Annotated in this window: 45 protein-coding genes and 3 pseudogenes (2 of these 48 cut by a window edge); 17 read left to right on the top strand and 31 right to left on the bottom strand. The window is 59.5% G+C overall.

Features of this window, described 5'->3' with window-relative positions; all coding sequences use genetic code 11:
• The 9 genes and pseudogenes from PSH84_RS28310 to PSH84_RS28270 form a co-directional block, all read right to left on the bottom strand.
• Nucleotides 1-273, bottom strand: partial view of a histone deacetylase family protein gene (locus PSH84_RS28310; RefSeq protein WP_305468888.1) — the 5' end (the start) only. The gene continues 759 nt to the left of window position 1, outside the view; only the first 273 of its 1,032 coding nucleotides appear in the window; the start codon lies at nucleotides 271-273; the stop codon falls past the left edge of the window.
• Nucleotides 274-440: 167 nt separating this feature from the next.
• The gene (locus PSH84_RS28305) at nucleotides 441-1,034 is read right to left on the bottom strand and encodes a hypothetical protein (RefSeq protein WP_122567620.1); all 594 of its coding nucleotides are present in this window, start codon (nucleotides 1,032-1,034) and stop codon (nucleotides 441-443) included.
• Nucleotides 1,035-1,098: 64 nt separating this feature from the next.
• Nucleotides 1,099-2,118, bottom strand: coding sequence for a hypothetical protein (locus tag PSH84_RS28300; protein WP_305468886.1), 1,020 nt, complete (start codon nucleotides 2,116-2,118; stop codon nucleotides 1,099-1,101).
• A gap of 77 nt (nucleotides 2,119-2,195) precedes the next feature.
• Nucleotides 2,196-2,753 (bottom strand): hypothetical protein, encoded by a 558-nt coding sequence (locus PSH84_RS28295; protein ID WP_305482077.1) that lies wholly within the window; start codon nucleotides 2,751-2,753, stop codon nucleotides 2,196-2,198.
• Nucleotides 2,754-3,208: 455 nt separating this feature from the next.
• Nucleotides 3,209-3,568 (bottom strand): DUF6124 family protein, encoded by a 360-nt coding sequence (locus PSH84_RS28290; protein ID WP_305468882.1) that lies wholly within the window; start codon nucleotides 3,566-3,568, stop codon nucleotides 3,209-3,211.
• Between the two features lie 616 nt (nucleotides 3,569-4,184).
• Nucleotides 4,185-4,764, bottom strand: a pseudogene (locus tag PSH84_RS28285) (plasmid pRiA4b ORF-3 family protein).
• Between the two features lie 58 nt (nucleotides 4,765-4,822).
• Nucleotides 4,823-5,036: pseudogene (locus PSH84_RS28280) on the bottom strand (IS66 family transposase); the annotation flags it as partial.
• A gap of 24 nt (nucleotides 5,037-5,060) precedes the next feature.
• The gene (locus PSH84_RS28275) at nucleotides 5,061-5,966 is read right to left on the bottom strand and encodes a hypothetical protein (protein WP_305468878.1); all 906 of its coding nucleotides are present in this window, start codon (nucleotides 5,964-5,966) and stop codon (nucleotides 5,061-5,063) included.
• The gene (locus PSH84_RS28270; protein WP_305468876.1) at nucleotides 5,951-7,066 is read right to left on the bottom strand and encodes a type IV toxin-antitoxin system AbiEi family antitoxin; all 1,116 of its coding nucleotides are present in this window, start codon (nucleotides 7,064-7,066) and stop codon (nucleotides 5,951-5,953) included. The genes PSH84_RS28275 and PSH84_RS28270 overlap by 16 nt, the downstream gene beginning before the upstream one ends.
• Here PSH84_RS28270 and PSH84_RS28265 point away from each other — a divergent pair.
• The gene (locus PSH84_RS28265; protein WP_305468874.1) at nucleotides 7,052-7,234 is read left to right on the top strand and encodes a hypothetical protein; all 183 of its coding nucleotides are present in this window, start codon (nucleotides 7,052-7,054) and stop codon (nucleotides 7,232-7,234) included. The two genes, PSH84_RS28270 and PSH84_RS28265, sit on opposite strands and share 15 nt — an antisense overlap.
• Before the next feature lie 151 nt (nucleotides 7,235-7,385).
• Here PSH84_RS28265 and PSH84_RS28260 read toward each other — a convergent pair whose 3' ends face one another.
• The 4 genes from PSH84_RS28260 to PSH84_RS28245 are packed head-to-tail and all read right to left on the bottom strand — an operon-like array spanning nucleotide 7,386 to nucleotide 13,256.
• Complete coding sequence (locus PSH84_RS28260; RefSeq protein WP_305468871.1) at nucleotides 7,386-9,563, bottom strand: lipase family protein; 2,178 nt, start codon at nucleotides 9,561-9,563, stop codon at nucleotides 7,386-7,388.
• Between the two features lie 11 nt (nucleotides 9,564-9,574).
• Nucleotides 9,575-10,348 (bottom strand): hypothetical protein, encoded by a 774-nt coding sequence (locus tag PSH84_RS28255; RefSeq protein ID WP_305468869.1) that lies wholly within the window; start codon nucleotides 10,346-10,348, stop codon nucleotides 9,575-9,577.
• On the bottom strand, nucleotides 10,345-11,199 hold the full coding sequence (locus PSH84_RS28250) for a DUF4123 domain-containing protein (RefSeq protein ID WP_305468867.1): 855 nt from the start codon (nucleotides 11,197-11,199) through the stop codon (nucleotides 10,345-10,347). The genes PSH84_RS28255 and PSH84_RS28250 overlap by 4 nt, the downstream gene beginning before the upstream one ends.
• Entirely contained in the window at nucleotides 11,196-13,256 is a 2,061-nt protein-coding gene (locus tag PSH84_RS28245; protein ID WP_305468865.1) for a type VI secretion system Vgr family protein, read from the bottom strand. Before PSH84_RS28245 ends, PSH84_RS28250 begins: the two co-directional genes overlap by 4 nt.
• 446 nt (nucleotides 13,257-13,702) lie before the next feature.
• On the opposite strand from PSH84_RS28245, the gene tssA reads away from it, so the two are divergent.
• The 16 genes and pseudogenes from tssA to PSH84_RS28165 all read left to right on the top strand — a co-directional run bounded on the left by tssA (nucleotide 13,703) and on the right by PSH84_RS28165 (nucleotide 33,506).
• A complete protein-coding gene (tssA, locus tag PSH84_RS28240) occupies nucleotides 13,703-15,259 on the top strand; it encodes a type VI secretion system protein TssA (protein WP_122567612.1) in 1,557 nt (518 codons plus the stop codon).
• 32 nt (nucleotides 15,260-15,291) lie between these two features.
• A complete protein-coding gene (tssB, locus tag PSH84_RS28235) occupies nucleotides 15,292-15,795 on the top strand; it encodes a type VI secretion system contractile sheath small subunit (RefSeq protein WP_122567611.1) in 504 nt (167 codons plus the stop codon).
• Between the two features lie 25 nt (nucleotides 15,796-15,820).
• A complete protein-coding gene (gene tssC, locus PSH84_RS28230; protein ID WP_122567610.1) occupies nucleotides 15,821-17,296 on the top strand; it encodes a type VI secretion system contractile sheath large subunit in 1,476 nt (491 codons plus the stop codon).
• Nucleotides 17,297-17,302: 6 nt separating this feature from the next.
• Nucleotides 17,303-17,713 (top strand): type VI secretion system baseplate subunit TssE, encoded by a 411-nt coding sequence (tssE, locus tag PSH84_RS28225; protein ID WP_122567609.1) that lies wholly within the window; start codon nucleotides 17,303-17,305, stop codon nucleotides 17,711-17,713.
• Between the two features lie 6 nt (nucleotides 17,714-17,719).
• Nucleotides 17,720-19,507, top strand: coding sequence for a type VI secretion system baseplate subunit TssF (gene tssF, locus PSH84_RS28220; RefSeq protein ID WP_122567608.1), 1,788 nt, complete (start codon nucleotides 17,720-17,722; stop codon nucleotides 19,505-19,507).
• Nucleotides 19,471-20,475 (top strand): type VI secretion system baseplate subunit TssG, encoded by a 1,005-nt coding sequence (tssG, locus tag PSH84_RS28215; RefSeq protein ID WP_305468861.1) that lies wholly within the window; start codon nucleotides 19,471-19,473, stop codon nucleotides 20,473-20,475. The genes tssF (PSH84_RS28220) and tssG (PSH84_RS28215) overlap by 37 nt, the downstream gene beginning before the upstream one ends.
• Nucleotides 20,476-20,486: 11 nt before the next feature.
• A complete protein-coding gene (gene tssH / locus PSH84_RS28210) occupies nucleotides 20,487-23,072 on the top strand; it encodes a type VI secretion system ATPase TssH (protein WP_305468859.1) in 2,586 nt (861 codons plus the stop codon).
• Nucleotides 23,073-23,082: 10 nt separating this feature from the next.
• A complete protein-coding gene (locus PSH84_RS28205; RefSeq protein WP_122567827.1) occupies nucleotides 23,083-24,594 on the top strand; it encodes a sigma-54 interaction domain-containing protein in 1,512 nt (503 codons plus the stop codon).
• A 61-nt stretch (nucleotides 24,595-24,655) separates the two neighbouring features.
• Complete coding sequence (locus PSH84_RS28200) at nucleotides 24,656-24,796, top strand: type VI secretion protein (RefSeq protein WP_305468857.1); 141 nt, start codon at nucleotides 24,656-24,658, stop codon at nucleotides 24,794-24,796.
• Nucleotides 24,797-24,816: 20 nt separating this feature from the next.
• Nucleotides 24,817-25,608: pseudogene (gene tagH, locus PSH84_RS28195) on the top strand (type VI secretion system-associated FHA domain protein TagH); the annotation flags it as partial.
• A 59-nt stretch (nucleotides 25,609-25,667) separates the two neighbouring features.
• Nucleotides 25,668-26,171 carry a type VI secretion system lipoprotein TssJ gene (gene tssJ / locus PSH84_RS28190; RefSeq protein WP_305468855.1) on the top strand — a complete coding sequence of 168 codons (504 nt, stop codon included), beginning with the start codon at nucleotides 25,668-25,670 and terminating at the stop codon, nucleotides 26,169-26,171.
• Nucleotides 26,168-27,499 (top strand): type VI secretion system baseplate subunit TssK, encoded by a 1,332-nt coding sequence (tssK, locus tag PSH84_RS28185; protein ID WP_305468854.1) that lies wholly within the window; start codon nucleotides 26,168-26,170, stop codon nucleotides 27,497-27,499. Before tssJ ends, tssK begins: the two co-directional genes overlap by 4 nt.
• A 5-nt stretch (nucleotides 27,500-27,504) precedes the next feature.
• Nucleotides 27,505-28,368, top strand: a complete 864-nt coding sequence (icmH, locus tag PSH84_RS28180) for a type IVB secretion system protein IcmH/DotU (RefSeq protein ID WP_305482074.1) — start codon at nucleotides 27,505-27,507, stop codon at nucleotides 28,366-28,368.
• A gap of 13 nt (nucleotides 28,369-28,381) precedes the next feature.
• Nucleotides 28,382-31,855, top strand: a complete 3,474-nt coding sequence (tssM, locus tag PSH84_RS28175) for a type VI secretion system membrane subunit TssM (RefSeq protein ID WP_305468852.1) — start codon at nucleotides 28,382-28,384, stop codon at nucleotides 31,853-31,855.
• Complete coding sequence (locus PSH84_RS28170; protein WP_305468851.1) at nucleotides 31,852-32,577, top strand: PP2C family protein-serine/threonine phosphatase; 726 nt, start codon at nucleotides 31,852-31,854, stop codon at nucleotides 32,575-32,577. Before tssM ends, PSH84_RS28170 begins: the two co-directional genes overlap by 4 nt.
• Nucleotides 32,574-33,506, top strand: a complete 933-nt coding sequence (locus PSH84_RS28165; RefSeq protein WP_305468849.1) for a serine/threonine-protein kinase — start codon at nucleotides 32,574-32,576, stop codon at nucleotides 33,504-33,506. The genes PSH84_RS28170 and PSH84_RS28165 overlap by 4 nt, the downstream gene beginning before the upstream one ends.
• Nucleotides 33,507-33,912: 406 nt before the next feature.
• Here the strand turns inward: PSH84_RS28165 and PSH84_RS28160 are convergent, their stop codons facing one another.
• The 18 genes from PSH84_RS28160 to tssB (PSH84_RS28075) form a co-directional block, all read right to left on the bottom strand.
• The gene (locus PSH84_RS28160; protein ID WP_122567598.1) at nucleotides 33,913-34,383 is read right to left on the bottom strand and encodes a hypothetical protein; all 471 of its coding nucleotides are present in this window, start codon (nucleotides 34,381-34,383) and stop codon (nucleotides 33,913-33,915) included.
• Between the two features lie 202 nt (nucleotides 34,384-34,585).
• Entirely contained in the window at nucleotides 34,586-35,209 is a 624-nt protein-coding gene (locus PSH84_RS28155) for a hypothetical protein (protein WP_305468848.1), read from the bottom strand.
• 72 nt (nucleotides 35,210-35,281) lie between these two features.
• Nucleotides 35,282-35,947, bottom strand: a complete 666-nt coding sequence (locus PSH84_RS28150) for a hypothetical protein (protein ID WP_122567597.1) — start codon at nucleotides 35,945-35,947, stop codon at nucleotides 35,282-35,284.
• Nucleotides 35,948-36,200: 253 nt separating this feature from the next.
• Nucleotides 36,201-36,611, bottom strand: a complete 411-nt coding sequence (locus PSH84_RS28145; RefSeq protein ID WP_122567596.1) for an SMI1/KNR4 family protein — start codon at nucleotides 36,609-36,611, stop codon at nucleotides 36,201-36,203.
• Complete coding sequence (locus tag PSH84_RS28140) at nucleotides 36,602-41,020, bottom strand: RHS repeat-associated core domain-containing protein (protein WP_305482071.1); 4,419 nt, start codon at nucleotides 41,018-41,020, stop codon at nucleotides 36,602-36,604. Before PSH84_RS28140 ends, PSH84_RS28145 begins: the two co-directional genes overlap by 10 nt.
• A gap of 75 nt (nucleotides 41,021-41,095) precedes the next feature.
• The gene (locus PSH84_RS28135) at nucleotides 41,096-41,374 is read right to left on the bottom strand and encodes a hypothetical protein (RefSeq protein ID WP_305468844.1); all 279 of its coding nucleotides are present in this window, start codon (nucleotides 41,372-41,374) and stop codon (nucleotides 41,096-41,098) included.
• A gap of 1 nt (nucleotide 41,375) precedes the next feature.
• Entirely contained in the window at nucleotides 41,376-45,827 is a 4,452-nt protein-coding gene (locus PSH84_RS28130) for an RHS repeat-associated core domain-containing protein (protein ID WP_305482070.1), read from the bottom strand.
• Nucleotides 45,828-45,839: 12 nt separating this feature from the next.
• Nucleotides 45,840-46,274, bottom strand: a complete 435-nt coding sequence (locus tag PSH84_RS28125; protein WP_122567592.1) for a DcrB-related protein — start codon at nucleotides 46,272-46,274, stop codon at nucleotides 45,840-45,842.
• 18 nt (nucleotides 46,275-46,292) lie between these two features.
• Entirely contained in the window at nucleotides 46,293-48,224 is a 1,932-nt protein-coding gene (locus PSH84_RS28120) for a type VI secretion system Vgr family protein (RefSeq protein ID WP_305482068.1), read from the bottom strand.
• Between the two features lie 174 nt (nucleotides 48,225-48,398).
• Nucleotides 48,399-51,077 carry a type VI secretion system ATPase TssH gene (gene tssH, locus PSH84_RS28115; protein WP_305468841.1) on the bottom strand — a complete coding sequence of 893 codons (2,679 nt, stop codon included), beginning with the start codon at nucleotides 51,075-51,077 and terminating at the stop codon, nucleotides 48,399-48,401.
• Nucleotides 51,070-52,119: a type VI secretion system baseplate subunit TssG gene (gene tssG, locus PSH84_RS28110; RefSeq protein ID WP_305482067.1), complete on the bottom strand. Its 1,050-nt coding sequence runs from the start codon at nucleotides 52,117-52,119 to the stop codon at nucleotides 51,070-51,072. Before tssG (PSH84_RS28110) ends, tssH (PSH84_RS28115) begins: the two co-directional genes overlap by 8 nt.
• A complete protein-coding gene (gene tssF, locus PSH84_RS28105; RefSeq protein ID WP_122567588.1) occupies nucleotides 52,083-53,942 on the bottom strand; it encodes a type VI secretion system baseplate subunit TssF in 1,860 nt (619 codons plus the stop codon). Before tssF (PSH84_RS28105) ends, tssG (PSH84_RS28110) begins: the two co-directional genes overlap by 37 nt.
• Complete coding sequence (gene tssE, locus PSH84_RS28100) at nucleotides 53,939-54,451, bottom strand: type VI secretion system baseplate subunit TssE (protein WP_058542707.1); 513 nt, start codon at nucleotides 54,449-54,451, stop codon at nucleotides 53,939-53,941. The genes tssF (PSH84_RS28105) and tssE (PSH84_RS28100) overlap by 4 nt, the downstream gene beginning before the upstream one ends.
• Entirely contained in the window at nucleotides 54,445-54,885 is a 441-nt protein-coding gene (locus PSH84_RS28095; RefSeq protein WP_305468840.1) for a hypothetical protein, read from the bottom strand. Before PSH84_RS28095 ends, tssE (PSH84_RS28100) begins: the two co-directional genes overlap by 7 nt.
• The gene (locus PSH84_RS28090) at nucleotides 54,882-55,322 is read right to left on the bottom strand and encodes a type VI secretion system amidase effector protein Tae4 (protein ID WP_122567586.1); all 441 of its coding nucleotides are present in this window, start codon (nucleotides 55,320-55,322) and stop codon (nucleotides 54,882-54,884) included. Before PSH84_RS28090 ends, PSH84_RS28095 begins: the two co-directional genes overlap by 4 nt.
• Before the next feature lie 81 nt (nucleotides 55,323-55,403).
• Nucleotides 55,404-55,892 (bottom strand): Hcp family type VI secretion system effector, encoded by a 489-nt coding sequence (locus tag PSH84_RS28085; protein WP_122567585.1) that lies wholly within the window; start codon nucleotides 55,890-55,892, stop codon nucleotides 55,404-55,406.
• A 223-nt stretch (nucleotides 55,893-56,115) separates the two neighbouring features.
• Nucleotides 56,116-57,612: a type VI secretion system contractile sheath large subunit gene (tssC, locus tag PSH84_RS28080; RefSeq protein WP_122567584.1), complete on the bottom strand. Its 1,497-nt coding sequence runs from the start codon at nucleotides 57,610-57,612 to the stop codon at nucleotides 56,116-56,118.
• A gap of 2 nt (nucleotides 57,613-57,614) precedes the next feature.
• Nucleotides 57,615-57,671 carry the final stretch of a type VI secretion system contractile sheath small subunit gene (gene tssB / locus PSH84_RS28075; protein WP_305482065.1) on the bottom strand. Its footprint extends 450 nt past the window's final position, so 57 of the gene's 507 nt are visible here — the last part of the coding sequence; its start codon lies off the right edge, out of view; the stop codon is at nucleotides 57,615-57,617.

The raw sequence follows: 57,671 nt of genomic DNA, 5'->3' as shown, positions 1-57,671 counted from the left end.
GGTGAAGGGCAACAAATCGCCGTCGCGGTTGTACTTGGCCCAGCGGTCCCAAGCGCCTTTGAAGAATTCCAGGTACGCCGCGCTGTGGATGCGCTGGATCGGCCCCAAGCCAAAATCCTGCGGCGCCTCCACCGGCCCCAGCCCCTGCGTCTTGACCCGCTCCAACACATGATCGGCCCGGGACGGCATCTCGAAACAGGGCATCAATTGCCCGTCCATCAACTCGCAGCGGCCGTGGTGCAGGTGGTGATCGTCTGAGTAGATCGTCAGCATTTTTTTGTTCTCCGCAAGGCTGGTCGGTTTAGACACAGTCTTGCGGTGTGCGGGGTTTTGGAGAACGGCAGGAGAGGCCAAAAGGGGATCGAAATGGCCAAAAGGTTTGACCGTAAATCGCCCCTTGTTGGCGCGGGTGTGCGCGGGGTTGGGGCATGGGGGCGGTGTTAATCAGGCAAGAGATTATGAGTATAGCCGCATTTCTTTTTTGATTTTGAGCAATAAGCCAGGTCGATTTTAAAAAGAGCGCGGACATGGGCTAGCTGTTCTTTAAGATGAGCTTGAGCCATGCCTTTAGTATCTTCAGAAAACATAAGATGGTAAATGGCGGGCCAAGTCACCGCTGCGTCAGAAAAGTATAATGCCTTGCGAGGTCCCACAATTGAGATGCATTCGGTAGTAGAGAAAAGTGCAGATAAAAATTTTTCATGGATCATGGAACAAGCGGATAAGAAGAGGCGACGTTTCTTCAGGTGAGGTGCCAGGATTTTTGCAAGATCTATATAACTCACCTTGTCCTGATTGGTGGTAAATAATCCATGTTTGTTCCCGTGAGCTGAGATGTGTAGGTACCGATATCTCGACTTTCCGAACTCTGTAACAGCTTCGATGAACTGATCCCGCGTCCTGACATAGCAGTATATTGGTTTTTTTTCGTGTAGCCTCAAGACTGAAGAAATAACGCTGCCTTCGAAGCGACCATTGCCTTCATCGTCAGGGTTTAATGTTTCAATAATGAAAACGTCAGGAACAGTGGCCATTTACAGGTACTCAAGTGGTCTTGCTTGTCATTGATAATGTCTTGATCACATAAGGGCGCGTGACTCAGCTCTGTCGAAAATAAAAAACACTGTTGGCCTTGAATTTGTCGGCGTACCAAGCAACGCCAAGGAAGCTCTTCGTCGCTTTTTTTTCTCCAGAAGGAACATCTTCCTGGTTCTTCAGGTAGTCTTCGAATTTTATGTTGTGGTTGGGAAATATTTTATTTAGTTCACTTAGCTTTTCTCGTCCGCTTTCAACGGATATAGACTTGCTTTTTTTTGAAAATCTGTTCGGGTACAGTAAATTAAAAGAGGAAGAGAGGCTCCAGTGATTGGATACCCTCGGATCATTGAAATATTGGAAGTGTCTGTTATAAGTGTTGGTGAATAGAACGAAATCTACGTGATCGAATCGTTCGTGTCCGATTGGGCTGCTTTCAGTAAAGAATCCACCCTCCCCAAATAGGTACCCACGCCACAGCTGCATGTCAATTTCGTCGTGACAGCATACAATTAATATATTGGTGTCGTCTGTTCTGCATTGTTTGACTTTTTCTTGGGTGGACTCAAGAAAATCTTTCATTACGTTATCTAGATTTTTCCCTTCTTTGACAATTTTGCCTTTCGACATCAGGCGCTCACCCACCTCTCCAAGCGCCTGTTCGCGGATTGGCATTCTATTTGAAAACGTAAGCGTCACTTCGTCAGGGAGGCGTGTCTCATCTTTGTAAGAGGCACATTTTACTTCCAGATTATATTTTTTTCCTTTGACCGTTACGCTGAAGTCTACGTCTTTAGGGGGAGTGATTTTATCTTCGTAGACGAATGCCGCATCTGGATAGTCGATGAACTCGCTCATGGCTGTCAGCTCGCAGGCAGCCTGTATATATTGACTCTCGTTAAAAGCTCCGGCGCGAACTTGTAATTTGTCTCGGATGAGACGATTGATTTTCTTCTCGCCTATTTTAGCCTGAAGAGCGTTGAGGATTTTATTTAGCGAGTGCAGGTATTCGTCGTAGTGAATACTTGTTTTTACAAGGTAGTGTTGGTTGTCGGTAATTTCACTAAGGTGGTCGAGTAGCATGCGTCATAGTTCCTTGTTCATCTATTAGGTGAACGAAATCAGCAGGGTGAATGAGGTGTAGCTCTGGCATTGGCTATTCAGGGCTTGATAGCGGGAAGCGAAAGGGCTTTACGAATGTCGTTCACGTATTCGTAGAAGTTCTCACTGATTCCGAACAGTCCTTTGTGAATCTTGCGAACAAGCACCTCATCTTGCTTGGCGATTTCGATGAACAAGGCGAACGTCAAGGAGATGCCCCGTGGCAGTTTCAGGTAACCCTTGTCTACCAACTGCTTGGCACGCAACTCAAGCAACGGGAGGTTCCCCTTGAACACAGCATCCACCTTATCGATGCTGTCCAATTTAAGTTCGGTACTGAGGTAGCGGTCATATTGGATGGTGTGGACGCTTTCATACCACTCCGGAAGAATCTCGATTCCGAATTTTTTCGCCAGCTCGGCATCCATCGCCGAAACCAGCAAATTCGACCGGGCGTAGGTGGTGATGTAGTTGTAAAACTCCCGCTCCAAGGTCTCAAGGATCAAGGTGTTTTTCGATTTGCCAAGCGTACTGGCCACAGCGGCGATGGTCTTGTCCAAGCTGCTGCTCAGGTTGCGCAGGGTGTAGGAGACCGTTTCGGCCTTTTCATCGCTCATAGGGAACAACTCCAGTAGCGTTCCTCCGAAGCAGAGGAGATGGAATCATCCTGCGCCTTAAAAACCAAATTATCAAGATTGGTTCATAAATAATAATATGGTTCTTTTTTATTGAGTGAATCTCGACTGATTTGCGACGCGCTTTATTCCAAGGCGCGTAGGGCTTTGCGAAACCACTCAGCGCAAAGGCCGGGTCGCTAAGCATCCCGAGGTGGTCGCAGAGTGGGTACCCAGCCCCAATCCCCTGTGGGAGCGAGCTTGCTCGCGATGGCGGTAGCACGTTATATGCCCGGACTAAGGGTGTACACGGTCCGTGGCCAGAGATTGCTCCCGCTCGGCGGCGCAGCCGTCGTAAACCGGCCGACGCGGTATTTCCGAAGAAATGCGCCAGCCTGTTTTGGGGCGGCTTCGCCACCCAGCGGGGATAAATCCCCTCGCCACGGGTGGTGTAGCGGTTAGCGAGGGTCGACGTTATCCAGCGCTCGGTTCGCCAGCAATGAACTCATCTCGATCAATTGCTGGATGCCGAGGGCGATGTGGCGGCGGGGGCCTTCCAGGTCGAAGGCCAGGTTGCTGATCATCGCGTCGGCGGATGCCAGGTTTTCGCTGAGGTTGGCGAGCAGGCATTCGTTGTCGGCGTTTTTTGCCACGGTGAAGAGCTGGCCCGGTTTGGATGCATCTTCGGGTTTTTCCGGTTTCGGTTGCAGGTAAAAATCCAAGGCGCGCCTTTCTGCTTCGTCTTGTTTCTTAGTTTTGGATTTGGTGGACGCAGAGCTGCGATCTGCTTCGGGGGGATTCGGTGTTGGCTTGAACATGTGCTGATACTCCATGGTTAAGCCGCAACCTCTTCCCTACTAAAAGAAGGGTGGCGGCTGTACGCAGGTTAGTAGACCGGGGAGATCAGCATTGCCGGCGCGCCGAAGCGCCCTGCGCACAGCCACCATCAAGGACAGGTTAGGAACCTGTTTGGATGGAGTGCTCGTGCATCTTACTGACACAACCTCGGGCTACTAAACCCGACCACTGATGGGCAGTGGCAGGGAAACGATAGAACCCATGGGCAAGGCGCACAAGCGGGCGGATTCTGGCGTAGTTGTAGGCAATGGCGCAAGGATTCGTAGCTTGGTGGAAGGGGGGCGGTGGGAGAATAAACAAGCCTTCGTAATGCCCAGGATTCGGGGCGAGGAAGCGTGGCTCTCACCCGGTGGGGCAGCGGTTTTTCTGTAGGAATGCGCCGGCCGTTTTGGGGCTGCTACTCAGCCCAGCGGGAGCAAGCTCCCTCGCCACAGGTTGAGCGTCGTTGACCGTCCCGAGCTGATCCCAGAATGAGCACACACCGCCAACCCCTGTGGGAGCGAGCTTGCTCGCGATGGCGGCAGCACGTTACCTACCTAATCTGAGGTAAGCATCCGCACTACACCCGCCTGCCACTCAGACCTTGATCCGTTTTAACCACTGGTTCACGCGTTCGCAATCAAAGAACGTCGGGTCGAAGATCTCCCCGTACCATTCCACCGTAGCGTCGTGCTCGGGATGTTCGGGGTTGGTCATGGCCTCTAAAAACACTTCGTAACCCGGCCCTCCACCCACGTCTTCCGGTGGGCAGGCATTGGCGCCCTCGAGGCAGTACGGCACTTGAGGACAGGCAGTAGCGGGTAATGGTTTTTTCGACCTTGATACGGTGATGCCACTCATCACCGAAGTCATAGAGATAATTGAATGTCCGCTTTCCGTTCAGTGCCTTGATCAGTGTTTTACGAGCTTCCAGATTCACCGGCGGCCCCCAGCCATCAGGATCGGGCACGCCGTAATTCTCACCGGCAATTTCAAATTCATGCAGATGGTAATCGCCCCAACCCATCACGATCTGGATCACCTGATGCAACCTGCCCAAGGTAATGTTTTCAGGCACTGCGAACCGACGCCAAATCGTTGGAGTCATCCACTTCAGCTCGATGTGCAGGAGCAACAAGTCGCGCTCGGGCTTAGGCAAGGGAACAATTTTAGCCATGGGTCAGGCAGCCTCGCAGTGTTTTGTGAGTGTGAGAGACACGTCTCAGGGCGGCAGCTATCGGGTGCTCGGCGATGCGTTCCGGTACGTAGGTCAAGACCTGCGGGTTCAGGCCGTTGAGTTTGGTCGAACCCCGCAGGCTGTATGTCGCAGCGGCTCGTTCTCCGCCGGCGTCGGAACCAGCAAACAGGTAATTTGCGACCCGATGCCTCGGCGCGCAATGCCCGTTCGGCGTAGCTATTGTCGATTTCGACTCGACCATCATCGCAGTGAGCTTTGGTGGTGGACAGCCTGAGTCAGGTAGCTTTCGCCATTTGAGCTTCGATTTCTGCGAGCAAACCTTGAATCAAGCCTGCCGCATAGCGCTGTGCGCTAATCAGATCGTCTTCATCTTCGCCGCCATGAAACCGTGCGTATGCGACTGACCCTACCTTTTCAAACCCATCGCTGAATTTATCGTCGCCAAAGCGCCGGGCCAATGCAGCCAACCCATCGCTCACGGCCTCTGCATGCTGCCCCGTGCGAATTCGCTCAACAAAAAGCCTGGCCACGTTTTCAAGTGAGCCTGAGTATTGAACTACATGGATGAGGTCCGCTGCATCTTTGTTCTCTTGCCGCTGGTCAAGGGCAATAGCTTTCAGAATCACAAATGCAGGCACGTCTGCAAACCGTATGATGTCGACCGACATTCCTCCGCCGTCGAGCAGTTGAGCACCGACCTCTTTTTCTTGATACCAGTCGTGCACGATTCTGGCGTGTTTGATGGTCAGTGCTGAGACCTGCTCGCCGCTAACGCTCACGGCCTTTCCAGGTTGCTCGTCACCGGCATCACGTAGTAGCTCTACGACGACCTCAATATGCTCATCAACTTGTCTGCGCCATCTCCAAGACGTTGGTTTTCCATCCTCGACCCAACGTACAAAGCCTCGCGCCTTCAACTGATCGGCAAGGCTGGCGTATTCGTTGCCGGTCGCCAGGACTTCTAGGTTCAGCACAAGGTCTACATCAGACGTACCCGCATGCATTGGCACCTCTGGTGGTGCCTCTGGGGTCAGGTAGCGAGGCACTAGGCCGCCGATTAAGCGCAATGTGTCTTTCAAATTACCAAACGCACTGAGTAGTGTGAGTAAGGTCCTCTCACAGGCGTTTGTCATATCAACGTCGTACCCCGCAGCCGTGCGGGGTTTCAATTCCTTGCCCATTCAACCTCCAAAAATTTCCTAATGTGCTCAGCCAGCTCTTTGTTTCGCCCTCGACCATCAAGGAGATCGAGATACAGAATGTATGGGCTTACAAAATATGCAGGGAATTCGGGATGGGACTGCCTAAACAGCAAGCTAGCGCCTTCACGCTCTGTGATGGTGACGTTCGGCCCTTTTTTTGCGGGCTTGAGCCTGAGCATATCGGCCATGTCTTCTGCATAGCCCTTAGGGACAATCAGGTCGACAGTGTCTGTGCTTGTTAGCAATGGTGCGAATACGTTGCCAGCAGCGGTCCCTGTGAATGCCCATGGAAAATCGATCTGCTTTTCGGCAACTGTTTCTGCAACCCGTGCAAGCAGGTGCTTTGGGCTTTCCACAAACGTATACCAAGTGGATGAATTCTCACGTGCTCGTGCCTGCCATTGCTCGGCCCACGCGTCGAGTAACGCTCCTGGGTTGATCAATCGTCTGCGTCGGGTTGGACCTCCACCTACTGATTCGCACCATTCGCGCTGAGTCAGCTCTTGAAGCACCAGGGAGCAGGTGTATTGAGAGGTCTCTGCTAAATTTGATAGCTCAGTGCCCGTCAGCCATTCATGGCTGTGCACTAGCAGCGAATGAATGACATTTTCGCGAGCACCTGTAAAAAGCTGTAACGCTCGCCTTGAGGCGCTGGGTTTTGATGGTCGCTGTATATCAATTAGCCAAGAGTCATGCTTGAGGTAGAGGCTTCCACCTAGCTCAAAAAAAGCGATATCTCTCTCTTTCAATTCTTTTTTTGCGCCAGGGCTCAGCGACTCCGCTGCAATCATCCGGACACTGTCCATATCGTGGAGTCGATTTCGTTCAAAACTGTCCAGGCGCCAGACTGCGTCTCGGATGTCTCGAGGGTAAGCACTGCCAATGACCTCGACGAGAATCTGTAGATCTTTAGCTGACGTGCTCAGCTCGATCACAGCATCAGGGCCTGCGGCTAGACCTTCATGCCCTGCGTGCACTTTAAGGCGCGCCTCGTGCCCAAAAGCGTCAGTGAGACTGTGCCCTAAGCTATCCAAGACCTGACTCTCAAGCTTGGAGCTCCAATCATGATGTTTTTCCATATCTTAGCTCCTTTCCCATCTTTAGCTGCCCAGCAAAACTTTCAGCTTGAGCAATATATTAGCTTAAATTCAATATTTAGCTGGGCAGCTAAATATAGCATTCAACCTAAAAAAGATCATTTTTTGATCTGTAAAGCTCTTGGCGAGCAAGAATGGGCTTGTAGCTAGTGATCCTCAGGAAATTAGCCGTCCTTCGAGAAGGCAGTAGAGCTGCATACCTAATCTGAAGACGTACGCGGTCCGTGGCGACAGAGCTTGTTTGCGCTCAAGTCAGTCCGACGCCTCGGGCGCAGCCGCCGTAGGTTGGCAGCCGCGCCGGTCAAATGATGGAATCAAGATCCAGCGTATACGGTTCACCAATGGCATACCCGTGACCACCACGGATCAATTCACTGCCGTCATCCATGGCCGGTGCCATCGCCAGTTGCTCCGCCACCCTGTTCTCCGGATGCGCCTGCCAGCGAGCCAGGTTGTGGGCCAGTTGCTCAGGTTGTTCCGACAAGCTCCCATAGACGTCTTTTTCCCTCACCGACGCGGTACGCAGTGTCGCCAGGCGCGCGCGCGTACTGTGCAGCTTGTCGACCTCGCGGATGAGCGCAACGTTGAGGGCGCCTTCGCTACGTCCATTGGGCGCGCTCCTTCCCGCCAGGCGACGCTCTTCATCGCGCAACTGTTGGGTAATCCGCGCCAGTGCATTGTCGATCCATTCATATTCGCGTCTTGTCACCAGCGTACTTCCGCTGATTTGCGCTTGCTGCCAGCGCCGCAAGGTCGCCCAGCAAGCGGGGATGTAGCTGGGGACCATGAAGTGGTTGCCGGTCTGGATGAGTTGGGCCAGTAGGGCCGGGCGGTCCGGCAGGCCATGTTTATGTTCGAGGGCCACGTCGCAGGCGGCGTGTTGGGTGATGGTGTCGCAACGGGGCATCCACAGAATGGAGGAGCGTTCCTTGCGACCGAATTCCACCGGCAGGAAATGCCGCAAGGTGCCGTGGTGTTCATACGGTTCGCCCGTCCAGCGAGTGATGCCCGCGACGAATACGGAAAGCCCGACCGGTACGTTGGCGAATGCAAGGGCCAACCCTGTGCCATAAACGCCTCTCTGGGTATTCATCCAACTGCCGGGCACGCTGGGTATCGGGTCGTTGTGGTTGACCATTCGGTAATGCACCAGGGCTTCGGCGTTTTTTGTGAAGGTGGCATCAGCGGCGCGGGGGGCGCCGTAGGTGTAGAGCTGGAGGGTGTAGCCTTCCGGTCTGCGCCGCAGCATTTCTGCGAGTAGCAAGGCCACCGCGCCGCCCAGGCTGTGGCCGCAGATCAGCAGTTTTTGCCCTGCGTAGAACCGGTCCAGATAACGCGTCACGAAGGCCGCAGTTTTTTTGGCGGCGCCATAGAATCCTCGATGCACCTGGCCCACACCTTCTTCAAACGGCACTTGACGTGCATCGGCGTCGCGCAGGAAGTCGGCGAGTTGCTGGGTGCCGCGCACGGCTATCAGGATCAGCTCATCGTTGTGGGTGATGTAGGCCTGGGTATTTGTACTGTTTTCCTCGCCGGTGTCGTCGAGAAAATGGACTTTGGCGGGATGTTCCTGACGCAGCCCCAATGCGGGATCATTGACCGCGTAGAGCGCCGGGTCGAAGGGCACGATCTCCAGGCGTCTGGAGTAGGGCACGTCTTCATACAGCGGGTAGTAGGGCTTTGTCTGGCCCGGATAGAACTCCCCGAGTTCTTCGAACTTGGCCAATGCGTCGGCGAACCAATTACCCACGCTTGGCTGCCGAGTGAAGCTCACCGGCGTTGTTATCGGCGCCTTTTCAGGTTTCTGGCCGAAGGGGCAATAGGTCAGCGTCGACAACAGGGCCAGTTGATACAAGTTGAGCACGCAAAACTCGGGGGGCGTGGACAGCATGGGACGCAAGGCGCGCAACGGTCGTATTTCAAGCACCGTGTGTCTGTGCGGCATCAGGGCCACGCCGAGCTTGCCATGTTCGCCCATCAGCCGTGCCGGCCCTGCCGGGTGCGGGTAATGGCGGTACACCTCGGGGGGCAAATGGGCGACATGCTTGACCAGATGCCGAACTTCTACCTGGAAAAAATCATCTGCGCAGGCTTGTGCCGGATTTTCCCGAGTGCGGGTGGCATTTGGGTTCAGGTAGCGGGTTTGCTCGGCGCGAACTTGCAGTTCGGTGATCTTGAGAGGGTAGTGGGCTCTACGCTGAAGTTCTATATAGAGCTTTTCCTGCTCTTGATACTGTTGCTCGAAGGCAAGGGCAACCGGCCCGGCATAGTGGTTCGTGACTTTACCGATACCCGTGGCATCCAGGTTGCCGGGGTATTTTTGTCCTTCCGAATCGGTAGCGACATAGGACAGTCCCGCATAAGGCTCGCCAGAGCCCAATTCATCGACGAGCTGAAAGCTGGTCCATCTACCCCCTGCAGGGCAAGTCAAAATGCGATTGCTTAGCCTTGATTCCAATTCCTTTTGAAACGACGTCATACGTGATCTCCTTATTCCGTACAGCCGGGATAAATAGTGCATTTGCGTCCGTCAGGCATCTGAAAACCGCTGAAGTCTTTGTAATTACCAAAACAAAATGCGTATGGATCTTCGAAGTTATCGCCCATGCAGCGTTTCCAGCCGTTAGGCACCTTCACCCAGGTATCCCCCATGTAAGGGCTCTCCTCGCGGGCCAACTTGATCTTCATCCTCACGGTCTTGCCCGGTAGCTGATCGAGGGTGTACGCCGAGAAAGGACGCCCGCGCCCAAGCACGCCCTGAGGGTCGGTTTTTTTGCAGTCGAGGATTTTTCTGAGGATGCGAGGTTTGCCTGAGGTGCGGAACAACCATTGGCATTGGCCGTAAAAAGTGCTTTCGCCCGCTTCGCTGAAAGCGCCTTTGTATTGTTCTTCCAGCGCATCGCGAATCACGATATTGGCCGAGTCCTGACTGATATCGCTCCAATCCTTACCGTAGGCGGAGTTGATCTCGAGTTCGATGCGATCGATCACCAACGGGCAACCCATGCGGGTTCGGCGAATAACGATTTCGGAATCAGGTGTGTAGGCCTTGCGCCACTCCCTGTTGAATACCGGCGCCTTGTTATACCGGGTCTCGACGGCGCAGGTTTCGCCTGGAGCGGGTACGTAGTACACCGCGGCACGGTAGGCAAAGTCAGGCGGCAAGTCTGCCGTAAAAATGAACGTGTTCGGTTGTTTGGCGGCACAACCCATCGTCAGCGCCAGGCAGCCGCTCAAACACGAAATTCGCAGGGCATATTTCATAGCGGCGCATCCCCTTGCCAGAATGCCGTCATCAGGCGTACCCGTTGAAAATGCTCGTCGGGGCTTTCGGCCGGGCGTACTTGCCAGTACGACGCCGGACTATGGGTGGGTGCATGCAGGCACTGAGTCAGCAAGAACTCCAACTGTTCAGGGGCCTGCCAGTGCCATGCCTTGGCCTGATCGAGCGTGGCACGCAACCACGTCTCTGGATCCCGTTGCTCGGCAAGTGTGGCGAAGGCCCGGACATGTTCGGCCAACAGGAAGCGGCGGGCATTGAGGAGTCGAGTTTGTGTCGCCTGCTGCGCGGTAGCAGGCACCTGCAACCAAGGCGGCGAAGCAGGCACTGGGTATGTCCCCGGTGCCGGGTTATGCATGCTTGCCCAGCCAGTGTCCTGCCAGTAGCAGACGCTTAGCGCTGGCCCGAGGTAGGCCGGATAGGCTTCAACGGGCAGATGTTTGAGCGCCCGGGCCAGGACGCGGTTGTCATGGAAGCGGTACAGCGCTTGATGAGGGCGCTCTCCGATAATCAACCGCTCACGCCAGTGCTCCATCAACGTTGGCAGGCCCCCTTTGGGAAGGCTGGCAAGCCAGCCCCAATGGCTGTCAGGCCGGTCGAGCAGTTCATTGACAGGTTCGTCGCCGGGCCGCTCGACGATGAAGATAAAGGGCCCGGTGTCACCGAGTTCAGCAACCAGGGTTTGGCCGTACACACTCAGGTATTGGTCGGGACGACTGCTTTTCAGCAATGTTTGGCGCATGTGATGCTCATTTTCTGAGTCCAGCACAACGCACAAGGCATGACCAAGACGTTGCTGTTCGATCAGCCATCGATGCGGGAGTGAGCGTTTCATGCGGCGGCCTCCGTTGGGCATAAACCCTCACGGCAAGCCTCGCAGAGGGGGCAGAAATCCAGTCCCGCTGCTTTGCTGGCCGCTATCAGGGCTCGTTGGGTGGTGGCGAGCACTGGCAGGGGGGCCGTCAGGGGAGCCGTCGAACCAGGCGTGAACGACGATGCGGTGATACCGGCCATAGGTGCGCCGCCGATCTGGATTGCACTGCTGCTGTAGATGCCGCTGTGGTCGATCACGATGTGCTGGCCGCCGGCTTTCAAACTGAGGGTCGCCCCAGCTTCAAGAACCACATGGGCACCCGCCTTGATATGCACCTGTTGACCGGCCTCGACGGCCAGTACCTGATCAACGCGGATGTGGCGGTTGGCGACGCGCAGGTAGTCATTGCCTTCGACCTGGACCGTGCGGTTGGCGGCCGTGGTCCGATGCTCCTCGGCGTGCAGGACGGTGATGCTGTTGCCCTTGATGGTTTCCCGCCGCTCGTTGCCAATCTCCAGTCGGCTGTCGTTTTCAATCTTCTGTTCCATGTCACGCTGGGCCCGTAGATAGATCAGCTCCTGACCTGCGCGATCTTCCAGATGCAGCTCGTTGAAGCCATTGCCGTCCGGCGAGCTGCAAGAACGAAACACGGTACGGGTCTTGTGCGCAGGCAACGGGTAGGGCGAGGCATTGGCGCTGTTGGTCAGGCACCCGCTGATCAAAGGCTTGTCGGGATCGCCTTCCATGAACGTCACCAACACTTCCATGCCCACCCTCGGGATCGTGACGCCGCCGTAGCGGTTGCCTGCCCAGTTCGAGGCGACTCGCAACCAACAACTGCTGCCGTCGTCGAAGCGTTTCGCGCGATCCCAGAAGAACCTGACCTTGACCCGGCCATACAGGTCGCAGTGGATATCTTCGCCTTGGGGGCCGGTGACGATTGCTGTCTGGCTGCCCGATATACGTGGTTTCTTATAGACCCGCGGCGAACGAAAGACGGCGTCCCAAGGCGTGGCAACGAAGCGATTGCGATAGCCCTGATTGAGGTGGTCTTCATGCCTGCCCGTATCGCAGGGGGGCATTTCTTCCAGCACCTGCGGCTGTTTGCCTTGGTGATGCACTTCGGTCAGGAGCCATAGGTCATTCCATTCCTGGCGAGGGTGCTCACTCAATGTCAGGAAGTGTCCCGTCGTCAGTGCCGGCTGATCACTCTTTCCTTCAGCTTGGCGGTAGTCGGCGCGATGGCGTTCAAAGGTCCGCAGGCTCAATAACTTGCCGCGTTTTTCCTGGGTAAAGTCGCCTGGATAATCATAGGTTTCCAAGTCCGGCCGGACTTTTCCGAGGTTAGGCTGGCAACTGCTCTCCAATAGGAACGTCGACTTCTTGAAATCGTAGTCACGACACGTGACGCGGCTGGTTCGGGTCTCCAGTCGCAGGCCAAAACGATGGATAACCGGTTCGTCGTAAACCATGCCGCTGTCGTGTTTATAAGCAGTGCAGTGTTTAAGCCGGGGGAATACGGTCTGGTCATCACCCAGTACCAGCAGATGGCCCGAATCACTGTGCTGAAAATGGTAATGCAGGCCTTCTTCGTGACACAGCCGTTGGATGAAGTGCAAGTCAGATTCGTGGTATTGCACGCAGTACTCGCGAGGCGGATAACGTGCGTTCAACTGGAAGCGATGAGCGTCGCTAAGAATGCCGTGTTCCTTGAAAATCAATGTGATGATTTGCGGCACACTGGTCTGTTGAAAAACTCGCTGATTGGTGCGGTGCTCCAAGTAAGCCAGTCGTGGCACTAATCTTATTTTGTAATGCGTTAAACGTTTGCCCGAGTCACCTTGTGCAAGACGATAAATCAGTCCGTGAACACCGCTGCCCTGTTTATCGAATGTTAGAAAGGCCTGCCTGTTTAATAAATTTTCCAAATTCATATTTCTTTGTTCGCTGACGAGTTCAATGTCGAACGAATAAGGGGCGCTGATGGCTTCGTGACCCTCGAAGGCCACGACTTGGAGGTCATGTTCGAGATCGGCAATCGTGAGGCGGAAGTTGGGCAAATCAAGGGTATGGAACATGCGAACGTCCTTGGGCTGTGGCTTTGGCTCCTGGTCTCATTGAAGCAGCCTTGATCAGGGTGCGCGCACGCACCGGTAAAAAAAGAAAAGGATGTAGGAATTTTCTTTGAGAGAAAAAATGATCGCGAACGAAATAATTTGAAGTGATTTTTCGTTGACTGGCTTGGAGTTCTCAAATTTGTTAAAGGCCGCCTCGACGTCGGAAGTTTCAGGTGGTCTCAATATGGATGTGTCTCTTTGGAAAAGAGGAAAGTTCCTACTTTTTTATGTGGAAAACCTTGGCATTCTTGGCGGCGTTCGGTAGCTAAGAAAATAACGTGATTGCAGGAAAGATGTCTGGATGTGTTTAACGAAACTTCCTACAAGTGAGGCTGAATATTCATCTTGAATAGCCATGCCGTCCAAATTGCCCATGCCACAAACCAATTGTCTTAGCAGGGTCGTGAATGTCGTATTCCGAAAAACTGTTCGCCCATTATCTGGCTCTCGCCAAAACGCCCGTTTCCAAGGAGAGTTTTGCGGGTGCGGACGTGCGCTTTTCAAATGAATACGAAGCCTTGGAACGTGAGGTGGGCAAAGCTCAGTCGATGCACGAAAGTGGCCAGGTCGACTGGCTGAAGATCCTGGAGGGAGGTGAAGCGCTGTTGCGCACCCAGTCGAAGGATCTGCGGGTGGCGGCTTGGCTGGTTTGGGCGCTGTATCAGCGTGAATCATTCCAGGGCCTGCTGGCCGGGCTCGGTCTCTTGCAGCACTTATGTGAACACCATTGGCTTGAAGTTCATCCGTTCAAGAATCGAACCCGTGCCGCTAGCATCAATTGGCTGATGCCTCGCCTGGAGCAAGCGTTCGGCGATGATATTGCGATCAAGGAGCAGTTGCCGATGTTCCGTCATCTGGCGGAACAGCTGGAAGGCCTCGACGCTGCTTGCGCCGTCCACTTGGGGGATGACGCACCTCTACTGTTGCCGCTGTGCCGGCGTCTTAACACCATGATCCAGCGGGCCATCGAAAACCGACCGCAGCCTGGTGCCATTGGAACGGTTGTGGCTCAGGTAAAACAAGTTGCCACCCAACTGCTTACCCCCGGCGCTCCGATCGAAAACGAAAAGGAAGCTCACAAGGCCCTGCGCGCCCAGCAGGATGGGGCGCGTCCGTTATGCATCTGGTGGCTCAAACAAAAAGCGACGGACGCTCGTGCCCTGCGCCTCAATCGCACCCTGCTCTGGCTGGCCATCGATGTATTGCCCGAGCGCAACGCTGAGCAGGTCACCCAGTTGCGTGGCCTGCCGGTGGACAAACTCAAGGCTTATCAGGACCGTCTCCAGCAGGGTGATTACGCAGACCTGCTTGTGGAGATCGAGGCGAGCCTGGCGACGGCACCGTTCTGGTTCGATGGCCAGAGGCTTGCCTGGGAATGCCTGCAAGGGCTGAACGCCGAGTTGGCCATGCGTGAAGTGGAAGTCCACTTCGCATTATTCATCCAGCGCCTGCCGGGCATTATCGAATTGCGTTGGCATGACGGTACGCCGTTCGCCGATTCGGCCACACGGGGTTGGATCGCTGCCCAGGTCATGCCTCACCTGCAAAGGCCCGGCGGGGCACCCACAGCCGATGTCGCCGACAACCAGGCGCCTTGGGAGCTGGCGCTGGAGGAGGCCGAGGCGATCCTGCGCAAGGACGGTCTCAAACCTGCCGTTAAGTTGCTCAGGCAAGCCATGCAAAGCGCCAATGGGGCACGCGAGCGATTCCTCTGGCAGTTCGCGCTGGCTCGCCTGTGCTTCTCCGCCAGGAAATACGAACTCACCAAGGTTCAGCTGGAGGCCCTCGATCAGACGCTACGAAACGCAGGCCTGAGCACCTGGGAGCCTGCCCTGGAGCTGCAGGTGCTGCACTTGTTGCACAGCTGCTGCGAGTTGTTGCCACAAAACCACTCTGTACGTGAGTGCAAGGAAGAGACCCATCGCAGGTTGTGTCACCTCGACCTGGAACGGGTTATTGAATAGACCTCCGGGTCCAAAATTGTAAGGAGAAAGTCATGGCCAAAGAAGGCTCGGTCGCCCCCAAGGAACGCATCAACGTCACCTTCAAACCTGCTACCGGCGGTGCTCAGGAAGACATTGAACTGCCGTTGAAACTGTTGGCGATCGGTGACTACACCCACCGCAGGGATGAACGCAAGGTCGAGGATCGCAAGCCGATTGGCATCGACAAAATGACCTTCGACGAAGTGTTGGCCAAGCAAGCGCTGAGCCTGACCCTGAGCGTACCGAATCGTCTCCAGGCAGAGAGCGGCGCTGAGGAACTGCCTGTACAGCTGCGCTTGAACTCAATGAAAGACTTCAACCCGGCGAGCCTGGTCGAGCAAGTGCCGGAACTCAGCAAACTGATGGCGCTGCGCGACGCGTTGGTGGCGCTCAAGGGGCCGTTGGGCAATGCGCCGGCGTTTCGTAAAGCCATCGAAGGCGTACTCGCCGATGACGATTCCCGCCGCCGCGTACTGGATGAGCTGGGTCTGGATACCACCGCGAAGAGCGCTTGATTCTTTCAGCCAAGGAAGCCGAAACATGAATACCCATGCAGTACAGCAGCAGAGCCAGGACAACGCGGACTACAGCATTCTTGAAAGCATCATCGCCCAGACCCGCCTGACCCCGGACGATGAAGCCTACGACATTGCCAGGCGCGGTGTGTCTGCGTTCATCGAAGAGCTGCTCAAGCCGCAAAACAGCGGCGAGCCGGTCAAGAAAGCCATGGTTGACCGCATGATCGCCGAAATTGATGCCAAGCTCAGCCGCCAGATGGACGAAATCCTCCATCACCCGCAATTCCAGGCGTTGGAGTCGGCGTGGCGCGGCTTGCAGTTGCTGGTGGACCGCACTGACTTCCGCGAAAACATCAAGATAGAAATGCTCAACGTGTCCAAGGACGATTTGCTGGACGACTTCGAGGACTCGCCGGAAGTCATGCAGTCGGGCCTGTACAAGCACATCTACACGGCTGAGTACGGCCAGTTCGGTGGGCAGCCGGTGGGCGCGGTCATCGCCAACTATTTCATGTCCCCAAGCTCGCCGGACGTGAAATTGATGCAGTACGTGTCCAGTGTCGCCTGCATGTCCCATGCGCCATTCATCGCCGCAGCCGGTCCGAAATTCTTCGGCTTGGAGAGCTTCTGCGGACTGCCGGACCTCAAGGACCTGAAAGACCATTTCGAAGGCCCGCAATTCGCCAAGTGGCAGAGCTTCCGTCAATCGGAAGACGCCCGCTATTTCGGCCTGACCGTACCGCGCTTCCTGTTGCGCACCCCCTACGATCCCCAAGAGAACCCAGTCAAATCGTTCGTCTACAAGGAAACCGTTGCCAACAGCCACGAGCACTACCTGTGGGGCAACACGGCGTACGCGTTCGGCACGAGGCTGACCGACAGCTTCGCCAAATTCCGCTGGTGCCCGAACATCGTCGGTCCCCAAAGCGGTGGGGCGGTCGAAGACCTGCCGTTGCACCACTTCGAAAGCATGGGCGAAATCGAAACCAAGATCCCGACCGAAGTCCTGGTGTCCGATCGTCGCGAATACGAACTGGCCGAGGAGGGCTTCATCTCCCTGACCATGCGCAAAGGCAGTGACAACGCCGCCTTCTTCTCCGCCAGCTCCGTGCAGAAATCGAAGTTTTTCGGTAACAGCGCCGAGGACAAGCATGCAGAGCTGAACTACAAGCTCGGCACACAGTTGCCTTACATGATGATCGTCAATCGCCTGGCTCACTACTTAAAGGTGCTGCAGCGCGAGCAACTGGGCTCCTGGAAAGAGCGTACGGACCTGGAGCGTGAGCTCAACAACTGGATTCGCCAATACGTGGCTGACCAGGAGAACCCGAGTGCCGAAGTCCGTGGCCGTCGTCCGCTACGTGCCGCGAAGATCATCGTCAGCGACGTGGAAGGTGAACCGGGCTGGTACCGCGTTAGCCTCAACGTTCGGCCTCATTTCAAGTACATGGGCGCCGATTTCACGTTGTCGTTGGTTGGCAAGCTGGACAAGGCGTAAGCACCCATGACTTACGGCAGCCTTTTCGAGCGACTGGCTGGTAATTCTGAAAAGCGCAGGGGGTTGAGCCGCGAGGTTTGCACCGTCACATCCGTTGCTGCGCATCTGGCCAAGATGCTCAGCACTCGGGCAGGTAGCGTGCAGACACTCGCGGATTATGGGCTGCCGGACCTCAATGACATGCGCTTGAGCCTGCACGACGCGGGGAGCCAAGCCCGCAAGGCGATCGAGACCTTCATCAAGGCCTACGAACCACGCTTGCGCAATGTCTGTGTCTTTTTAGTGCCGAGTAACGCCGATCAGCTTCGCCTTTCCTTGCGCATCGATGCGTTGTTGGATGTGGAAGGGATCAAGCGGCAGGTCAGTTTTTCCGCGTGCCTGGACGGCAGCGGTCAGGTCAAGGTCAGACAAGGATAGCCATTGATGTCGTTCAACCATTACTACCAGAGCGAGCTGACGGCGCTTCGCCAGTTGGGTCGACGTTTCGCCGAGCGTAACCCGGCCTTGGCTCCCTTCCTGGGACAGGCCGGACGGGATCCGGATGTAGAGCGGCTACTGGAGGGGTTTGCATTTCTGACCGGGCGACTGCGCCAGAAGCTCGATGACCAGTTGCCGGAGCTGAGCCATTCGCTGATGCAGCTATTGTGGCCGAACTACATGCGGCCATTGCCAGCCTTTGGCATTTTGCAGTTCGATCCGCTGCAGCGATCCGGCCCCGCACTGCGGGTCGAGCGCGATACGCCGGTAGAAAGCAAGCCTGTCCAACAGGTGCGTTGTCGTTTCCTGACGTGTTACCCCACCGACGTCCTGGCGCTTGATCTGACCCGGTTGAGTTACTCAGTGAAAGGGGAAGGGTCGCTGTTGAGCCTGCATCTGGAAATGCGTTGCGACGGTCATGTGGGCGAGCTGCAACTGAGCCGTTTGCGTCTGCACTTGACCGGCGAGCGCTACATCAGCCAGATGCTCTATCTCAGCCTGTTACGTAACCTCGAGGGTATCGAGCTGATCCCGCTGGACGGCACCGGCGAGGCCCTGCGGGCGGCAGATGGCAGCCCAACGACGTTCAGGCTCCCCGCCGACCGTGTCCAGCCGGTAGGGTTTGCCGAAGAGGAAGCGCTGGTTCCGTATCCGCTGAATACCTTTCGCGGCTATCGCTACCTGCAAGAATATTTCGCTTTCCAGGACAAGTTCCTGTTCGTCGACATCGATGGCCTGGACGTGATCAACGCCCTGCCGCACGGCAGCATCGAACAGACGCGTGGCCTGGAGCTGCGCTTCGATATTGGTAAAAGTGGAATCCAGCGGATGCGCCCGACGCTGGATAACATCAAGCTGTACTGCACGCCGATCGTCAATCTGTTCAAGCATGACGCCCAGCCGATCCGCCTGGACGGCAAACAGGATGAGTACCTGCTGTTGCCGGCCGATTACGACCAGGCGCACTGCGGCGTGTTTTCGGTCGAAAGCGTCACCGGCTGGAGTCCCGGAGGCCTGGGTTATCAGGCCTATGTGCCGTTCGAGTCTTTCGAGCACGATTCAAGCTTCGATGTACCCCACAGCCGCCCCTACTACAGCGTTCGCCAGCGGCCTTCGTTGTTGCACGACGGTCTGGACACTTGCCTGGGCTTTGGCGTCCGGCACACTCACCCGCATGAAACCCTGTCCATTGAGTTGATGTGCACCAACCGGAACCTGCCTCGCGAGCTCAAGCCGGGTGACATCGACCAACCCGGCGAAAAAAGTCCCGAGGCACTGAGTTTCCGCAACATCGGTCCGGTCACGCCAAGCTTCGCGCCGCCACTCAACCGCGACTTCCTCTGGAAGCTGATCAGCAACATGTCGCTCAACTACTTGTCGCTGGCAGACGTCAATGCGCTCAAGGTGATTCTCGAAAGCTACGATTTTCCGCGTTACCACGACGAGCAGGCAGAGAAAGTCAGCAAGCGTTTGCTGGAGGGGCTCAAGTCCATCCGGCACCAGCACGTCGACCGCCTGCACCGAGGCTTGCCGGTGCGTGGCTTGCGCACCGAGCTGACTATCGACCCGCAAGGTTATATCGGCGAGGGCGATCTGTTCGTCTTCGCCTCGGTCCTCAACGAGTTCTTCGCGTTGTATGCCAGCCTCAATTCGTACCACGAGCTGCGGGTGAACAGCACACAGGGAGAGGTGTACCAATGGACACCCCGCATGGGCCAACAGCCGCTTCTCTAAGCGTGCTGACACGAGAAATACGCGAGTACTCGTTATTCCAGGCTGTGTTGCTGATCATCGATCGGCTGCGCGAGGCTCACCCTGGCCTGGATGATGAAGCGTTGTACGACCGGTTGGAGTTCCAGGCCAACCCAAGTCTGGGGTTTGCGGCCAGCGACATTGATCGTGTGGAGTTTTTCGAAGAACACGGCCAGGCGCGGGCGCGTCTGTGCTTGAACCTGATCGGGCTGGTGGGGGCAGGGTCGCCGCTGCCAGCGTTCTATGGTGAGCAGGCCCTAGGGGAGGAAAAGGACAACCCGACACGCGACTTCCTCGACATCTTTCACCATCGTCTCCAACGGCTGATGTTGCCGATCTGGCGCAAGTACCGTTACTGCGCAAGTTTTCAGAGTGGTGCCCGAGATCCATTTTCCGAGCAGTTGTACGCGTTGATCGGTTTGGGGGGCGAAGAGATTCGCAAGGCCGGCCAACTGAACTGGAAACGTCTGCTGCCATACCTGGGCTTGCTGAGCTTGCGTGCCCATTCGGCGGCGCTGATCGAGGCGGTACTGCGTTATTACTTCAAACACGCTGAACTGAACCTCGAACAGTGCATCGAGCGGCATGTGGACATCCTTGACGAACAGCGCAATCGCCTGGGGAGCGCCAACAACCTGCTCAGCCAAGACCTGGTGCTCGGCGAACGGGTGCGCGACCGCAGCGGCAAGTTCCGGATCCATATCTGCGAGCTGGACTGGCAGCGTTTCCACGAATTCCTGCCCATCGGAAACGGTTACCAGCCGTTGTGCTCGCTGGTGCGATTCACCCTGCGTGATCCCCTTGAATATGACATTCGCCTGGTCCTGCGCCAGCAGGAGATTCGTGAGCTGTGCATCGGTGAACAGAATACCTGCCGCCTGGGATGGACCAGTTGGCTGGGACACGAGCGCGCCGATGGCGTGGTGACCCTTGGCAGCAAAATTCATTAGGAATGGATGACATGATCAACGTAGACCTTCAGCAACTGATCCAGGCGTTGGACGCCGAAACCAGGCGCGATCTGGAGCGCTCTGCCGAGCAATGCGTGGCCCGTGGCGCAGACAAGGTCCTGGTGGAAGACTTGATACTGGGCTTGTTGGAACGTCCCCAAGGTCTGCTGGCGCTTTCCTTGCAGGATGCCCAGGTCAGTGCGGGCGAGCTGAGCGCGGCCCTGCAATCACGGATGGGGCACAGCGCTTCGCGCAACCCGGTATTCGCCCCGGAACTGGTGCAGTGGTTACAGGATGCGCTGCTGGTGGCCAATCTCGAACTCGGCCGTAGCCAAGTCGGACAAGCCGCGTTGCTCCTGGCGTTGCTGCGCAACCCCCTTCGCTACGCCGGGAGTGCTTATCTGGCGCTGCTTAACCGGCTGAGCATTGATCGGCTGAAAGCGTTCGCCTTGTCGCAACAGGCTCAACCGGTTGCCGGCCTGCCCACCCCGCCGGACGGCTCCCTGCTGGCGCGCTTTACCCATGACCTGACCCGACAGGCCCGCGAAGGCCAACTCGACCCGGTGCTTTGTCGCGACGGCGAAATCAGGCAGATGATCGATATCCTCGTTCGGCGTCGCAAAAACAATCCAATCGTGGTCGGTGAAGCGGGGGTGGGCAAGACCGCCATCGTTGAAGGGTTGGCGTTGCGTATCGTCGCCGGGGACGTACCCCCGGCGCTTGAGGGCGTTGAACTGCTTTCGCTGGATATGGGGCTGCTGCAGGCCGGTGCCAGCATCAAAGGTGAATTCGAGCGTCGTCTCAAGGGGGTGATCGACGAGGTCAAGGCTTCGCCAACATCCATCATCCTGTTCATTGACGAGGCCCATACCTTGATCGGCGCAGGCAACAACGCCGGGGGCGCCGATGCGGCGAACCTGCTCAAGCCGGCCTTGGCCCGGGGCGAGCTGCGAACGATCGCGGCCACCACCTGGACCGAGTACAAAAAATATTTTGAAAAAGACCCAGCCCTGGCCCGTCGTTTCCAACCGGTGCAATTGCACGAGCCGACCGTCAGCGAGGCGGTGACCATCCTGCGTGGCCTGGCCCGGGTCTACGAAAACAGTCATGGCATTTACCTGCGCGATGACGCGGTGGTCGCGGCAGCGCAATTGTCGGCTCGCTATCTGGCCGGTCGTCAGTTGCCGGACAAGGCCGTCGATGTGCTCGATACCGCCTGCGCTCGCGTGCGCATCAGCCTGGCCGCTGCCCCGCAAAGTCTGGAGCGATTGCGCGGCGAATGGGCCGAAGGCGAGCGCCAACGCCGGGCGCTGCGGCGCGATGCAGAGGCGGGCCTATCAATTGATCTTCAAGCGTTGGAGGCGCTGGAGGTGCGTCTGGCGGCCATTGAAGACGAGCGCCAAACGTTGGAAATCCAATGGACCGAGCAACGTATCCTCGCGGAACGTTTGCTGTCGCTGCGGCAGCAATTGGCCGGGGCACGGGAAAGCGCAGTGGACCAAGCCCTCAGTATCGAAGCCCTGGCGGCGGCGGTGGATGAAACACACGGCACGCTGGTGGCCGCGCAAACCCATGAACACCTGGTCAGCTTTGAAGTTTGCCCGCGACTGGTCGCCGAAGTGATCAACGCCTGGACCGGTGTACCGCTGGCGCAACTGGCGCGCGAGCACAACTTGAAAATCGCCAGTTTTGCCACAGACCTGCGTGCTCGCATTCGCGGCCAGGAACCGGCCGTGCAGGCGCTTGATCGCGCGTTACGCGCTGGCGCCGCAGGCCTGAACAAACCCGATGCTCCGATGGGCGTATTTCTGTTGGTGGGCCCCAGTGGTGTCGGCAAGACCGAAACGGCACATGCCCTGGCCGACCTGCTTTATGGCGGTGAGCGGTTCATCACCACGATCAACATGGCCGAGTTCCAGGAGAAACATACCGTTTCCCGACTGATCGGAGCGCCGCCGGGTTACGTCGGTTTTGGCGAAGGCGGCATGCTCACCGAAGCCGTGCGGCAAAAGCCCTATAGCGTGGTGTTGCTCGATGAGGTCGAAAAAGCCGACCCGGATGTGTTGAACCTGTTCTACCAGATCTTCGACAAAGGCCTTGCCAATGATGGGGAAGGGCGGGAGATCGATTTTCGCAACACCCTGATTCTGATGACATCGAACCTGGGCAGTGAGCGTATTGACGAGCTGTGCGAAAACGGCGCACAACCGAGTGCCGAACGCCTTGAGGAATCCATTCGCCCGATCCTTATCGACCATTTCAAGTCAGCGCTGCTGGCCCGCATGTGTGTGGTGCCGTATTACCCGGTCAGCGGGCCCGTGCTGCGTGAACTGGTGGAAATCAAACTCAAGCGCCTGGGCGAGCGGCTGCACCGTCGTCAATTGGGCTTCAGTTACTGCGAGCATTTGGTGAGCCACCTGGTCGAGCGCTGCAGTCGCAATGACCGTGGCGCGCGGCTGATTGACCAACTGCTCGACCGGCATGTCACGCCGCTGGTTGCCGACCGGTTGCTCGCGGCCATGGCCGGTGGCGAACCGCTGCGGCATGTACACGCGGTGCTCAACGGCGATGCCAGCGTGTCGTGTGAGTTCTCCTGAGATGAGCGCCATGTTCAATAAGCTCTCGCAGCCGCTGGACTATGCCGAAGCGCTCTTGGCGCAGTTCTCCAGCCTTTCACGTTTGGCGGACGGTGCGGAGTTGGTAGGGCATTTCATTCAGGGAGTGGCACGGCTCAGCGGCTGTGAACTGGTGCAGTTGTATTTGCTCGATGCCACCGGTACCCGCCTGGAACTGAACACCGAATGCCTGGACGGCCAGTTGCAGTTTCGTGACCCGCAAAGCCTGTCCTCCGATTACCACACTGAGCAATTGCTGCAGTTTTCCCTGTGCCAGAACCGTGTGGTGTGCCTTGGCGCGTTGAGCGACAGCGTGCACGAAACCCGCTTCCTGCCTGCCCGGGCCACGCCCTGGCAATCGCTACTTTGTGTACCTTTGATCGACCCGGGAGGGAGCGTCGCAGGCCTGTTGTTGTGTGCCAGTGTTCAGCATCTCGACTTGCATGGAGCCGCTGAATCCCTGGGGTATCTCGGGGCCTTCGTGCTTGGCCAGCTGCATCAGCTGCAGCGTCTGCGCCGTCCGGCCGAGGCCTCTGTTACCTCAAGCCTGCCGAGCGGCATCAGCTACGGCCTGATCGGCAAGAGCATGGCCATGCGCAAGACCTGCTCATTGATCAGTAAGGTACTGCACAGCCCCTATACCGTCTTGCTGCGGGGCGAGACCGGTACCGGCAAGGAGGTGGTGGCCCGGGCTCTCCATGACAACGGCCCGCGTCGATCCAAGGCATTTATCGTGCAGAACTGTGCCGCGGTTCCCGAGAATTTGCTGGAGAGTGAGCTGTTCGGCTATCGCAGGGGCGCGTTCACCGGTGCCGACCGAGACCGTGCCGGACTATTCGACGCGGCCAACGGCGGCACGCTGTTGCTCGATGAAATTGGCGACATGCCGATGTCCCTGCAAGCCAAGTTGCTGCGAGTGTTGCAGGAGGGCGAAATTCGTCCGTTGGGCTCCAACGACACTCACCACGTCGACGTACGCATCGTTGCCGCCACTCATCGCGACCTTAAACAGTTGATGGAGGAGGGCAAGTTCCGCGAAGACCTTTATTACCGCCTCGCACAGTTCCCGATCCAGTTACCGGCGCTGCGTCAGCGCGAAGGCGACATCATTGAGCTGGCGCGGCATTTTGCCGACAAGGCTTGCACGCTTCTGCAGCGTGATCCGGTGCGCTGGTCAGACGCGGCGCTCGATCACCTGTCTGCCTACGGCTTCCCGGGAAACGTCCGTGAACTCAAGAGCGTCGTGGAAAGGGCTGTGCTCCTGTGCGAGAGCGGCGAACTGCTCATCGAGCATTTTTCGCTGCACATCGACCCCCCCTCCGAGCGCGGTCGTATCAACCTGCGTGAGCGGATGGAGCAGATCGAGCGTGGTCTGTTGATCGATTGCCTGCGCGAGCACTCGGGTAACAAAACCCGCGCCGCCCGCGAACTCGGTCTGCCGCTGCGCACACTGATCTATCGCCTCGCGCGCCTGAACGTCCAGCGCGGTGATTTCAATGGTTGATCCTTCCCTCGCGCTATTCGTACACGTTCCAGCCCGTCCCTTTCATCCTGGAGACTTATTGATGCCTGTCTTTCCCTGGAGAGCCGTCCTGTTGGCGATTCTCGTGTCATTCGCCCTGGGCGGTTGCAACGCCAATTATAAATTCAACGACAGTGGTTATCGCCCTCTGGGTGATCCACAGGCGGTCAATCGCGGCAAGTGACGCCAAGGAGCCTTTGATAGATGGAACTTGTTTTCGAAATGCTCAACGCCAGTCAGTTCGTCCCGTCACGGCTGTGCCAAAAGACCTTCGGTCCGGCCGGTGGCGTGATCGGGCGGGGCGAGGGCTGCCACTGGCTCATCCCTGACCGAGAGCGCCTGCTGTCCAAGCGTCACGCGTACGTCAGTTTTCGTGACGGCGCATTTTTCCTGACCGACACCAGTGGTAATGGCACGACCCATCGTGAAAGCGGCGTGCGCCTGCCCAAGGGCGAGCCGGTACCGATACTGGATGGGAATGCCTACATCATGGGCGATTTCGAGATCCTCGCACGGCTGGTCTCCGGGCCAGCGGGCAATCTTGCCGAAGCGAGCCGTCCGAGTCCGGTCGACAGTCTCATCCCGGATGACGCCTTTCTGGAGCTCGATCCGCTGCAGGCGCTGGATCAGCAGGAGCGGGCCTTGCTGGACATCGATGAGCTGATAAACCCTGCTCCCGTGCCTACGGACGCCCTTGAACGGCCGGACTATGCGCGTATCGACATGGAAAGCCTGCTCTTGCCGGAGCTGGTCGCAGCGCCAGTCGAACCAGGACCTGCCCCCATCCCGCCCAACGAAATTATTGGCCACCTGCGCGACGGCTTTTGGCAGCGCTTCGGTACGGCCTTGGGCATGGATCTCGAAAGCCTGGATGGCAAGGCCCGCGAGGCCCTGGCGATCAACGCCGCGCTACTGCTCAAGCAAAGCATTCAGGGCTTGCAACAGAGCCTGCGCACTCGCTCGGAATTGAAAAGCGAACTGCGCCTGGCCCAGACCTATGAAGAACAGGTTCGCTTGATTGCCAGCCTGCAAATCGACCATCACGGATGACGTCCATGCCGCACTGCACGATGCACTTATCCAAGATACTGACGACGCTCACCACGACCCTGCTGCTGGCCGGTTGCACCACGCTGTCGCCTTTTTCGACGATGACCAAGCTCAACCTCACCCTGGCGGCCAGTGATCGACTCAACCCCGATCTCAATGGACGACCATCGCCCGTGGTGGTGCGGTTGTTCGAACTCAAGCACCCGGTGGCTTTTGAAAACGCAGATTTCTTCAGCCTTTATGAGCGCGCGAGGGAAACACTGGCCCCTGATCTGGTTTCCAGTGAAGAGCTGGAACTGCGCCCAGGTGAAACCGTCGAGCTCAGGCTCGGTATCACTGGGAGCGGCCGTTACGTCGGCCTGCTCGCGGCGTACCGTGACCTGCCGCACGCCCGCTGGCGCTACACACTGCCGGTGGCTGCGACGCAGGTGACCGAAGCGCGCCTGACCCTCGACGAGGATGGAATCGCCAATACGCTTGAGCGACTGGCCAAGGTGGCTGACCGATGAATCACGATAAGGTCATCTGGCAGGAAGGCATGCTGTTGCGCCCGCAACATCTGCAACACAACGATCGCTATTTCGACCACCAGTTGAAGGTTCGTACTCGGTTGCTGGCCAGTTACGCCTGGGGATTCCTGGCACTGGAGATCGATCTGCAATTCCTCAACATGGGGCAGCTGGTGGTCAGCCAGGCCAACGGGGTCCTGCCGGACGGCAGCCTGTTCGAACTGGGTGGCAACGCCGAGCCGCTGGCCCTGGAAGTGCCGTCCAATACCCGCAATACGCCGATCTACCTCGCGCTGCCATTGGTGACCGGCAATCACATCGAGTCCCGTCGTCCGGAGCAGTCTGATGTGCTGGCGCGCTATACCCTCTACGACGCGCAGGTGACCGACTCCAACGCCGGAGAGGCCGGCGGGAGTCAGATCAGTTGCGGCCGTCCGGACCTGCGCCTGCTATTAGGCGAGCAGCAGAGTGATCATGCGTTCGTGAAACTCAAGCTTTGCGAGGTGCTCGATACCACGGCCGATGGGGTGATCAGGCTCGATCCGAACTTTGTGCCGACCTTCATCCAGGCTCGCTCTTCCCACTACTTGCTGTCGTGTCTCAAGGAGATCATCGGCATGCTTGCCCATCGAGGCGACACCCTGGCTGAGCGGATCCGTTCCAGTGGCAAGGCCGGTGGTGCGCAAGTCGGCGATTTCATGATGCTGCAACTGATCAACCGCAGCGAACTGTTGCTGCGTCATGACCTGGATCTGGAGCAGGTGCACCCAGAAACGCTGTACCGAACGCTGCTGGCGCTGCTGGGTGACTTGGCAACGTTCTCCAGTGACAGCAAGCGCCCACCGCTCACCAACCGCTATCAGCACAGCGACCAAGGCGCGTGTTTTCGAAGCCTGCTGCAAGCGATCCGCCAGGTCTTGTCGATGGTGCTTGAGCAACACGCTATCGAGCTGCCACTGCAGCCGCGCCAATACGGAATCATCGTCTCGCCGGTGCCGGATCTGTCGCTGCTGGACACCGCTTCGTTCGTACTGGCGGCAAGTGCCCACTGCGACGGCGAAGAGCTGCGTCATCGATTGCCGGCGCACCTCAAGGTCGGTTCGGTGGAACGCATCCGCCAGTTGGTCAACCTGCATCTGCCCGGCATCAAGATCAGGCCTTTGCCCGTGGCCCCGCGGCAGATTGCGTTCCATGCCAACAAAACCTATTTCATTCTCGAGCCCAACGCCGAAGACCTGGCGCAACTGAAGCGCTCCGCAGGTTTTGCATTCCATGTCAGTGGCGATTTCGCCGAGCTTGAACTGAATTTTTGGGCCATCAGGAACTGAACCAAATGGATCAGGAACATCTTCAGGACGAAACAACGGTCCTGCTCGACCACCACGGGCAACGTCCCACTTCAGGGCCCTTGACCGACGCTGGTGCACCGCCGCGCTTCGAACAGTTGCAAGAACGCATGATCTACGCCGCGCACCTGCCGCAGTCCCAAGCATTCACGGTCAGCCTCAATCCGCTGGTCGCGGCGGCGTCCGGGTTGCTGTCGCACATGGTTCAGCTCAAGCACGGTCGTGAACGCGAGGACCTGCACGCTCTTAAAGGAGAACTGAAGCGCGGCTTGGAGCAGTTCGAAGCCTGTGCCTTGCAGGGCGGTGTAGAAAACAGTCAGTTGATCGCCGCACGTTACGTGCTGTGCACGGTGATCGATGAGGCGATTGTCACCACGCCGTGGCGCCACGGGGGCGGTTGGTCACAGATAAGTCTGCTCAGTACCTTCCACAACGAAACCTTCGGCGGCGAGAAAGTCTTTCAATTGCTTGAGCGCCTGTCGAAGAACCCCATCAAGCACCTGCCCATGCTGGAGTTGTTGTACCTGTGCCTGTCCCTGGGCTTCGAGGGTAAATACCGGATTCAGACCCGCGGGATGCTCGAACTCGAAAACCTGCGCGACGCCCTGTATCGGCAGATTCTCCAGACCCGTGGCGACACCCCGCGTGAACTGTCGCCTCACTGGGAGGGCTTCGACGGTGCGCGCCGCCGTCCGGTGCGCATTGTCCCGGCCTGGACGGTGGCGGTGTTCACGCTGGTCTGCCTGGGGGTGATGTATTCGAGTTTCGCCTGGGTATTGGACGAGCAACGCAAAAGCGTATTGCAACCTTATCAACTGTCAGAACCGGTCGCTGCTCAGCCGCTGCCGTAAACAGGGACGTGTCATGAAATTGCTTTTCAGGAAAGCCGGCGCCTGGGTGCGCCAAACCTGGGTTTGGACGCTGCTGCTGGTGCTGTGTGTCACGCTGTTGGTGTGGTTCGCCGGGCCACTCCTGGCCGTCAATGACTACAAGTTCTGGGCGAGCCCGACGGCGCGATTGCTGACCGCCAGCGTGCTGGCGCTGGGCTGGGGTCTGGGCATGGTTTTCGTCAATGGGCGTGCCGCTTCAAACGCGAGTCCCCAACAGAATGTCCCCGACCAGGCTCGGGCCCTGCTCCAAGCCAGGATTGACGATGAGCGGCGCGAAGTGCGCTCGCGCTTCAAGCAGTCCTTAACCACGTTAAGGTCCTCGAACCTTTATGCCGGCCGCAGCGATTTGCCCTGGTACCTGCTGCTAGGCCCGCCTGCCAGCGGCAAGACCCGTCTACTGGATTGCTCGGGCCTGGAGTTCCCTCTCAATAGACCAGAGCGCAGCGCTGTCAGCGACGCATCCGGCACTCGGTATTGCGATGGGTATTTTTCCGAGCACGCCGTGCTGATCGACACCGCTGGGCGTTATCTGACCCAAACGGACAGTGAGGTCGACGGCAGCGGCTGGGCCGTATTGCTCAAACTGTTGCGCAAGCGCCGCCGCAGTCGTCCGTTGAACGGCGTACTGGTGACGGTGCCATGCGAAGTCCTGTTGCTTGGCGGCGAGGATGAAGTCACTACACTGGCCCGCCAAGTTCGTGGTCGCCTGCAGGAGCTGCAACGGCGACTGCACATCGATGTCCCGATTTACCTGGTGCTGAGCAAAGCGGACAGCGTGCCCGGCTTCAATGAGTTCTTTGATTCGCTGACTCGCGAGGAAAACGACCAGGTGCTGGGCGCGAGTTTCAGTCGGGCCCCGCACGGCAGCGACATCACCCTGTTACGTACCGAGTTCGAAGCGCTGCTGCATCGGCTCAACAGCCAAATGATCATGCGCATGCATCAGGAGCGCGACACATTGCGCCGTAGCCGCATGCTGGATTTTCCTCATCAACTGGGACAACTCGGCAACAGCTTGTGCCTGCTGGTCGAGCAGGCGTTCAGTGGCAACGTTGGTACGTTGCGTGGTTTCTATTTGACCTGCGCATCGTCGCCGGACCGCACGGCGATCTCGACCGCCGAGCCTGGTAACGCAGGCTTGGGTGCCAGCCATACCGCCCCTGGCCGGCGCTCGCGGTTCATTCATCACCTGCTCAGCCGGGTGATTTTTCCGGAAGCCGATCTGAGCGATCTCGTTCAACGCGAACGCCGTCGTATCCATTGGGGCCAGCGGGCGTTGTACTTGGGGGCGCTGACGGTCGTTGGCTTGTGCGGGCTGTTGTGGGCGAACGGTTTTTCAACCAATCACGAGGGCCTGGACAGCTTGCGTACGCTGGCGCAGCGCTGGGATCGGCAGCAATCGACCCGAATGAGCACCGATGATTGGACCGCGATGCTCGAATCATTGGATATCCGCTTCGAGGCCACTCAGGTTTTTCCACCCTCCAGTGCGGTGCCGGTGTATGAGCGTGTCGGTCTGTATCAGGGTGAAGCGACCAAGGCTGCGGTGACCGATGCATACGAGCGCGAATTGCAGGTGCAACTGTTACCAAGGATCGCGCAGAGGCTGGAGGAACATGTCCGCAACAACCGGGATGATCGCGGGCAACTGCTCAATAGCCTGCGTGCGTACTTGATGCTGGGCTTGAAAGAGCGTCGCGATATCGCCTGGCTCAAGGATCGGGTGGCCAAAGACGGATCGCTTCGTTACCCCGGCAACTCGGCGCTGCAAGAGCGCTTGAATGCTCACTTTGCGCGCCTGTTGGAGCTGCCCTTCATCCATGTGCTCAACGAGCCGCTGGTGGCCCAGGCTCGGGAGGCCCTTCGGCGTGAGTCCTTGGCCGCCGTCGTGTACAGGATGCTGCACGAACAGGCCAGTCCTCTGCCGCCTTACCGACTCAGCCAACACCTGGGTTCACAAGGTGCGCTGCTGGTGGGCACCGACCGTGTGATTCCCGGTTTCTACACCCGCCAGGGCTACGAACGCTACTTTTCGGTTCAGGGCGCGGCCTTTGTCACCGAACTGCTGCGGGACAACTGGGTACTGGGTGAGGGCGAAGGCCTCAGCGGCATGGACATGCGTCGTCTGATGGTCGAATTGGAACAGCTGTATTTTCGTGATTATGCCGACCACTGGAGTGAAGCCGTCGGCCAGGTCGCCCTGCAAACCATCAGTCATGTGGGTGAGGGCGCCGAGCAACTCGCGGGCCTGACCTCGGCTCATTCGCCGATCCTGCGGCTGCTGGTGCAAGTGCGCGAAAACACCCGTTTCCAGACTGTTGCCGAGCCACTCGGAGACCTGACGCCAGCGGCAGGAAAGGGAGGAAGGGCCGTTAAAAAGTTTGCCACCGTGGCGGGGAAAGCCGCTGCGTCCCTCACCGAACATCTGCCGGACACCGCGCAAAAATCCTTGCGACGGCGTTTCGAACCGCTGCATCGCCTGTTGGACGGGGAGGGAGCGCCCACGGCTGACCTGGTCCAGGCTTTGCGGGCCCTTGATGACGTGCAATTGCAACTGGCGAACCTGGCGCGGGCCAGCGCACCGGAACAAGCGGCCTTCGAACTGGCCAGGCTGCGCATGGGTGGCCAGCGCGACGCGTTGAGCAACCTTCGTAATGCCTCTGCTCGTCTGCCGCGGCCGGTCAATGCGTGGTTCAACGTGCTCGCTGAGGACAGTTGGCGCTTGGTGCTCAACGACGCGTACCGCTACCTGAACCAGCGTTATCAGAGCGAGCTGTACAGTTTTTACGGCAAGGCGATCAACAAGCGGTATCCGTTCAGCGCCCACAGCGCCAGCGACGTCGCGCTCAACGACTTCCGCGAGTTCTTCAAGGACCAGGGCATCGTCGATCGATTCTTCGACCATTACATGCAGCCCTTCGTCAGCGGCCCCGCGGGGCGCTATCGCCTGCGCAGCATCGACGGCCAGAGCTTGCCGATGTCCCGGGCCTATCTGGAGCAGATGGCGACCGTGCATACCATTCGCCGGAGCTTTTTCGCCGAGAACCCGACCGAACCGCAAGTGCAGTTCAAGCTTGAACCGTACACCCTGGATCCGGTGGTGAGCCGTGCTGAATTCCGCTTTGGCGACCTGACGCTTGAGTACCGCCACGGTCCGATCCTGCCGATGGCGTTTACTTGGCCAAGCGACGCGCAGAATGGTCGAACCGCCCTGGTGCTGGACAAAATGGTCGGACGCGGCGTCGGCATCGAGAAGAATAGCGGGCCGTGGTCGCTGTTTCGGCTGTTCGATCTGATGCAGAGCGAATACCTGGTCGGGCGTGATGTCCGCGTATTGAAGGCGGATTTGGGTGGCCTGCGCGCCAATTATTTACTGACGAGCCAGCGCACGCCGAACCCTTTTGATATGAGTGTGCTGCGCACCTTTCGCCTACCGGTGCAGCTTTGAAGCAGCCCGGCCCCTGGCGCAGCGCCGCGCGCACCGATCCTGGCAAGACCCGAACACGTAACGAGGACGCCTTTCTTGACTGCCCACAACAGGGCGTGTGGGCGGTCGCCGACGGCATGGGCGGCCACTCGGGCGGCGACATCGCCAGCCAATTGATCGTTGCCAACCTGACGGAGCTGCCCTTGTATCAGGACTTGGATGAACGTTCGAAAGCGGTGCGCCAATGCCTGCGCCGGACCAACCGACGACTGAGCCAGGAGCTTACCGTCACTGACGATCATCCCGGCATTACCGGCAGCACGGTGGTGGCGTTGTTGCTGGAAGGGAACCGCGGAGTCTGCGTCTGGGCGGGCGATAGCCGTTGTTACCTGTGGCGCGGTCGACGGTTGTACCAACTGACCAAAGATCACTCGCTGCAACAACAACTGATGGACACGCAACACATCAGCCGCGATGAAGCCGGTGCCCATCCTGCGGCCAAGGCATTGACCCGGGCGGTGGGTGCCGCGCCAGAACTGACGTTGGAGGTGCTGGAGCTGGATGTTCACCCGGGCGATACATTCTTGCTGTGCAGTGACGGCGTGTACCAGGGCCTTGGCGCGCAAGCCCTTGGCAATGCCTTGGGCCTGGCTTCGCCATGTAGGGTGCTGGAGCAACTTTTCGCTGACGTCTTGCGTGGCCCAGCGCGGGATAACCTGACGGCCGTCGTGATCCGACCGTGAGTGAAGAGGGTGGTCATTCCACGTATTTCGCCTTCGCCAACGCGGTGCCCGCTGTGACATCCGGCCAGCGTTGCGTCAGCGAAGTACCGGACATACTCGCAGGACGTTATCGCCTCGAACGCTTGCTTGGGGCTGGCGGCATGGGCGTCGTTTACCGCGCGCGGGATCTGTTGCACGAACAATACGCCGATCCCGATCCGTACCTTGCGCTGAAGATGCTCAGTGAGGCATTCAATGGGGCAGTCGATGCGAGTGCGCTGCTCTACAGCGAGTTCGCCCTGATGCGGCGATTGCACCACCCGAATATCTTGCGCCCCTACACCTTCGAAGTGGATGCCGCCCAACGGCGAGCGTTCATTACCATGGAACTGATGCGCGGCATGACCCTGGACCAGCTGCTTTGCGAACGGCCCCTCGGGTTACCTTGGCCGGAACTGAAGGCGATCGCCGTGCCGCTGCTCGATGCCCTGGCGTACGCCCACAGCCGTGGCGTGCTGCATGGCGACATGAAGCCAAGCAACGTCATGTTGAGCGAAGAAGGGCTGCGTTTGTTCGATTTCGGTTTGGGCCTGGCCGAGGGAGGGGCCTCGCAGCACCTGCCAAACCTGAACCGTGAACGCCTCAACGCCTGGACGCCGGGTTACGCGGCGCCTGAACTGCTTGACGGTGCGCCCTTGTCAGCGGGTGCCGATGTCTATGGTGTGGCTTGCGTGCTGTATGAGCTGGCGAGCGGCAAACACCCGTTCCAACGCTTACCCGCCATCCAGGCCCGCGATGCCCGGTTGGAACGCGCGCTCAAGGCACCGCGCAACCTGCCCAGGCGTTGCTGGCCGGCGCTACGGATGGCGTTGGCGTTTGATCCGGGGCAGCGGCGTATTAGTGCGGCTCAGTTACGTGATGCCTTGGGTGATGTTTCGTCTTGGTGGTGACATCCCCTGTGGGAGCAAGCTTGCTCGCGATAGCGGTCCGTCTGACCCGGTGGTGTTGAATGTGTCGCCATCATCGCGAGCAAGCTCGCTCCCACAGGGGGGCGGACAAGAATGCTGTGAACGAGCTTGCTCGCGAAGGCGGCGGTACATGACACACCGGGCTTCAAGATGTACGCGGTCCTGTGGCGAGGGAGCTTGCTCCCGCTCGGCGACGCAGCCGTCGTGACCAGGCTGACGCGGTTTGTCTGGAGGAATGCGTCAGCCTGTTTTGGGGCGGCTTCGCCGCCCAGCGGGAGCAAGCTCCCTCGCCACGGGATCTGCGTTTCGCCTCAAATCGTGTGCTCAGCCAGCGTTCCGCTCTGCCTCTTTCTAGCTGGCATTCAGACGGATAATTTGATGGTTTATGTTATTGCGGTTTATGAAGCCAGGAAGAAAAGTCGGATATGTAAATTTCATCCAGCGTTAGCGTCGGCGGTATATTTTCGATACTGTCAGCTATCTCGTCATAAGGCGCTGGCAAGACATAGCAGAGGCCGAAGTCCTCGTTGAGGATTATGACGCCATTGAATATGCGCTGGCGTTTGGTCAGTTTTTTTATTTGGTCAAAAGGCATTCCTGTAGAAAGCGTGTTCTGGTAAAGCCCTTTGTATCGCGCGTTGCAACCGATTGAAAAAATTGTTCCGTCAGGAAGGATCGAGAGGGTGAGCGTACTATCGATTACGTACGCTGTTCTAGTTTCACCGTCAGGTAGCGTGTAGCTCTTTATCTCGACTTTATGACGCTCATAAAGCTCATTCATGTAGGTCGAGATATTGTCTTGCAATAAAATGTTCGCAATTGAATGTTTGGATTTTATGTCGGCTGCAAAATCAATCATTTAAATTCCACCGTACATTAACGTGCCGTTTAAGAGGGCGGCAGCACATACATACCTGACTTCAAGATGTATTCAGACCGTGACGAGGTAGCTTGCTCCCGTTCGATGGCGCAGCAGTTTTCTGTAGGAATGCGCCAGCCTTTTTTTTGGGGCGGCTTCGCCGCCCAGCGGGAGCAAGCTCCCTCGCCACGAGGATTTGTGTTTAACCTGCGCCTAGTAATTTGTTTGCAAGCGCCAAGTCGAACTGCTTGTTCCCAAATATTGATTTAGTTGCCAGGGCTTTCTTGAGCACATCCGAATCCAGGCTCAGATTATTTTTGTGCGCTGCAAAAACAATCGTCAGGAATGGAAACGCATAGTTATCCGGCTCAGCCAACACGTCATCGATTAATGCGGGCGAGCCAAGAACGCTGTGCTCTGCCTTGGGCAGGTAAAGTTTCTCGAGCCGTTCGGTTATTTTTTTGACGGTTGCGCTGATGGCTTGAGGGGACGGGGTTCTGATGATGCCGCCCAGCTCGTCACCGAATTGTTTTGCATCTTCCGACAAGGAACTCTTCGACAAAAACGACGCGTTCAGCAGCCGGCTCTGGTAGGGCGGGGATTGCTCTTTGCAGAAGCTGAAGGCCTCGCAGGTATGGATCTCCAACCCGGCGTAATAACCATCGGCCTTGGTCAGGTGTTGAACGTAGATTTCCCCCAGCTTTTCCTTGGCCGCAAGCAGGCCAAGTTTGTTTTTGCTGGCCTTCAGGTCCAAGTGGGCTGCCGTTGTTTGCTTCAGCGCCGCCAGTAGCTCCACTTCCAGGTGCTTGCGAATTTCCATACTCATGGCGTAGACCCGAGCGAGCCTCGTGGGGCAATCACTTCATGCTCATCTGTTGGCTCGATTGGCATACAAATGTCAAAGCTTGTCCAGGCTAGCAACCGTGGTGGTGTAGAAGGCCACACCCGACTTGTCGATGACTTTTATTCTGCCGCCTTCTTCCTTGAGGTCTTTGAGGTACGGACCGAACGCTATTTCGTCGGGCGCGGTCCGCAGAATTTCTTTGTCGAGTACCGGTGTGTCTTTCCTCAAGACTTTAAGGTTCATGAGAAAGCAGTCGATGGTTAACTGGCATTCCAGGGCGCAGACATAGTCCGACCCTTTTATTTTTTTCTGCTTGAAGGTCCACTCGTTTTTATAGTGGTTGCGGCGGAACTCATCCATGGCGTTTTTCAGCAGATCAAGGGGCAAGGCCATGTGTGGGCGGCATTGTTCCAGGCCCTCCAGCAACCGTTGTATAAAGAACTCATTGAGCTCGTTGACCGATGTGCATTTTTTATACAGTTCGGTATCCAGGCCAACATTGACGATGAGCGCACCGCTGGAGTTTACATAGGGCTCATTGACGGCATGGCGGGTGCCGACAAAGCAGATTTTCTTGAAGTTGGGCGTTTCGAACTTTTCTGCACTCAGGCTGCGCTCAAGAAAATTGCAAAGCGATCGGCTTTGGTCGCGAAACGGATGAATAATTTCGTCGCTGAATTCGCCCAAGTCTGGGTACAGGTAGATTTCTTTTAAGATCATGGTCTTGAATGCCTCGCTGGGTCTAGTTCCTGCCTGCGTCGATTCGCGGTTCTTCGCTCAAAATCTCGACGTTCCAACGAGCAAATGGGCCGCCCGGCTCTTTTTTGATGACTCTGGATTCGTAACGTCCTCTTGAAATCCAATACTCATACGTAGACCTGAGCGAGCCTCGTGAGGCAATCGCTTCACAGGCTCGTGGGTAGGTTATTTCCAGGCAGCATGGTAAGCCTGTCCAGCGATGACGCCACCGGCTCTATTGGCCTGTGAGTTCAGCAAGGAATTCCTCAAATGATTCGCATACGAACGCCAGATCTTCTTCATCCATCAAGTACAGATAAATATTTCCGAAGTCAGCTTCCTTAACGGATAAGAGGAAGGAGTTACCACCCTGATCGTACGCAAAGGGGATCATCTGCTTTAACGACGGAACGTCGTCCGTCAAGTCGCGATAGACCGTTTCGATAGGGGCTTGTCCGTATTTGATCGGCGTGAATCCACCCAGCAAGAAATCATTTTCGCTATTGCTCTCAGACAAATCGCCGCCGTTGTGCTTTAGATAAAATTGCCTAAAGGCTATCGGTAATTCCACATTGAATTTTTCTTGGAACTCATTCAACTCTTGCACAGAGAGGGCGCGTTCGGATTCTTCGAGGGTCAGCCGCATTTGGATGCTCCTTTTGTTCTGCTCTTGAAACGAGCTGGGTGGGTATAGGCCTTGCCCGTAGCTGCTTTGTATTGAGCTACGCCGCCGTTATGGCTTATGCCGTTGTGGGCGTTTTGCTTGATGAGTTGCATCGTGCCTGTGTTGGTCTTGGGATCGTAATCATCCAGGTGGTGCCATACATGACCGGACGGCGTAGTTTTTTGACTCAATTTGGCCGCCTTGTTTGCGGCCTCGAAGTCCTTCCCATAGTCCCCGGTGTATTCAATTCTAACGATTGGGTTCACGCCGGGTTTTTTGTTGTAAAGCGCGTTACTTTCAGAATAGTCGAGACCTCCACCGGGTGTCTTCGTGACGCCTGTGTACCCGCGGTCTTTCAGTTTTATCAGCGGGTCGACTGCAAGACCTAGAGGGTCTGCATAGCCGATAGGGTTGGGTGCATAGGCATAAAAATTAAGGCCTCCGGCCAAGCCTATTGGGTCGGGCGTAGTGAAGCGACCCACGTCGGGATCATAAAACCTGAGAACGTTGTAGTGCAGCCCAATTTCTCGATCGAGGTACTGTCCCTGGAACCTCAGGTTTTGCTCTTCGATGAAGTAGGGTTCACGAATTTCCTGAAGGGGGTTACCCCACACCTCAAATCGAGCTTGCCAGACGCTTCGTCCGTCGGCTTCTGTGAGTTGTTCTGGCAGGCCGTTCAGGTCGTTGTGGTAATAACGGACTTTCTGATGCGCGCCGTATCCATCGATCCGTGCAAGGGGTTCGTAGGTGTTATCCGTATAAAGATAAAGGCTGGTCTGGTTGTACCGACTTTCCTGCAATAAGCGCATGCCGTCCCAGGTGAAGCAGGTTTCGCCCAGCGGGTAACCATTGTTGTCGTGCTCGGCCTTGGCGATGCGCCGGCCCAGCGGGTCGTAGGCCATTTTCACGACGCTGCCATTGTCGTTGCGCACTTCAATCAAGCGGCTGTTGGCGTCATAGGCGAAGTGTTGCACGCCGCGTTTGGCGCTGCGTTTTTCGATCATCCGGCCGAAGGCGTCGTAGCGGTAGCGCTTGTCCTGGTAGGTCAGCAGTTTGTTGTGCACCACCAGCCCGGCGCCGGGGGCTGGGCCGTCCAGCAGGTTGGCGGCGGCGTCGTAGGTGAAGGTTTCGCGCTGGCCGTGCAGGCTGTCCTGGCTGGCGATGATGCGGCCGGTGGCGTCGTAGTGCAGTAGCTGGCGCTGTTGCGCGGCGGGTTGCTGGTCGAGTTTGCCGATGAGGTTGTCGGCGGGGTCATACTCGAAGTGTTGTTGCACCGCCGCTGGCAGCAGCGAGGGTTGGCTGCTGTGGCGGCGTTGTCGCGTGCGCAGGCGGCCGCTGCGGTCGTATTCGCTGCGGGTGCTGATCTGCCCTTGGGTGCGCAGCACTTCGCGGTGCAGGCGGTCGCGTTCGAAGTCGCTGATGACTTGGCCGTCGAGGTTGATCTGGTGCAGGTGGCCGCTGCCGTAGTACAGGCGATTGACCCAGCGGCCATCGGGCAGTTGGCTCTGGATCAGGTTGCCGAGTTCGTCGTAGTGGTGTTGCAGGCTGCCGGCGGCGCTGTTTTCGGCGAGCAACTGGCCGAGGGCGTCGTAGGCGAAGCTCAGGGTCTGGGCGTTGCCCTGCAGGTCGGTGAAGGTGACGGCGATGAGTTGGTCCAGCGGGTCGTAGCTGTATTCAGTGCGGCCATCGTCGGTGACTTTGGCGATCAGCCGGCCCGCGCCGTCGCGTTCCAGGCGATGGACGATGGGCGCCGGCGGTGCTTCGGGAATGATCGCCAGGCCCGTGCCGTACGGCGCAGGCATCGCCGTCACTGCCGCGACGTTGTCGAGGCGGTCGTAGTCGTAGCGCTTGGCGCTGCCATCCAGGTCTTGTTGTTCGGTCAACCGATCCCCGGCATCCCAGGCAAACCGGTAGCTCTCGCCATTCTCATTGGTCAGCGCTTGCAGCCGGCCGAAGCTGTCGTAGGCGAACTGCACCTGCCGGCCCTGGGCGTCGGTGCGTTGGCGAACCTGGCCGCGGCGGTTGTGTTGGTAGAGCGTGGTGTGCCCGGCCGGGTCGGTGTAGCCGGTGAGTAAGCCTGCGGTGTCGCGCTGGTAGTGCTCGGTGCGGCCGTCCGGCAATTGGCTGCCGAGCAGGCGCCCTTGGGCGTCGTAGCTGAATTGGGTGCGTTCGCCGAGGGCGTCGGTGATGGTCTGCAGGTAACCGCGCGCGTCGTAGCTGAAACGCGTCGGGTAACCCGAGCAATCGACGTGTTCCACCAATTGCCCGAACGGGTTCCAGCGCAGCTTTTTGCTTTTGCCGGTGGCGTCGATGATCTCCACGACCTGGCCATGGGCGTCGTAGCGGTAGCGGGTGACATGGCCCAGCGGGTCGGTTTCCGCGGTGCAGTTGCCGCGTTGATCGTAGCGGTACTTCCAGCTGTGGCCGGCGGCGTCGGTGTCCACCAGCGGCAGGGCCCAGTGTTCGAGCCAGAGGGTGGAATCGCTGCGGCCCAACGGGTCGGTTTCGCTGATGAGGTTGCCGGCGTCGTCGTAGCTGAATGAGTACTGGCCGCCCTGTGGATCGGTGGCGCTGAGCAACTGGCGCTCATCGTTCCACTCGAACAGCCACGTCTGGCCGAGGTTGTCGCTGAACCGGGTGATCTGGTGCTGGCTGTTCCAGTGCCGGGTGCTGACCCGTTGCAGGCTGTCGCTGATGCGGGTGATGCCGGCCTTGAGGTCATAGTCGAACTGGTAGGTGTCGCCTTCGTCGGTCCAGTGGCGGACCACGCGCCATTCCTGATCGTCGATCAGGGCCCATTCGTAGAAGCAGTGCAGGCCGGTGGGCAACTGGTGCTCGACCATTCGTTGCCCGGCGTCGTAGCGGAAGCGCCGTTGCACCTGGCCGGTGGCGTCGCGCACTTCGGCGAGGGTGTTGGCCGCGTCGTAGGCGTAGCTGACCAGCACCTCTCGCGTTTGGTCGGGGTACAGTCGTTCGATGTGGGTGACGCGTTCGCCTGCGCGGATCAGCTCGATTTGCACCAGGTCGAAGGTGTCGCGCAGCCGCACCAGGCGTCCGGCGTCGTCGTAGTCGAGGTGGATGCGGTTGTCGTTGCGGTCGCCCAGTTGGCTCAGGCGCAGGTGTGATGGGTTGGCTGGCGAAGGTTCGAACAAACGGTACAGGCCGTCTTCGCTTTCGATCAGCAATTGCCCGTTCACATGGCGGCGCACGGCCAGGCCTTCGCCGGCGCTGAACACCGCGCCGCCCAAGGGGATGGAGCCCATGTCGATGGGCCGGCCCTGTTCGTCGGTGTAGACCAGGGTTTCGCCGCCGTCGGGGTGGGGCTGGATTTGCACTTGGACTTCGTAGGCGACGCTCCAGCCGGCGCCGAACAAACTGTCGCGGCGTTCGTCGCGGCTGTTGTACACGCGTTGCCAGTCAATCGGCAGGATGCCGGGCAAGACGAAATCCAGCTCTTCGTCACCGCCCAATACTTTGGCGCCCGTGGCGGCATGCACCGGGTTCGACGAGCCCATGGCGGCGTTGGCGGCCGCGTTCGCGGCGCTGCTGGCGGCCATGGACACCGCGCCGCCCACCAGCATGCACGGCAGTTTGCTGAAGAACTTGCCCTTGCCGCCCTTGAGCATCAGCAACGCGGTGACCGCCAGGCCCACGCCCGGGGTCTTGCCGCTGCGGATCTCGCGCACCACCACCGAACCGCCGCCAATGGTCACGTTGGGCGAAATCAGCCCGGCCGACACCACCGTCGCATCGCAGGTGCTGCGGTCGCCACTGCGCACGGCGGGCTGGCCGTTGATGGTGACCTTTTCCGAGCCTTCGGCCATGAACTGCGGTGGCATGGTTGGATGCTTGGTGCAGATCACCAGGTCTTCCGGCCGGGTCTCTGTTCCGGGGGCGGGCGAGGCGACAGTGGGGCGCCACATCTGCGAGAAGAAATTCCCGGCCATGTCCAGATAGCTAGGCTCTTCTTCCGGCTCGGGCATGTCCAGCTCGGTGCCGGCCGGCGCGACATGGGAAACCACAGCGCCGGCGGCGCGGGCCGAGGGGATGTTGTTGGTGAAGGTGTCCTTGGAGCCGGTGAGGATGTTGGCCTGCACCGTGGGCGGAAAGAGGGCGTTGCCGATCCCCTCGCATAAATTGCTCAGGCCTTTGTCGGCCCCGGTCTTGCTCATGGCCAGGCCGACGACGGTGCCCACCACCAGGCCCAGGACGAAGCAGCCCAGGCCGCCGGTGACCACGGTGATGCCCGTGGCCGCGACCACGGCGGCGGTCGCCAGGGCGGTGATCGCAATGTTGGCCGCCACCTCCAGGACGCCGCCGAGGATGTCGGCCATCATCGAGGTGTGGTTGAGTGCATCGCCCAGGCGGGCGGCCCAGAGCGCGTCAGACATGCAGGTCGCTCAGGTGGCTGATGACAGTGTGTTCAAGCAATTGGATGCCTTCCATTGCACCGGTGTCCTTGTGGGTTACGGCATGCTCATCAAGGCCATTCTCAGGCGCTTGATCAGTTTCGGGGTCTTGAGGCAATCGGCCGGCCGTTTGTTGCCCAAGGCGGGCACGGTCTGTTCCAGCCACCATAAGCCTTCCTTGAGCCCCCTTTTGCCATACAGCACCACGGCCATGTCGAGGTGCTCGTCCATGGCCTTGGCCAGCGTACGGGCGTTGTCGTCGAGGTAGTCCTCTTCGTACAGCCGCACGAATGTCTGCCAATCGGCGTCGCCGACGTATTCGTCTTCCAGTCCCATTCTAAAAACCCGCAAAGGAAATCAAGTTGCTGCCGGTCGGGTTTCGCGCCGACGGCGCCAGGATCCCATCATAGCCATTAGCCTTGGCCCAGGCGCCGATTTGATGGGTCTGGGTGTATTTGTCGCCGGTGATGCTCTTGAGGGAAACACCCAATTGCTTGCGCACATCGGACCGGGTCAAATCCAGGACATTGTTAAGCTGCACTTCCTTGCTCACCAGCACCCGGGTGGAGAGGTCCACACCCCAGTGATTGACTTCGCCCATGGCGGTCTTGCGTGAGTTGGCGCCATAGACACCGCCCAGGCCCGGGGCGGTGTAGCGGTGCCGGGCTGCGACGTTCCATTTGTGCGCCGTCCACGTGGTGCTGATGCGCCCTGGTTCTTCAAAGCGATAGACCGTCCGGTTGACCTTGCGACCCTTGGGTGGCGTCGAGCATTTCATCAGTCCTGACGGGTCGATCCAGCTCACCGGGTTCGGCGCGTACTGGTAGAGGTTCAGCCCTCCCGCCAGGCCGATGGGGTCCGGTGTGGTGAAGCGGCCGATGTCCGGGTCGTAGAAGCGCAGGGTGTTGTAGTGCAGCCCGGTTTCGCGGTCCAGGTATTGGCCCTGGAAACGCAGGTTCTGCTCTTCGATGTAATAGGGTTCGCGCAATTCTTCGGCCGTGCCGCCCCATATCTGGTGACGGGCGCGCCAGAGTGTGTGGCCATCGGCTTCCGAAAGCTGTTCGGGCAGGCCGTTGAAATCGTTGTGGTAATAACGGACCTTCTGCTGGTCGCCCAGGCCGTCGACGCGCGCCAGGGGTTCGTGGCTGTCGTCGACATAGATGTAGAGGCTGGTCTGGCTGTCGCGGTGTTCTTGCAACAGTTGCAGCGCATCCCAGGTGAAACGGGTGCGGCCGAGCACAGTGCCGTGGCGGTCGTATTCGGTCTTCTCGATGCGTCGACCCAGCGGGTCGTAGGTCATTTTGACGACCGAGCCATTATCGTTGTGAACCTCCACCAGGCGTTGTTCGGCGTCGTAGCGAAAACGTTGGACGCCACGCCGGGCGCTGCGTTTTTCGACCATGCGACCGAAACCGTCATAGCGGTAGCGCTTGTCCTGGTAGGTCAACAGGCGGTTATGCGCGACCCGCCCTGCACCGGTCGTGAGCCCGTCGAGCAGGTTGGCGGCGGGGTCATAGGCAAAGCCTTCACGCTGGCCCTGGAGGTTGTCCTGGCTGGCGAGGATGCGGCCGGTGGCGTCGTAGTGCAGTAACTGGCGATGGGCGGCATCGGGTTGGCTGTCGAAGCGCTCCACCAACTGGTCGCTGGCGTCATAGCCAAACAGCGATTGCGCCGCTGGGGGCAGCAGCGTGGATTGGCCTTGCTGTCGGCGCTGGCGGGCGCGCAGGCGACCGCTGCGGTCGTATTCGCTACGGGTGCTCAGGCGTCCTTGGGTGCGCAGCACTTCGCGGTGCAGACGGTCGCGTTCGAAATCGCTGATGACCTGGCCATCAAGGTTGATCTGGTGCAGGTGGCCGCTGCCGTAGTGCAAGCGGTTCAGCCAACGGCCATCGGGAAGCTGCGTCTGGGTCAGGTTGCCCAGTTCGTCGTAGCGATGTTCGAGGCACCCGGCCCAACTCTGTTCGGTTACCAGTTGTCCCAACGCGTCGTAACCGAAACCCACGGTTTGCACTTCGCCGGTCTGGTGGGTGAAGGTGATGGCGTTGACTTGGTCGAGCGCGTCATAGCTGTACTCGGTACGCCCGTCTTCGGTGACTTTTGCCACCAGCCGTCCCACCGCATCGCGCTCCAGCTCATGGATGATGGGGGCGTGTGGCGAGAGGTCCAGGTCGGTGCTGCCAGGCACCGCGAGGGCCTCTACGCGGGTGACGTTGTCCAGCGGGTCGTAGGCGTAGCGCTTGAGACTGCCATCCAGGCTGTGTTGAGCGCTCAAGCGGTCGGCGGCGTCCCAGGTAAATCGGTAGCACTCGCCATTTTCGTTGGTCAGCGCCAATAGACGCCCGTAGTTGTCGTAGCTCAGTTCCACCCAACGGCCATGGGCGTCGGTGCGCACCTGCAGTTGACCGCTTGGGGTGTGCTGGAAATTCGTCGTGTGCCCGGCGGGGTCGCTATAGCCGATCAACTGTCCGCTCGCATCGCGCTGGTAGTGCTCAGTGCGCCCGTCCGGCAGTTGCTTGTTGAGCAAGCGGCCTTGATCGTCGTAGCTGAAAAGCGTCCGTTCCCCCAGCGCATCGGTGCTGCTGAGCAACAGCCCGCGCTCGCAGTAGCTCAAGCGTGTGGTGTAACCGGAACAGTCGGTGTGTTCGCTCAGTTGCCCAAGGGCCGTCCAGCGCATGGTTTTGCTTTTGCCGGTGGCGTCGATGACCTCCACCACCTGGCCGTGGGCGTCGTGGCGATAGCGGGTGATGTTGCCCAGCGGGTCGGTTTCCCGAATGCGATTGCCCCGTGAGTCATAGCGATACTGCCAGGTGTTACCCGCGGCATCGGTTTCAGCCAGGGGCAGGGCCCAGTGCTCGAGCCACAGTGTGGATTCGCTACGCCCCAGCGGGTCGCGGGTTTCGCAAAGGTTGCCCGCTTCGTCATAGCTGAACTGATGCTGCCCGCCGTTGGGGGCGGTCGCCTTCAGTAACTGGCTTTCTTCGTTCCACTGGAAGGTCCAGGTGCGGCCCAGCGCGTCGGTGGCTTCGGTGATTTGATAGCGAGCATCCCAGCGACGGGTGCTGATGCGATTCAATCCGTCGGTGATGCGCGTGGTGCCGGCTACCAGGTCGTAGTCGAAGGTGTAGGTATCGCCGGCGTCGGTCCAGTGACGAACAACCCGCCATTCCAGGTTTTCAACCAGCGCCCATTCATAGAAACAGCGAAGCCCGGTGGGCAGCTGGTGTTCCACCATTCGCCGCCCGGCATCGTAGGCATAGCGACGCTTCACCTGGCCGTTGGACTGACGGACCTGTTCCAGATTGCCCTGGCCGTCGTAGCCATAGTGCATCAGCACTTCCCGGCGTTGATCGGCATAGAGGCGGTCGATCCGGCTGACCCGCTGCGGCCAGCGCTCGTCATACGCCAGCGCGATGCGGGTCAGGTCGAAGGTGTCGCGCAATTGCGCCAGGCGTCCGGTGTCGTCGTAGTCCAGGTAGATTCGATTGTCGTTGCGATCACCCAGTTGGTTCAGGCGCAGCAGCGCTGCATTGGCGGGCGAGGGTTCGAACAGCCGGTACAAGCCGTCGGCGCTTTCGATCAGCAGTTCGCCGTTGGCATGGCGCCGCACGCTGAGGCCTTCACCGGCACTGAACACGGCGCCGCCCAGGGCAATCGAGCCCATGTCGATGCGCCGACCCTGTTCATCGGTGTAGACCAGCGTTTCGCCGCCTTCGGGGTGAGGCAGGATTTCGACGCGCACTTCATAGGGCACGCTCCAACCTGCCCCGAACATCCCGTCATGGCGTGCGTCGCGGCTGTTATAGAAGCGCTGCCAGTCGATCGGCAAGATGCCGGGCAGGACGAAATCCATCTCTTCGACATCGCCCAGTACCTTGGCCCCGGTGGCGGCATGCACGGGGTTCGAGGAGCCCATGGCGGCATTGGCCGCGGCGCCCATCGCGCTGCTGACGGCCATGGAGGCCGCGCCGCCCACCAGCATGCACGGCAGGTTACTGAGGAATTTGCCTTTGCCGCCCTTGAGCATCAGCAAGGCAGTGACGGCCAACCCTACGCCCGGGGTCTTGCCGCTGCGGATCTCGCGCACCACCACTGAGCCGCCGCCAATGGTCACGTCAGGGGAAATCAACCCGGACGACACCACGGTCGCATCGCAGGTGCTGCGGTCGCCGCTGCGCACGGCGGGCTGGCCGTTAATGGTGACTTTGTCCGAGCCTTCGGCCAGGAACTGCGGCGGCATCGGCGGATGCTTCATGCACGCGATCATGTCCAGCGGCTTGGGCACGGCACCGGGCGCGGGCGTGGCGACGGTGGGTCGCCACATCTGCGAAAAGAAATTCTCGGCCATGTCCAGGTAACTGGGTTCGGCTTCTGGCTCGGGGGCCTCAAGCTCGGTACCGGCCGGCGCGACATGGGATTGAATCGCCCCGGCGGCTCGGGCGGCCGGGATATTGTTGGTCAGGGTGTTGGTGGAGCCGGTGAGGATATTGGCTTGCACCGTGGGGGGGAACAGAGCGTTGCCGATGCCCTCGCATATATTGCTCAACCCCTTGTCGGCTCCGGTCTTGCTCATGGCCAGGCCGACGACGGCGCCCACCACGGCACCGAGCAGGAAACAACCCAACCCGCCCGTGGCAACGGTGATGCCCGTAGCGGCCACCACGGCCGCCGTCGCCACGGCGGTGATCGCAATGTTCGCCGCCACTTCCAGAACGCCGCCGAGGATATCGGCCATCATCGAGGTGTGGTTCAGTGCGTCGCCCAGCCGGGCGGCCCAGAGTGCATCAGACATGCAGGGTGCTCATCAAACCGGAACGTCGAACAACAGCGAACCCTTGATCGTCGCCCAATGCGCGGCTTCGGCGTCGCCGAGTTTTTCCGCTTTCACATAGCTCAAGGCAAGCATCTTGCGGGTGCCCGGCAATACCAGCGCCAATTGGTACTGGAAGACCTTTTCGTTGCCTTTGTTGAACTGGCTACGCAGTTCGATGGCTTCGACTTCCTGGTTCGCGCCCACGCGCAGGGTGGCGCCCGGTTGGCAGCGCAAGTCCTGGACCTGTTTTTCCAGGCGCTTGAGCTGGTCGTCGAGGTTGCTTTGCAGGGTTTCGCCCTCAGCCAGCAAGCTGCGGCTGACGATCAAGGAGGTGCCCAGTTCAGGGAACTTGAGGATATTGATCGTCGCGTCCAGCAATTCGCTGGGCGGCAATTGGAGCTGGAATTCATTGAGGCGGTAAGTCATGGCGCATAAATCTCGAAGTTAGCCCTTGGGGAACGCGGCGCTGATGTTGGCGTCGATGCTGCCCTTGACGCCCTGGCCGTCCGGCGTGGCACCCGGGCCGCCGCCGTTGTTCAGGTGCAGCACGCCGCCGGTGTTGAACTCGGCATCGCCGCTGGCGTAGAAGCTGATCTGCACGCCGGTCAGGTTGATCTGGCCGCTGGCGTTGAGCTCCAGGATGCTTTCACCGCACACCAGGCGCAGGTTCTCGCCCACTTCGATGACGTAGCTCTGGCTGATGCTGTCGGTCTTGCGCTGGCCCACCGAGAGGATGTCTTCCTGCTTGACGATGCGCAGGCGGTTGTTGCCGATGGTCACCGTTTCGTTGTGGCCGATGCTTTTGTTTCGGTCGTGGCCCACCGAATGGCTCTCGTCCACCTCGACTACGATGTCCTGGTTGCGCTCGGCATGGATGTACAACTGCTCGGCGCCCTTCTTGTCTTCCATGCGGATTTCGTTGAAGTTCGCCGGCGTGCCACCCTTGCTCGAACGGCTTTTCATGCCGCTCTGGGTGGCGTTTGCTGGCAAGTCATAGGGCACGGTCTGTTCGGCGTTGTAGACGCGGCCGGTGATGATCGGTCGGTCCGGGTCGCCCTCGAGGAAGCTGACAATCACTTCCTGGCCAATGCGCGGGATCTGCATCGAGCCCCAGTTTTTTCCGGCCCAAGCCTGAGACACCCGAATCCAGCAGGAGCTGTTTTCGTTGGATTGGTCGTGCCTGTCCCAGTAGAAATGCACCTTCACCCGGCCGAACTGATCGGTCCAGATTTCCTCGCCCTTGGGGCCGACCACCAACGCGGTCTGCGGGCCTTTGACGATGGGGCGATGGGTGGTCGCCATCGGGCGATAACTTTGCTGGGCGTCGATGCAGGTCAGGCTGCTTTCGAACTGCGCAGTCGGCGCACCGCCACCGGTTTCGCCGCTTTCCTGGGAGAGGTAGTAGCGGGCACCGACGATCAGGTATTCGCGGTTCTGGTCCTGGCGGCTGAAGCCGGTGAGGCTGAACAGATGCCCCGAACCCAGGCCCCGGGCATTGCCGGCCAGCTCGACTTGCTCGTGCAGGGTCTGCAAGGCTTCGATGCGGGTGCGGGCGTAGTGTTCGCCGTCGGCGCTTTGCACGTAGGTGCCCGGGTAGTCGTACAGCGGATAGTCGCCGGCGGTGTGCGGGCGAGGCATGGCCGAGCGCACGTCGATGCGCGCGCTGGGGCGCTGGAAGTCGTAGTCGTTGAGTTCCAGTGAACCGGGTTGGACTTCCTGGGCCAGGTGCCAATCGTGGATGTGGTCGCGCTCGCGCTGTTGCTCGTTCTTCGGGTAGTACGGCACCGAACCGTAGCCGGGGGCAGTGGTGTGGGCGCCATAGGCGTCGGCCAGTACCAGTACATGACGGCCCTGTTCATGGCGGAAGAAGTAGTAAATCCCTTCTTGTTCCATCAGGCGGCTGACGAAATCGAAGCTGGTCTCGCGATACTGCACGCAGTATTCCCACTCGCGGTAGGACTGGCTCAAGGCGTCTTCGAAATCGGAAAACCCAAGGTCGCGGAACACCTGCTTGATGATCTGCGGAATGGTCAGGTTCTGGAAAATCCGGCAATCGGAGGTGCGGGTCAGCAACCACAGCCACGGGCGCAAGGTGGCCTGGTAACTGGCGAACTGGCCCTGGTCGACGTTCTGGCTGCAACGGGCGACGATGCCATGGAAATAGCGTTCGCCACCGCCATCCAATTGCAGACTCACGCACATGGGCTTGCCGAGCAGTTGGTTGAGGTCGATGGCGTTGTCCAGCGAATGCAGCTGCAACTCATAGTTGAACAGCCGCCCCAGCTCTTCACCGCCGCCCATGTCCTTGAGCAACAGGACCTCGGGCCCGAGGGGGCTGGTGATCTTGGCCAGGCGTGAGGCTTGGTTGAATAACATCGAGTGTCTCGTGCAAGTTGTAATGGCTGAAGGAACGCAACACCACTGCGGAAGATGCCACTGTGGGAGCGAGCTTGCTCGCGATGGCGGCGTATCAGTCAACATTGATGTTGAATGTACTTGCGCTATCGCGAGCAAGCTCGCTCCCACAGGGTTGTACGGTGTTCCTTACCGTCAGGCCGCGTCGCTGAAATCGTACTGCAATTCGTTGTCCACCGCGCTGATCCGCACCCCGGCCAAGGCCTTGCCTTCGAGCATGCGGGTCAGGAACTCGCGGCTCATGTCCGGCAGCAGGCTGTTGGTCAGGATGGTGTCGATCATGCGCCCGCCGCTTTCGGTTTCGGTGCAACGCGATACGATCAGGTCGACCACTGCGTCGTCGTAGTCGAAGGCCACTTTGTGGGTGCTCTCCACGCGCTTCTTGATGCGGTTGAGTTGCAGGCGGGTGATGGCCTTGAGCATCTCGTCGCTGAGCGGGTAGTACGGGATCGTCACCAGGCGACCGAGCAAGGCCGGCGGGAAAATCTCCAGCAGCGGCTGACGCAGGGCCTTGGCGATTTCTTCCGGCTCGGGCACGTTCTGCGGGTCTTTGCAGACCTGGGCAATCAGCTCGGTGCCGGCGTTGGTGGTGAGCAGGATCAGGGTGTTCTTGAAATCGATCACCCGGCCCTCGCCGTCCTCCATCACGCCTTTGTCGAACACCTGGAAGAAGATCTCATGCACGTCCGGGTGGGCTTTTTCCACCTCGTCCAGCAGCACCACGCTGTACGGTTTGCGCCGCACGGCTTCGGTCAGCACGCCGCCTTCGCCGTAGCCGATGTAGCCCGGAGGCGCGCCCTTGAGGGTCGACACGGTGTGGGCTTCCTGGAACTCGCTCATGTTGATGGTGATGACGTTCTGCTCGCCGCCGTACATGGCTTCGGCCAGGGCCAGGGCAGTTTCGGTCTTGCCCACGCCGGAGGTGCCGGCGAGCATGAACACGCCAATCGGCTTGCTCGGGTTGTCGAGGCCGGCGCGGGAGGTCTGGATGCGCTTGGCGATCATCTGCAAGGCATGGTCCTGGCCGATGATGCGTTTTTTCAGGTGCTGGTCGAGGTTGAGTACGGTTTCCAGTTCGTTGCGGGCCATGCGGCCCACCGGGATACCGGTCCAGTCGGCGACCACCGAGGCCACGGCCTGGTAATCCACGGTCGGCAGGATCAGCGGGGTTTCACCTTGCAGGGCGGTCAGGCGCTGTTGCAGGTCAACCAGTTTCTCGCGCAGTTCGTGGCTGGTCTCGCTGCCATCCTCGCTGTCCACCACGCCGACGCGCTCGCGCAGGGTGGCGCGGGTGGCGAGCAGTTCGTCCACCAGGGTCTTCTCTTCGGCCCAGCGGCTTTCCAGCTCGGCCAGGCGCTCGCGTTCGGCGCTCAGCAGGTTTTCGCTATGGGTCTGACGAGTGCCGATGACCACGCCAATCGCGTGCTCACGGGCGATGATTTGCAGCTCGGTTTCCAGGGCTTCGATGCGCCGGCGGCTGTCGTCCACTTCGGCCGGCACGGCGTGCAGGCTGATGGCGACGCGGGCGCAGGCGGTGTCCAGCAGGCTCACGGATTTGTCCGGCAGCTGGCGCGCGGGAATGTAGCGGTGGGACAGCTTGACCGAGGCTTCCAGGGCTTCGTCGAGGATCTGCACCTGGTGGTGTTTTTCCATGGTCGAGGCCACGCCGCGCATCATCAGCAGGGCCTTGTCTTCCGACGGCTCGGCCACTTGCACCACTTGGAAACGGCGGGTCAGGGCCGGGTCTTTTTCGATGTGCTTCTTGTACTCGGCCCAGGTGGTGGCGGCCACGGTACGCAAGGTGCCGCGGGCCAGGGCCGGCTTGAGCAGGTTGGCCGCGTCGCCCGTGCCGGCGGCGCCACCGGCACCCACCAGGGTGTGGGCTTCGTCGATGAACAGGATGATCGGCTTGGGCGAGGCCTGGACGTCTTCGATGACCTGGCGCAGGCGCTGTTCGAATTCGCCTTTCATGCTCGCGCCGGCCTGCAACAGGCCCACGTCGAGGCTGCGCAGTTCCACGTCCTTGAGGGCCGGCGGCACGTCGCCGGCGACGATGCGCAGGGCGAAGCCTTCGACCACGGCGGTCTTGCCCACGCCGGCTTCACCGGTGAGGATCGGGTTGTTCTGCCGGCGGCGCATGAGGATGTCCACCAGTTGGCGGATCTCTTCGTCACGGCCGACGATGGGGTCGAGCTTGCCGCTGCGGGCTTGCTCGGTGAGGTCGACGGTAAAGCGCTTGAGGGCTTCCTGCTTGCCCATGGCGGCCGGGGCCATGGCGCCGCTGGCTTCGCCTGGCACGGCGCCGGCATTGAAACCGTCGCTGGCGGTCAGGGCGTTTTCCGGCGAGTCGCCGACGTATTCGTCAAACCGCTCGCTCAGGGCTTCGACCTTGACCTTGTCGAACTCCGACGACAGGCCCAGCAGCGCGTGGCGCAGGCTCGGGGTCTTGAGGATGCCCAGCACCAGGTAACCGGTGCGCACCTGGCTTTCGCCGAACATCAGGCTGCCGTAGACCCAGCCGCGTTCCACGGCTTCTTCCACGTGGGACGACAAGTCGGTGATGGACGTCGAGCCCCGTGGCAGACGGTCCAGGGCTTCGGTCAGGTCACGGGCCAGGCGCGCCGGCTCGATGTTGAACTGGCGGATGATGCGGTGCAGGTCGGAGTCCTGCAGTTGCAGCAACTGGTGAAACCAGTGGGCCAGTTCCACATAAGGGTTACCGCGCAACTTGCAGAACACGGTGGCGGCTTCGATGGCTTTGTAAGCCACGCTGTTGAGTTTGCCGAACAACGCGGCGCGACTGATTTCACCCATGCTCATGGCTCCTTGAGGTCTGTGAGGTGTTGGCCTGTTCGGCGTAATGCCGGGCCAGTATTAAATCGTTGGCATCTGTTTCGGGGCGGCCCAGCCAGGTATTGAACCCCAGGCGGAAACGACCATTGAGCTGCAGGGCCGGGACTTCGGACTGTTCCAGGACCAGGTTCAGGTCCCAGTCCAGCTCGTGGCCCAGGTATTCGGCGACCCAGGCCACCAGCTCGTTGAACGGTTGGCTGCCGGGCAGCATGCCCATGTAGTCAACGAGCTTGAGTGGCCCCAGGCGAATGCGGAATTTGTGTTGGCGATCCCACACGAAGCGGCCCAGGCAGAAGTCCACGCCCAGCTGGGCGTTGACACCGACGCGGCTGCGTTCCGGCAGTTCCAGCCATTGGCCGACGTATTCTTCGATCTCCACCGGCAGGCCGAAGTACTCGCTGAGAATGGCCTTCAAACCATCCGGGTAGCGGGTTTGCGCCGACAGGTGGCCGCTGTAGTGCAGCTTCGCCGTGTCGGGGATCAGCCCCTGGTTGAGCAGGCTCGGCATGCCCCGGCCGCTGAGGGCCGCCAGGCGCGCCGACCAATAGTCGTCGTCCGGACGGTCATGGCTGACCGTCGGCCGCGCTTCGGCCCAGGCCCGGTAGAACAGGCTGAGCAGGCGATGGTGAAATACATCGAGGAAGCGCTTGCTGGTGCTGTCGGCGTTGTTGCGCTGGCGTTCGCGCACGTATTCGGTGATGTGCAGCGGCATCGGGCCGTTGGGGCCGCCGAGGCCGAAGAAGAACTGCTCCAGGCGCGCCGGCGTACCATCGCCGCCTGGTTGCACCGAGGCGAGGGTGGCCGGGGCGAAGGTGCAATCGGCCTGTTGCCCGAGGCGCAACGGGTCATCGGCCAGGCGCAGGGAATGGCCCAGGCGCGGCAGCTCAGGGGATTCGCACTCGATGCGCCGCAACGCCTGGAAGAAGTCGTATTCCCAGGGTTCCTGGTGCATCGCCTCCAGGGTACTCACAGGGTCGGACGACGTCCGGGCTTGGCTTTCCATCGCATGATCTCGCCGCGTTCGGTGGTACGGATCACCGTCTCGGTAAAACTGTTGATCGACACGTAGCGTGCCAGGAAGCGCTCGAACACCGCACCGAGCAGGAACACCCCGGTGCCGCGAAACGCGTTTTCATCGAATTCCAGGGTGATCTCCAGGCCTCGACCGAACACGATCGGGCCGGGCATCGGCAAGCGCCGGGTGCATGCCTTGCTGCTGACTTCCCGCAGACCTTCGATCTGCAATTGCAGCGCTGCGTCATTGCTGTCGCCGTACAGGCGCAGCAGTTCCCGCAGGGCGGCGGCGCCTTGGCCTTGTTCGCTCAACGACAAGTAGTTCAGCGACAACTGGCTGATCAGCCGCCAGGCCTTGGCATCGTGGGCATGGCTGGCCCGTGGGCGACTGGGACCTGCCACGCAACGCACGGCGCCAACCGGCGCACTGTCGGCCAGGGTGAAGTCGGTCTTGCCGTTGCCCACGCTCATGAACAGCGGCAGGTCGCGGTTGGTGCACAACGCCGTCACGCCCAGCTGGCGCAGGTCGTGGCGGTACGGCGCTTGCTGGCTGTCCACCAGGCTGACGAAGGTTTCGCTGCCGATGTAGGTCGAGCGCGGGCCGTTGCGCCGCTGGTCGCTGGACAGCACGCGCGGTTCGCGGCGTACGGTGTAGTAGGCCAGGTCGCGGCCATAGCGGGACGGATCGCGCACGGCGTAGAACGGCAGGAACGGCTGCTCTGGTCCGGTGCCGTGGCCGGTGAGGCCGCTCAGCGAATGCACTTCGAAATCCATCGGCCGGGTGCGGTCGGCGATCACGTGGTGTTCGTTGACCCGCTCCGACAAGTGAATGCGATCCAGGCGCTTGGGAAACAGGTTGATGGCCGGGGTGCAGAACGGCAGGAACTGCGAAGCTCCGACGCTGCCTTCCAGGCTTGGATCGTGACGGTCGAACAGCACGATCAACTCCAGTTCCTGGCCGTCGCAACGCTTGACCGCCCGGCTTAGCTGAGTGAAGTCGACAAACAGGAAGCGGTGGGGCAGGGCGAAGTATTCCTGCAACAGGCGATAGCCCTGGAAGGCTCGCGACACCACCGGCAGCGCGGCGTCGGCATCGTCGAAACCTCGCGAGCGCAACGCATCCTGGGGCAGGCGCTCCACCCAATCGCCGCCGGGCTTGCGGGCGAACACCGCGCAGGCATTGCCCAGCAGTTGTTCGTAGAGGCGGAAAGGTTGTTCGTCGGCGCCGCTCAAGTACAGCGGCAGGTTGTCCAGGGCCAGGCTGTTGAACGGCAGTTCGGCGCCGGTGCGCAGTGTGATGCGCAGCCCGGCCTTGGCTTTGGGTTCACTGGCGGCCAGGCGCCCGAGCACGGCGGACGGGTTGCCGAAGTATTCAGCCTGGCTGACCTGCAACGGCCACAACGTCACCGCGTGGGCGGTGCGGTACTCGCAGCAGGTCTGGGTTTCGCGACCCAGGGCGGCGCGCAGGACGGTATCGCGGGGCAGCGGGAAACCACTGCTCAGCGAGCCTTCGTCCGGGTCGGCCTGCATCTGCACCACGGTCATCGACGGTGTCGGCGCCAGGTAATGCGGGTAGGCGATTTCCAGCAGGTTATGGGTGAAGGTCGGGTATTCGGCATCGAGCTTGAGCTGCACCCGTGCCGTCAGGTAGGCGAAGCCTTCCAGCAGGCGTTCGACATACGGGTCGGCGCAGTCCATGCCGGACAAGGTCAGCCGACTGGCGATCTTCGGGTATTCCTTGGCGAACTCCGCCGCGCTTTCGCGCACGTGGTGCAGTTCCTGGTTGTACAGCTCCAGCAGGCGCGGGTTCATGAGCGTCTCCGCTGGTCGGCGTTGACCACGCGCACGTGGCCGGTTTCCAAGTCCAGGTCGGTTTGCAGCATCAGGCGCAGCGGCACCGGCTGGGCCCAGAGGTCGCCTTCGATCTCGAAGCTCAAGGCGTTGTGGTTCATCTCAGCCGTCGCCCGGGCCCGTACCCGCAGGGTGTGACGCAGGATGCGCGGTTCGAAGGTGGCAATGGCCTGGTGGATCAAGGTTTCCAGGGCCGAGACATCGACGTTCGACGCGCTGTTGCCGGCCAGCGCCGGCAGGCCGAAATTCACCACCGACGTACCTGCCGGGGTATGCAGCGTGGCATCGGCGTCGAGCAATGACGTGGTGTTGAGCAGCCAGGCCAGGTCACGCAGCACCGAGGCTTTCAACTGGGTGAGCGACAGCACGCGCTTGTCGGCGCTTTCCTTGGGGTTGGTCGGATCGTCGTCGGTCAACCGGTCCAATAGGGAGGGTTGGAGGCGATCGCGGGTGGCGATTTCGGTTACCACGTAAAAAGGGCCACAAAGTTTTTCTGATCAAGGGCGCCGGCCATGCAACGGCCGCCACCGGCCACAATCGATGCCTCCAGCCGGCCTTCGATTTGTCTGATGGCTTGGTATTGAGAGCGACATTCAGTGCTGGGCGCCGGTTCTGGTTCGAAATGCTGCACGATGATGATCAAGGCGTTGTTAAAACGCTCGACGCGTGGCAAGCCTTTACGGTCGACGCTCAAGTGGCAGGGCCACGGCATGTCCAGCGTGAGCAGGCTTTGGTCTGGTTTGCGCAAGGCACAACGTTGACCGTGGTTTTCCAGGGTCAGGGTCTGGCCGGCGAGATCGACCTGAACGCTTTGTGCAGCCGCAGGGTCGGTCTGTTCGGCGCAAGCGTTCAGGCTTAGGAAAAGACTGCTCGACAACGCCGCCAGCAGCGCTCGTTTGATCATGGCAGCTCCCAAAACCAGACTTGCTTTGAGCGATGAGCCTGATCGGCGAAGTCGCCGGTGACTCTGCCGCGATTCCATAGGTCGATATGGTCGCCGGTACGGGCTTCTTCGGATTGCCCGAGCCGTGCAAAACAGTCCTTGAAGAAAATGATTCCTGTCTTCTGATTGAGTGTGCGGCGGTCCTCGGCGCTTCCGGTCAGAATCGTTGGACGACCCAGATGATGACGCCAAAGCCAGCTGGCCAACGACTCGGCGCCCCGAGCATGTTCGTGTGCACACTTGGGTTCGCTGTAAGTCGACTTGTTGACCTTGATCGTCTGTTCCGCATTGAGCGTGATGCTCATCCGGATAGCGCACTGATTATCCCAAGGCCCGTCACAGGGTGTGGAGGTGGTGGGATAGCTGTTCCACAAATTGATAAACGAAGGCTTGGCCATGACTCAGATACCACGTGGGAAAGGGTTGGATTCGAGCAAGCACCAAACACCCCCGGCGCGTGGCACCGGGGGCGTGTTCGATTACACCTTGACGTTCTGACGGATGTTCCAGCCGAACTTGACCGGGCCGCCTTCCTTGGTGCCATCGGCTTTCTGTGGCTGGTAGTCCACCAGCACCTTGGCGAAGTTCAGGGTGACGTTTTCGGTCAGGCGATCATCGCTGCCCGAGCCGCCGGTGCTCAGGGAAGTGACCAGCACTTCTTCCAGGTTGATGATCATGTACTCGACCTGGCTCTCACCACCGGCCTTGCGCACGGTCAGCTTGACCTTGTCGATGTGCTTGCCGCTGGCGCAGTGCATCATCAGGTTTGGCGACGCCTTGTCGACGAACTTGGTCAGGGACAGGTCCTGGACGTTGACCTTGCCCGCACCACCGCCGCTGCCCACGTGCATGTTGCCGGACTGGGACATGCCCCAGCTCCAGTTCAGGACATCGATCTCGTCCTTGTGGGCCTTGTCCATGGACTCGCCCTTGATGTCGCCGATCTTGATGAAAATATCAACAGCCATGTTTTCTCCCTGTGTGGTTTCTAACCACATTGTTTGGTTGACGCTGACCTTGCGAAATTACTGCCGTTGAACGCTACGAAGGCGATCTCCAATTCACTGAAGATCCTCTGTGGGAGCGAGCTTGCTCGCGATAGCGGAGTGTCAGGCATGCTCATGACAACTGATCCACCGCCATCGCGAGCAAGCTCGCTCCCACATTGGCCTTGTACCGTTCAGTAAAGCTTTACGCGCCCTTGGCCGAAGGCAGTTTCGATACCAGGCGCAGCGACACGGTCAGCCCTTCGAGCTGGTAGTGCGGGCGCAGGTAGAACTTGGAGTTGTAGTACCCCGGGTTGCCTTCGACTTCTTCAACGATCACTTCGGCGGCAGCCAGTGGATGCTGGGCCTTGGTGGTCTCGGTGGAGTGCGCCGGGTCACCGTCGACGTAGTTGAGGATCCAGTCCTGCAACCAGCGCTGCATCTCGTCCTTCTCTTTGAAGGAACCGATCTTGTCGCGCACGATGCACTTCAAGTAGTGAGCGAACCGGCAGGTGGCGAACAGGTACGGCAGGCGTGCGGCCAGGTTGGCGTTGGCGGTGGCGTCCGGGTCGTCGTATTCGGCCGGTTTCTGCAACGACTGGGCGCCGATGAACGCGGCGAAGTCGGTGTTTTTCTTGTGCAGCAGCGGCATGAAACCGTTCTTCGCCAGTTCCGCTTCACGGCGGTCCGAAATGGCGATTTCGGTCGGGCACTTCATGTCCACGCCACCGTCGTCGGTCGGGAACGTGTGGGCTGGCAGGTTTTCCACTTCGCCGCCGGATTCCACGCCACGGATGCGCGAGCACCAGCCGAAGTGTTTGAACGAACGGTTGATGTTCACCGCCATCGCGTAGGCGGCGTTGGCCCAGGTGTACTTGGAGCTGTCGGCACCGTCGGTGTTTTCTTCGAAAGCGAAGGCTTCCACCGGGTCGGTCTTGGCGCCATACGGCAGGCGCGCCAGGAAGCGCGGCATGGTCAGGCCGATGTAGCGCGAGTCTTCCGATTCACGCAGCGAGCGCCAGCCGGCGTATTCCGGGGTGGTGAAGATCTTGGTCAGGTCGCGCGGGTTCGACAGTTCCTGCCACGAGCCCATGCCCATCACGGTCGGCGATGCCGCCGCAATGAATGGCGAGTGCATGGCCGCGCAGACTTTCGACAGCTCGCCCAGCAACTCGACATCCGGTGGCGACTGGTCGAAGTAGTAGTCGCCCACCAGGCAGCCGTAAGGCTCGCCGCCGAACTGGCCGTATTCTTCTTCGTACATCTTCTTGAAGAGCGGGCTCTGGTCCCACGCGGTGCCCTTGAATTTCTTCAGGGTCTTGTGCAGGTCGGTCTTGGAGATGTTGAGCACGCGGATCTTGAGCTGCTCATCGGTCTCGGTGTTGTTGACCAGGTAGTGCAGGCCACGCCAGGCGCTTTCCAGTTGCTGGAAGTCCGGGTGGTGGATGACCTGGTTGACCTGGGCGGTGAGCTTGGCGTCGATGGCGGCGATGATCGATTCGATCGACTTGATGGCGTCGTTGGACACCAGGTCGGTCTGCGCCAGGGCCTGCTCGGCCAGGGTGCGCACGGCCGTCTCGACGGCTTCGCGGGCGCGCTCGGTCTTGGGTTTGAATTCTTGCAGCAGCAGGGACGCAAACTCGCTGGTTTCTTGAGTGGCGCCCAGGTTTTGCACGCCTTCGCGGGCTGTATTGTCAGTCATGATCATTGGTCCTGTGCTGGCTTCGGCGCGCTCGCCAGGGCCTGCAACAGCGCTGGGTC

This window comes from Pseudomonas beijingensis (assembly GCF_030687295.1).
Classification (GTDB): domain Bacteria; phylum Pseudomonadota; class Gammaproteobacteria; order Pseudomonadales; family Pseudomonadaceae; genus Aquipseudomonas; species Aquipseudomonas beijingensis.
Note: the sequence above shows the minus strand (reverse complement) of the source record. Positions and strands in the feature narration are given on the sequence as shown.

Excerpts from the sequence above, each read along its gene's own strand:
- tssA (WP_122567612.1), top strand. The coding sequence starts at position 13,703 with ATGTCGTATTCCGAAAAACTGTTCGCCCATTATCTGGCTCTCGCCAAA.
- tssH (WP_305468859.1), top strand. The coding sequence starts at position 20,487 with ATGATCAACGTAGACCTTCAGCAACTGATCCAGGCGTTGGACGCCGAA.
- tssK (WP_305468854.1), top strand. The coding sequence starts at position 26,168 with ATGAATCACGATAAGGTCATCTGGCAGGAAGGCATGCTGTTGCGCCCG.
- tssG (WP_305482067.1), bottom strand. The coding sequence starts at position 52,119 with ATGGAAAGCCAAGCCCGGACGTCGTCCGACCCTGTGAGTACCCTGGAG.
- tssC (WP_122567584.1), bottom strand. The coding sequence starts at position 57,612 with ATGACTGACAATACAGCCCGCGAAGGCGTGCAAAACCTGGGCGCCACT.
- PSH84_RS28250 (WP_305468867.1), bottom strand. The coding sequence starts at position 11,199 with ATGAAACGCTCACTCCCGCATCGATGGCTGATCGAACAGCAACGTCTT.
- PSH84_RS28205 (WP_122567827.1), top strand. The coding sequence starts at position 23,083 with ATGTTCAATAAGCTCTCGCAGCCGCTGGACTATGCCGAAGCGCTCTTG.
- tssM (WP_305468852.1), top strand. The coding sequence starts at position 28,382 with ATGAAATTGCTTTTCAGGAAAGCCGGCGCCTGGGTGCGCCAAACCTGG.
- PSH84_RS28155 (WP_305468848.1), bottom strand. The coding sequence starts at position 35,209 with ATGAGTATGGAAATTCGCAAGCACCTGGAAGTGGAGCTACTGGCGGCG.
- PSH84_RS28265 (WP_305468874.1), top strand. The coding sequence starts at position 7,052 with ATGATGTTTTTCCATATCTTAGCTCCTTTCCCATCTTTAGCTGCCCAG.
- PSH84_RS28090 (WP_122567586.1), bottom strand. The coding sequence starts at position 55,322 with ATGGCCAAGCCTTCGTTTATCAATTTGTGGAACAGCTATCCCACCACC.
- PSH84_RS28300 (WP_305468886.1), bottom strand. The coding sequence starts at position 2,118 with ATGCTACTCGACCACCTTAGTGAAATTACCGACAACCAACACTACCTT.
- PSH84_RS28200 (WP_305468857.1), top strand. The coding sequence starts at position 24,656 with ATGCCTGTCTTTCCCTGGAGAGCCGTCCTGTTGGCGATTCTCGTGTCA.
- PSH84_RS28275 (WP_305468878.1), bottom strand. The coding sequence starts at position 5,966 with ATGGGCAAGGAATTGAAACCCCGCACGGCTGCGGGGTACGACGTTGAT.
- PSH84_RS28095 (WP_305468840.1), bottom strand. The coding sequence starts at position 54,885 with ATGATCAAACGAGCGCTGCTGGCGGCGTTGTCGAGCAGTCTTTTCCTA.
- PSH84_RS28120 (WP_305482068.1), bottom strand. The coding sequence starts at position 48,224 with ATGTTATTCAACCAAGCCTCACGCCTGGCCAAGATCACCAGCCCCCTC.
- PSH84_RS28290 (WP_305468882.1), bottom strand. The coding sequence starts at position 3,568 with ATGTTCAAGCCAACACCGAATCCCCCCGAAGCAGATCGCAGCTCTGCG.
- PSH84_RS28145 (WP_122567596.1), bottom strand. The coding sequence starts at position 36,611 with ATGCGGCTGACCCTCGAAGAATCCGAACGCGCCCTCTCTGTGCAAGAG.
- tssJ (WP_305468855.1), top strand. The coding sequence starts at position 25,668 with ATGCCGCACTGCACGATGCACTTATCCAAGATACTGACGACGCTCACC.
- PSH84_RS28085 (WP_122567585.1), bottom strand. The coding sequence starts at position 55,892 with ATGGCTGTTGATATTTTCATCAAGATCGGCGACATCAAGGGCGAGTCC.
- tssG (WP_305468861.1), top strand. The coding sequence starts at position 19,471 with ATGGACACCCCGCATGGGCCAACAGCCGCTTCTCTAAGCGTGCTGACA.
- PSH84_RS28255 (WP_305468869.1), bottom strand. The coding sequence starts at position 10,348 with ATGAAATATGCCCTGCGAATTTCGTGTTTGAGCGGCTGCCTGGCGCTG.
- PSH84_RS28130 (WP_305482070.1), bottom strand. The coding sequence starts at position 45,827 with ATGTCTGATGCACTCTGGGCCGCCCGGCTGGGCGACGCACTGAACCAC.
- PSH84_RS28260 (WP_305468871.1), bottom strand. The coding sequence starts at position 9,563 with ATGACGTCGTTTCAAAAGGAATTGGAATCAAGGCTAAGCAATCGCATT.
- PSH84_RS28270 (WP_305468876.1), bottom strand. The coding sequence starts at position 7,066 with ATGGAAAAACATCATGATTGGAGCTCCAAGCTTGAGAGTCAGGTCTTG.
- PSH84_RS28245 (WP_305468865.1), bottom strand. The coding sequence starts at position 13,256 with ATGTTCCATACCCTTGATTTGCCCAACTTCCGCCTCACGATTGCCGAT.
- icmH (WP_305482074.1), top strand. The coding sequence starts at position 27,505 with ATGGATCAGGAACATCTTCAGGACGAAACAACGGTCCTGCTCGACCAC.
- PSH84_RS28125 (WP_122567592.1), bottom strand. The coding sequence starts at position 46,274 with ATGACTTACCGCCTCAATGAATTCCAGCTCCAATTGCCGCCCAGCGAA.
- tssF (WP_122567608.1), top strand. The coding sequence starts at position 17,720 with ATGTCGTTCAACCATTACTACCAGAGCGAGCTGACGGCGCTTCGCCAG.
- tssF (WP_122567588.1), bottom strand. The coding sequence starts at position 53,942 with ATGAACCCGCGCCTGCTGGAGCTGTACAACCAGGAACTGCACCACGTG.
- tssE (WP_122567609.1), top strand. The coding sequence starts at position 17,303 with ATGACTTACGGCAGCCTTTTCGAGCGACTGGCTGGTAATTCTGAAAAG.
- PSH84_RS28305 (WP_122567620.1), bottom strand. The coding sequence starts at position 1,034 with ATGGCCACTGTTCCTGACGTTTTCATTATTGAAACATTAAACCCTGAC.
- PSH84_RS28295 (WP_305482077.1), bottom strand. The coding sequence starts at position 2,753 with ATGAGCGATGAAAAGGCCGAAACGGTCTCCTACACCCTGCGCAACCTG.
- PSH84_RS28150 (WP_122567597.1), bottom strand. The coding sequence starts at position 35,947 with ATGATCTTAAAAGAAATCTACCTGTACCCAGACTTGGGCGAATTCAGC.
- PSH84_RS28160 (WP_122567598.1), bottom strand. The coding sequence starts at position 34,383 with ATGATTGATTTTGCAGCCGACATAAAATCCAAACATTCAATTGCGAAC.
- PSH84_RS28140 (WP_305482071.1), bottom strand. The coding sequence starts at position 41,020 with ATGTCTGACGCGCTCTGGGCCGCCCGCCTGGGCGATGCACTCAACCAC.
- tssH (WP_305468841.1), bottom strand. The coding sequence starts at position 51,077 with ATGGGTGAAATCAGTCGCGCCGCGTTGTTCGGCAAACTCAACAGCGTG.
- PSH84_RS28135 (WP_305468844.1), bottom strand. The coding sequence starts at position 41,374 with ATGGGACTGGAAGACGAATACGTCGGCGACGCCGATTGGCAGACATTC.
- tssB (WP_122567611.1), top strand. The coding sequence starts at position 15,292 with ATGGCCAAAGAAGGCTCGGTCGCCCCCAAGGAACGCATCAACGTCACC.
- tssC (WP_122567610.1), top strand. The coding sequence starts at position 15,821 with ATGAATACCCATGCAGTACAGCAGCAGAGCCAGGACAACGCGGACTAC.